Source organism: Aeromonas sp. S19(2024), from assembly GCF_041402625.1.
Taxonomy (GTDB): domain Bacteria; phylum Pseudomonadota; class Gammaproteobacteria; order Enterobacterales; family Aeromonadaceae; genus Aeromonas; species Aeromonas caviae.
Map to the genome: position 1 here is coordinate 684,210 of NZ_JBGLQU010000001.1, position 57,671 is coordinate 741,880.

Consider the following 57,671-nt stretch of genomic DNA (forward strand, 5'->3'; position numbering starts at 1 on the left):
CGAAAGTCCGTAGTCACGGTAGAGCAGGATGGAGAGAAAGGGCCAGACCATGAAGAAGGTGGTACGCACCATGAAAGTGCCCAGGATGACGATCCAGACCAGGGAAGGAAACTGCCTGAGGTAGGCCCATGACATGCTGCAATTCCTTTTGCCAACGAAGCGGGGTCGTCCCTTATATCAAGGGGCGCCAAAAGGAACAAGGAGACAATCTGCGCCATGCCGGGCGACAGGCACAAAAAAGCCGACCCAAGGGTCGGCTCTTTCACATACGGCAGCCTTATTCGGCAGCCGGCTCTTCGACGGCAACGGCAGCAGGAGCAGCAGCCGCTTCGGTCGGTGCGTTCGCTTCCTTGATGGAGAGACGCACACGGCCCTGACGGTCCACTTCCAGTACCTTCACCTTCACCACGTCGCCGATTTTCAGGAAGTCGGCCACGTTCTGCACGCGGGCATCGGTGATCTGGGAGATGTGCACCAGACCGTCTTTACCCGGCAGGATGTTGACGAAGGCGCCGAAGTCAGCCAGGCGCACGACCTTGCCTTCGTAGATGCGGTTCACTTCGATCTCGGCGGTGATGGCCTCGATGCGGCGGATCGCTTCCATGGCGGCTTCGTTGGCCACGGCGGAGATGCGAACGGTACCGTCATCATCCAGCTCGATGTTGGTGCCGGTCTCTTCGGTCAGGGCTCGGATCACGGAACCACCCTTGCCGATCACGTCCTTGATCTTCTCAGGGTTGATCTTGATGGTGTGGATGCGCGGTGCGAAATCGGAGATCTGGGCACGGGGAGCCTGGATAGCTTCGTCCATCACCTTCAGGATGTGCAGACGAGCGCCACGAGCTTGCTTCAGCGCAATCTCCATGATCTCTTTGGTGATGCCTTCGATCTTGATGTCCATCTGCAGCGCGGTCACACCTTCGCTGGTACCGGCTACCTTGAAGTCCATGTCGCCCAGGTGATCTTCGTCACCCAGGATGTCGGACAGCACGACGAAACCTTCTTCTTCCTTCACCAGACCCATGGCGATACCGGCAACGGAGGCCTTGATCGGCACACCGGCATCCATCAGCGCCAGGGAGGAACCACAGACAGACGCCATGGAGGAGGAACCGTTGGATTCGGTGATTTCAGAGACTACGCGCACCACGTACGGGAACTCGGCGGCGCTCGGCATCACGGCAGCAACGCCGCGCTTGGCCAGACGACCGTGACCGATTTCACGACGCTTCGGGCTGCCCATCATGCCGGTCTCGCCGACGCAGTAGGGCGGGAAGTTGTAGTGCAGCATGAAGCGATCGGCGCGGTTGCCGGTCAGCTCGTCGATGTTCTGGGCGTCACGCTCGGTACCCAGCGTGGCGACCACGATGGCCTGGGTTTCACCACGGGTGAACAGGGCAGAACCGTGGGCACGGGGCAGGATGCCGGTACCGACGGAGAGGGCGCGGATCATTTCCGGATCGCGACCGTCGATACGCGGCTCACCACGTACGACGCGACCACGGACGATGCGGCTCTCCAGGCTGTGGAACTCTTCGCCGATCTTCTTGGCATCTTCTTCCACGCCGGATGCGATGACTTGCTCGACCACGCGGCCCTTGATGGCAGCGATGGTTTCGTAACGAACAGCCTTCTCGGTGATGCGGTAGGCTTCACCCAGTTCAGCGGTGGCCAGTTCGGCAACTTTGGCTTTCAGCGCTTCGTTGACGGCAGGCGGGGTCCAGTCCCAGGGCTTGGTACCGACGTCGGCAGCGAATTCATTGATGGCGTTGATCACGGTCTGCATCTGCTCGTGACCGTAGACCACGGCGCCCAGCATCACCTCTTCGGAGAGGATGGCCGCTTCGGATTCCACCATCAGCACCGCATTGGCAGTACCGGCAACCACCAGATCCAGATCGCTCTGGGGCAGTTCGGTGGTGGTCGGGTTCAGCACGTACTGGCCGTTCATGTAACCCACGCGGGCTGCACCGATCGGGCCGCCGAACGGGATGCCGGAGATGGCCAGGGCCGCGGAGGCACCGATCATGGCAACGATGTCGGGAGAAACGGCCGGGTTCACGGACATGACGGTGGCAACCACCTGAACCTCATTGAGGAAGCCTTCCGGGAACAGCGGACGGATGGGACGGTCGATCAGACGGGAGATGAGGGTCTCACCCTCGCTCGGACGGCCTTCACGACGGAAGAAACCACCCGGGATACGACCAGCAGCATAGGTACGCTCCTGATAGTTGACGGTCAGCGGGAAGAAATCACGGCCGTGATCGGCCTCTTTCTTGCCAACGACAGTCACGAAGACACAGGTATCGTCCATGCTGACCATGACGGCCGCAGTGGCTTGACGGGCCATCACACCGGTTTCCAGTGTGACGGTGTGTTGACCGTACTGGAATGACTTTACAATAGGATTCACGTGAATTTCCTTTTAACAATTTGGCGCTTTAAATTCGCGTGCAAGTATACTTGATTCGCATCAAAAGGTAAGCGCGGACGTCAATTCTGTGAGGCAGGCAACGGCCTGCATCCTGTTTGAAACGGGCAATAAAAAAGGGGAACCTCGCGGTTCCCCTTTTTTGCGAAATCTGATGGTCGATTAACGACGCAGACCCAGCTTGGCGATCAGAGCAGCGTAACGCTGAACGTCTTTACGCTTCAGGTAGTCCAGCAGCTTACGACGCTGGGAAACCATGCGCAGCAGACCGCGACGACCGTGGTGATCCTTGGCGTGCTCCTTGAAGTGACCTTGCAGATGGTTGATCTGGGCAGTCAGCAGGGCAACTTGCACTTCGGGGGAACCGGTGTCGTTGGCGCCACGAGCGTTGTCGGCAACGATTTGAGCTTTGATCTCAGCATTTAGAGACATGGTATTACTCCAGTAGAGTGTTTAAAGGTTCACAGCCAATCTCTAATTCAGCCGTGAAATGAGGGCGGTATCATAATCGTCCCCGCCCCTTTTCGCAACGGGAAAGACGCGTGACAGACCGATACCGCCTGAGGATCACTCCTCGTCGTGGTAGCGAACAAGACGCTTGGGCGCCACGCGCCCCTCGTCATCGATCTCGCCAACCCCGATGAATTCGCGCTCCGGGCCAACCGTCATGCGGACCTGGCCGCTTTGGGGGCTACCTGCCACCTGCACGGCCTGACCCTGGTTCACATAGGCGGCCACGGCGACCAGCATGTTTACCTCGGGCAGGGAGGCCACGGCGGTGTCCATCGGCAGCAGCAGGGGATCCAGCTGCTCCCGTGGCGGAATGCTTTCGGCCTTGGCCTGCTCGAAGATGCACTCGAGCTGCTCCAGGGTCAGCATCCGCTCGTAGGGGTAGCTCGCCACCTGGGTGCGACGCAGCTGGGTGACGTGAGCGCCACAGCCCAGCACTTCCCCCAGATCGTCCACCAGGGAGCGGATATAGGTGCCCTTGCTGCAATGCACTTCCAGCTTCACCTCGTTCCCCTCGAAGCCGAGCAGCTTGAGTTCGAAGATGGTGATGGGACGGGCTTCCCGCTCGATCTCGATCCCTTCACGGGCATATTCGTAGAGCGGGCGGCCGTTGTGCTTGAGGGCGGAGTACATGGACGGCACCTGCATGATGGGGCCGCGGAACTGGTCCAGCGCCTCGATCAGGGTACCCACGGCCACGTTCACCGGGCGGGTGGAGACCACCTCGCCGTCGGAGTCGCTGGTATTGGTGCGCTCGCCCAGCTTGGCGGTCACCTCATAGCGCTTGTCCGCTTCCAGCAGATACTGGGAGAACTTGGTGGCCTCCCCGAGGCAGATCGGCAACATGCCGGTGGCCAGGGGGTCCAGGGCGCCGGTATGGCCAGCCTTGGCGGCGTTGTAGATCCGCTTGACCTTCTGCAACACATCGTTGGAAGTCAGGCCGGTCGGTTTGTCCAGCAGCAGGATGCCGTGTACGTCACGGCCTTTGAAACGACGTCTACGAGACATCTCAGGCGTTATCCTCAGTCGTGTCATCCGGTGCGGATTGCTCTTCGTCACGACCGGCTTCAGTCATGCGACGCTTGTCTTCACGCACAGTGTTGGTCACCAGGTTGGAGAGGCGCATCCCCTCGACCAGGGTCTGGTCGTAGTAGAAACGCAGCTCGGGCACCACCCGCAGACGCATGGCGCTGCCCAGCAGGCTGCGGATGTAACCGGCAGCCTCGGTCAGGCCCTTGAGCCCTTCCTTGATGCGCTCGGCGTCATTCTCCAGTTGCAAGAAGGTGACATAAACCTTGGCATAGTTGAGGTCCTTGGAGACCTCCACGTCGGAGACGGTCACCATGCCGATGCGCGGATCCTTGACCTCGCGCTGCAGAATGAGCGCGATTTCACGCTGGATCTGCTGTCCGACCCGACGGGTCCGGCTGAATTCTCTGGCCATATTCTATCCTGCGATAAAAGGGGGCCGCGGCCCCCTATTTTGTCTAACTCTCGGCTTACAGAGTCCGTTGGATTTCAACGGTCTCGTACACCTCGATCTGGTCGCCTTCGCGCACGTCGTTGTAGTTCTTGACCGCGATACCACACTCGTAGCCGTTGCGAACTTCGTTGACGTCATCCTTGAAGCGGCGCAGGGATTCCAGCTCGCCTTCATAGATAACCACGTTGTCACGCAGAACGCGAATGCGGTTGGAACGCTTGACCACACCTTCGGTGACCATACAGCCAGCAACGGCGCCGAACTTCGGCGACTTGAAGACGCTACGCACTTCAGCCAGACCGATGATCTCCTGACGATACTCAGGAGCCAGCTTGCCGCTCATGGCCTGCTTCACTTCGTCGATCAGGTCATAGATGACGGAGTAGTAACGCAGATCCAGGCTCTCGGATTCGATGACCTTGCGCGCAGAAGCGTCGGCACGGACGTTGAAGCCCACCAGGATGGCGCTGGAAGCCGCGGCCAGGGTCGCGTCGGTTTCGGTGATGCCGCCTACGCCGGAACCCACGATCTTCACCTTCACTTCGTCGGTGGAGAGTTTGACCAGGGCATCGCAGATCGCTTCCACAGAGCCTTGTACATCGGCCTTGATCACCACGTTCACTTCGGACACTTCGCCCTCGGTCATGTTGGCAAACATGTTTTCCAGCTTGGCCTTCTGCTGGCGGGCCAGCTTGACTTCGCGGAACTTGCCCTGACGGTAGAGCGCCACTTCACGGGCTTTCTTCTCGTCACGCACGACCGTGGCTTCGTCACCGGCAGAGGGAACGCCGGACAGACCCAGAATTTCCACTGGCAGAGAGGGACCTGCTTCCTTGATCTCGCGACCCAGTTCGTCACGCATGGCGCGAACCCGGCCGTACTCAAGACCACACAGAACGATGTCGCCCTGACGCAGAGTACCTTCCTGTACCAGCACGGTGGCAACCGGACCACGACCTTTATCCAGGAAGGATTCGATCACGACGCCGTTGGCCATGCCGTCAACCACCGCTTTCAGCTCCAGGACTTCGGCCTGGATCAGGATGGCTTCCAGCAGGTCGTCGATGCCTTCGCCAGACTTGGCGGAGACGTGCACGAACTGGCAATCGCCACCCCAGTCTTCGGACATGACGTTGTAACGGGCCAGCTCGGTCTTGACGCGATCCGGATCCGCTTCAGGCTTGTCGATCTTGTTCACCGCAACAACCAGCGGCACACCGGCCGCCTTGGCGTGCTGGATGGCTTCGATGGTTTGCGGCATCACGCCGTCGTCAGCTGCAACAACCAGAACAACGATGTCGGTCGCCTTGGCACCACGAGCACGCATGGAGGTAAACGCCGCGTGACCCGGGGTATCCAGGAAGGTGATCATCCCGCTGTCGGTCTGGACGTGGTACGCACCGATGTGCTGGGTAATGCCACCGGCTTCGCCCGCGGCAACCTTGGCCTTACGGATATAGTCCAGCAGCGAGGTCTTGCCGTGGTCGACGTGACCCATGATGGTCACGACCGGCGCACGCGGCTTGGCTTCGGAGGTCTCGTCACGATCGCTAAGTACCGCCTCTTCCAGCTCGTTCTCACGGCGCAGCACTACCTTGTGACCCATCTCCTCGGCGACCAGCTGAGCGGTCTCCTGGTCGATCACCTGGTTGATGGTGGCCATGGCACCCATCTTCATCATCACCTTGATGACTTCAACGCCCTTGACGGCCATCTTGTTGGCGAGCTCCGCCACTGTGATGGTCTCGCCGATGACGACGTCACGGTTGACCACGGCAGCCGGCTTGTTGAAGCCGTGTTTCATGGCGTTCGGCATGGCCATCTTGCCACGCTTGCCTTTGCGGGCACGGGGATCGCGGGAGTTGCGGTCATTGCGGTCGTCTTCGCGACGGCCGACTTTCTTCGGCGCCTTGGCAGCGGCAGCCGTGCGACGGCTGGTCTCTTCCTTACGATCCAACTCATCTTCGGCCGCTTGCGCGTGCTTGTTGGTGGTCAGATGGTAATCGCTGCTCTCTTTGGCGCGAGCCGCTTCTTCTTCAGCCCAGCGGGCCGCATTCTGTTCCGCCATGATGCGAGCCTCTTCGGCTTTCTTCGCGGCGAGTTCTTCAGCTTTTTGCAAAGCTGTCTGTTCCTGTTGGCGCTTCAGTTCTTCTGCTTCGCGCTTGGCCATCTTTTCTGCCTCTTGCTGAGCTGTGCTACCGGCTGCTTTGGCGGGCTGTTGAGCCTGTCGAGCCTTCTGTTGTGCCTCGATCCGCGCCTTTTCCTCAGCTTCACGACGAGCCTGCTCAGCCTCACGGCGAGCCTTCTCTTCAGCGTCGAGGCGGGCCTTCTCTTCGGCCTCGCGACGAGCTTTTTCTTCTGCTTCCAAACGCGCTGTTTCCTCGGCTTCCGCCTGGCGCTGTTCATCTTCCAGCGCCGAGCGTCTTACATAGGTGCGAGACTTGCGCACTTCTACCTGCACTTCCTTGTTCTTGCCACCAGTCCCCTGAACACTCAGAGTGCTCTTGGTCTTGCGCTGCAAGGTCATGCGAGCAGGTGCGGTGACCTCGTCACCTCCATGCTGTTTCTTCAGATGTGCCAACAGAGTCTGTTTCTCAGACTCGCTGACCATGTCGTCGGCCTTGCTCTTCACGATGCCGGCATCGACAAACTGCTGGAGAAGACGATCAACCGGCGTGTCGATGTCAGTGGCAAGTTGCTTAACTGATACTTCTGCCATTCATTTTCCTCCGTTTGACCTTATTCAGACTGCTCTTCTCCGAACCAACAGATATTGCGAGCAGCCATAATGAGCTCACCAGCCTTCTCGGCGGTCAACTCTTCGATGTCGGCAAGGTCATCGATACCTTGCTCTGCCAAATCTTCCAAGGTGCCGACACCGCGAGCGGCCAGGGCATAGGCCATTTCACGGCCGAGGCCGGAGAGATTGAGCAGTTCTTCGGAAGGCTCGACGCCTTCAAAGGATTCTTCTTTGGCCAGGGCCTTGGTGGTCAGGGCATCCTTGGCACGCTTGCGCAGCTCTTCGACCATGTCTTCATCCAGACCGTCGATGGCCAGCAGCTCGTTGACCGGGACGAAGGCGATCTCTTCCAGGGTGGAGAAGCCCTCTTCCATCAGCAGGCCGGCGAAATCGTCGTCGATGTCGAGGGTGCTGGTGAACAGCGTCAGGATGCGGTCGTTCTCGGCCTGGTGCTTGGCACGCATGTCCTCGACGGTCATCACGTTCAGTTCCCAACCGGTCAGCTGGGAGGCCAGACGCACGTTCTGACCGTTGCGGCCGATGGCCTGGGCCAGGTTGGCGGCTTCCACGGCGATGTCCATGGTGTGGTTGTCTTCATCGACGATGATGGAGGCCACATCGGCTGGCGCCATGGCGTTGATCACGTATTGGGCCGGGTTGTCATCGTACAGCACGATGTCGGCACGCTCACCGCTCAGCTCGGCGGAGACGGCCTGAACGCGGGCACCACGCATGCCGATACAGGCACCGATCGGGTCGATACGACGATCGTTGGTCTTCACCGCGATCTTGGCGCGGGAACCCGGATCACGGGCGGCGCCCATGATTTCGATCATCTCTTCGCCGATTTCCGGCACTTCGATGCGGAACAGCTCTTTCAGAAAGTCCGGGCTGGAGCGGCTGACGAACAGCTGGGAACCACGGGCTTCCGGACGCACGGCGTAGAGCAGGCCACGGATACGGTCGCCGGGACGGAAGGTCTCACGGGGCAGCATGTCGTCACGGAAGATCACGGCTTCGGCATTGCTGCCCAGATCCAGGATCACGTTGTCGCGGTTGCTCTTCTTGACCACGCCGCTGATGATGGTGCCTTCCTTGTCCTTGAACTGGTCAACGACTTGGGAACGCTCGGCCTCGCGCACTTTCTGCACGATGACCTGTTTGGCGGTCTGGGTGGTGATACGGTCGAAGGTCACAGAGTCAATCTGGTCTTCAACATAGTCGCCGATCTGGATATCCGGCTGCTCGATCTGAGCGGCTTCGAGAGTGATTTCCCCGTACGGGTTCTCCATGGAAGCCTGATCGGCCACCACGACCCAACGGCGATAGGTGTCATAGTCACCGGTCTTGCGATCGATCTCGACACGCACTTCAATCTCGCCTTCGTATTTTTTCTTGGTCGCAGTCGCCAGCGCAGTCTCCAGAGCCTGGAAAATCTTCTCGCGGGGGACAGCCTTCTCGTTGGACACAGCGTCAACGACCAGCAAAATCTCTTTATTCATATCCGATAGCCTCGTTAACCAAAGTTCGGCACTATGTTCGCTTTTTGGATATTGGTGAAAGCCAACACCTCGTCCTTACCATCTACCGTCAGAGTGATCATGTCCCCCTGCACGGCTTTGATTACGCCTTTGAACTTGCGGCGGTTGTTTGTTGCCATCCGAAGCGTTACCGCCGCCTCCTGGCCAACGTATTTTTCGAACTGGGCGACCTTGAACAGTGGACGATCCAGACCCGGGGAAGACACCTCAAGGTAGTACTCCTCGGTGATGGGATCTTCGACATCCATGATGGCGCCGACCTGGCGGCTCACCTCGGCACAGTCTTCCACCGTCACGCCTTGCTCCGAGTCGATGAAAACGCGCAAGGTCGAGTGCTTACCCGCACGGATAAACTCGATACCCCACAGTTCAAAACCCAAGGCAACGACCGGAGCCTCGAGCAGATCGGTCAAACGTTGTTCCAACGTAGCCAAAGTCACCCTCCGAAAAACGAAAAAAGGGCATATAGCCCAGATAGAAATAGATTCAGAGTAAATTGCACATAACAAAAAGCCCCGATGTCAAATCGGGGCTTGGCGCTTTACCCTGATTGTCGCCTCGCAGCGACCGCCTTCCTGAGCGTAGGAAATGCGTGAAATTTGGTTGCGGGGGCCGGATTTGAACCGACGACCTTCGGGTTATGAGCCCGACGAGCTACCATGCTGCTCCACCCCGCGTCCGAAATCGTGCGAGATTATAGCCACTTCACTCTCGTGAGACAAGACTCTGCGGCTATAACATCCCGGTTACCCGGGTTCACTGCTTAATTGGTGCCGTGGGCGGGACTCGAACCCGCACACCCTAGAGCACTACCCCCTCAAGATAGCGTGTCTACCAATTCCACCACCACGGCAAAACTCTTATTCGGGAACGTCAGTATCTTTCTTCACTGGCGCTTTGCTCTGCTCAACTTGTTGAGTCTGTTGCAGATTTTCCCATTCACTACCCTGCTTGACCTTGTTGCTGGACATGGAACCCAGAACCAGACTAATCAAGAAAAACAAAGTAGCCAAAATCGCTGTTGTGCGGGTCAGGAAGCTGCCTGAACCACCGGAGCCGAACACTGTATTCGATGCCCCTGCGCCGAAGGAGGCGCCCATATCAGCCCCTTTACCTTGCTGAATCATCACCAGACCAATCAGAGCCAGCGATACCAGCAGATAAACGACCAAAAGAATCTCGTACATTTAACTTGCACCCTTTGCCGCTTCAACTATTCCTAAAAACGCCTCGCCATCAAGACTTGCCCTGCCTATCAGACCGCCATCAATATCGGGCTGCGCAAACAAATCTTGTGCATTGGCCGGTGTCACGCTCCCACCATAGATGATTCTGACTTTCTCACCTATTACCGGAGTATCCTCCGCCAAGCGACTGCGAATAAAGGAATGAACCTCTTGTGCCTGCTCGGGTGTGGCGCATTTACCTGTACCTACAGCCCAGATTGGCTCGTAGGCGATGATAGCATTATCGAAAGCCATCGCGCCATTTTTCTCTATGACGATGTCCAGTTCCTCGGCAATCACCTCAAAGGTTCTTCTTGCCTGCCTCGCCGCGCCTGACTCACCCAGACAAAGTATGGGTATCAGACCTGCTGCTCGGACTGCCGCAAACTTCTCTGCGACGATAAAACTGGTCTCACCAAAGAGACGCCTGCGCTCGGAGTGGCCAACAAGTACATATCGGCAACCTGCCTCGACCAGCATCTCACACGAGATTTCACCCGTATAAGCGCCCTGTCTGTGCTGGCTCACGTTCTGAGCCCCCAGCTTCACTCTTCCCTGCTCACCGAGCAGTTCGGCCGTGAAACCGAGATGCACATGGGATGGACACAAGACCACATCTACGTCTTCATCAATGCGCTCTGTGCACTGACTCGTAAACTGCTCTAACTGCGACCTACTACCGTGTAACTTCCAGTTGGCTGCTACAAACGGCTTGCGATGTCCCATCGGCAACTCCCTTGCGAAAGCGGGGCTGATAATATCCAGAGGATGCTCAGCTGACAAGTGCTATTTTCAAATTTTCGAATCGTTTGAACAAGATACAACCAAGGCGACTAAAAAGCCGCCTTGGTTGTTCATTAAAACGCCGACTCGACCTGTTTGGCGATGCGCTCTGCCATATCGCGCACCTGCTGTTCGTGTTCACCTTCGACCATGACCCGGATCAGGGGCTCGGTGCCAGATTTGCGCAGCAGCACCCGGCCACGGCCGGCCAGTTCCTGCTCCACTGCCGCCACTTCCTGCTGAACGACACTTGAGGTCAGCGGATCCTTGCCTTCGGCGAAGCGCACATTGACCAGCACTTGCGGGAACTTGCTCATGCCCGAACGCAATTTGGCCAGCGGCATCTCGGCACTGCGCATGGCCGTCAGCACCTGCAGGGCGGCGACGATACCATCCCCCGTGGTGGTCTGATCCAGGCAGATGATATGACCGGAGTTTTCGCCCCCGATGCGCCAGCCCTTCTCGTTCATCATCTCAAGCACGTAGCGGTCACCCACCTTGGCACGGGCAAAGGGGATGCCCAGGGTCTGAAGCGCCAGCTCCAGTCCCATGTTGGCCATCAGGGTGCCCACAACACCGCCCTTGAGGCGGCCATGGCGCAGGGCATCCCGGGCGATGATGTAGAGGATCTCATCCCCGTCGATGATGTAACCTGTGCTGTCCACCATCACCAGACGGTCGCCGTCACCATCGAAAGCGACGCCGAGATCTGCCTTGCATTCCTGGACCTTGGCGGCCAGCGCCTCCGGTGCGGTGGAACCGACGCCGTCATTGATGTTGAGCCCATCCGGGCTGCAGCCGATGGCGATGACTTCGGCACCCAGCTCGCGGAAGACGGAAGGGGCGATGTGGTAGGTGGCACCATGACCGCAATCCACCACCATTTTCAGCCCTTCCAGGCTCAGATTGGAGGGGAAGGTGCTCTTGCAGAATTCGATGTAGCGACCAGCCGCATCATCGATGCGCTGCGCCTTGCCAAGCTCCGCGGACTCCACGCACTTGAGTTCGTTGTCGAGCTCGGCTTCGATGGCCAGCTCGACATCATCGGGCAGCTTGGTGCCGTCGGCGGAGAAGAACTTGATGCCGTTGTCGTAATAGGGGTTGTGGGATGCACTGATGACGATGCCGGCTTCGGCACGGAAGGTGCGAGTCAGGTAGGCAACCGCCGGGGTGGGCATGGGTCCCATCAGTATGGCTTTGAGACCGGCGGCGGAGAGCCCCGCCTCCAGTGCTGACTCCAGCATGTAACCGGAGATACGGGTATCCTTGCCGATCAGCACCTTCTTGGTCCCTTTCTTGGAGAGCACCTTGCCGGCGGCCCAGCCCAGTTTCATGACGAAATCCGGGGTGATCGGGTATTCACCCACCTTGCCGCGCACGCCGTCGGTGCCGAAGTACTTTCTGGTCATTGTCTGTTTCTCGTTTTTCTATTTGGATATGAAATCTTGTCCCGTCATGGTCATCCAGCCTGTACGCAAGACATCCATGGTGGCCCGCACGTCGTGCACCCGGATGATCCTGGCACCATGTTGCAACCCGATCAGGGCACAGGCCAGACTACCAGCCAACCGCTCGGCTACCGGGCGGTCAAGCAGGTTGCCTATCATAGACTTTCGTGACATGCCCACCAAGAGCGGAAGTTGGTAATCGAGCAGTGACGCCTGCTGGGCCAGCAGCTGATAGTTGTGCGCCAGCGTCTTGCCAAAGCCATAGCCTGGATCCAGTACCAGATGCTCACGCGGGATACCGGCCTCCAGACAAGCGGCAATCCGCTCGTCGAAGAAGCCCCTCACCTCCCCCAGCAAATCGTCGTAGTGGGGTTCGGCCTGCATGGTTCTGGGCTGTCCCTGCATGTGCATCAGGCACACGGGGACGTCAGCCTCTGCCGCGGCGGCCAGGGCACCGGGCTCTTGCAGGGCGCGGACATCATTGATGAGGTGACCACCTGCAGCACAACCCTCCCGCATGACAATCGCCTTGGAGGTATCGAGGGAGATCATCACATCCAGCTCGGCGACCATGCGCTCCACCACGGGGATGACCCTGTCCAGCTCCTCCTGCTCGCTCACGTCGGGGGCGCCCGGGCGGGTCGACTCGCCACCTATATCGATAAGGGTGGCCCCATCGGCCACCATGTCGCGGGCATGACCCAACGCCAGATCGATCTGCTTGAAGCGGCCACCATCTGAAAAGGAGTCCGGCGTCACATTGAGAATGCCCATGACATGGGGACGGTCGAGAGAAAGGGGACGTCCCTTGCTGATTAACTGCATTGCTTCAACTACCTCCAACAAGAGCGGCAAACTCTTCGTGCAAAGAAAAACCCCGGGCAAGCCCGGGGTTTGTATCATGACAACTTATTTGGCCGGGACATCGTTCGCCTTGTCGATGTCACTCAGAGGTGCACTGCCCTCTTCAGTCGGCGCCTTGGCCTCCGGCCCGTTGTTCACGCTGGCACCACCTTGCGGGGTGTCACCATGCTCATCATGCCAGTTGCTGGGAGCACGGACCTCGCGACGCGCCATCAGATCATCGATCTGCTTGGCATCGATGGTCTCGTACTTCATCAATGCATCTTTCATGGTGTGCAGCACATCCATGTTGTCCAGCAGGATCTGCTTGGCACGATCGTAGTTGCGATCGATGACCTGCTTGACCTCGGCATCGATGATGCGGGCGGTATCGTCAGACATGTGCTTGGCCTTGGCCATGCTGCGGCCGAGGAAGACTTCACCATCCTCTTCTGCGTAGAGCATGGGGCCGAGACGCTCGGACATGCCCCACTGGGTGACCATCTTGCGGGCGATGTCGGTGGCACGTTCGATGTCGTTGGATGCACCGGTCGATACCTTCTCGGCACCGTAGATCAACTCTTCCGCCAGACGACCGCCATACAGGCTGGAGATCATGGACTCCAGATGCTGCTTGGAGTGGCTCCAGCGATCCTGCTCCGGCAAGTACATGGTCACACCCAGCGCACGGCCGCGCGGAATGATGGAGACCTTGTAGACAGGGTCATGATCCGGCACCACGCGACCAATGATGGCGTGACCCGCTTCATGATAGGCCGTCATCTCCTTCTCGGACTCTTTCATCACCATGGAGCGACGTTCCGCCCCCATCATGATCTTGTCCTTCGCCTTTTCGAACTCCAGCATGGAGACCACTCGGCGGCTCTCGCGAGCAGAGAAGAGGGCAGCCTCGTTCACCAGGTTGGCCAGATCGGCACCGGAGAAACCAGGGGTACCACGGGCAATCAGCGCCGGATTGACGTCATCCGCCAGCGGTACCTTGCGCATGTGCACTTTCAGGATCTGCTCACGACCGCGAACATCCGGCAAGCCGACCACGACCTGGCGGTCGAAACGACCTGGACGCAGCAGAGCAGGATCCAGTACGTCGGGACGGTTGGTGGCGGCGATGACGATGATGCCTTCATTGCCTTCAAAACCATCCATTTCAACCAGCATCTGGTTCAGGGTCTGCTCACGTTCGTCGTGACCACCACCCAGACCGGCGCCACGCTGGCGACCGACCGCATCGATCTCATCAATGAAGATGATGCAGGGGGAGGATTTCTTGGCCTGTTCGAACATGTCACGCACACGGGAGGCACCGACACCCACGAACATTTCCACGAAGTCCGAACCTGAAATGGTGAAGAACGGCACCTTGGCCTCGCCTGCAATGGCTTTGGCCAGCAGGGTCTTACCGGTACCGGGAGGACCTACCAACAGGACGCCGGTCGGGATCTTGCCACCCAGCTTCTGGAATTTGGTCGGGTCACGCAGATAGTCGACCAGCTCCTTGACCTCTTCCTTTGCCTCGTCACAACCGGCTACGTCGGCGAAGGTAGTCTTGATCTGATCTTCGCTCATCAGGCGAGCCTTGCTCTTGCCGAACGACATGGCACCCTTGCCGCCGCCGCCCTGCATCTGACGCATGAAGAAGACCCAGACACCGATCAGCAACAGCATCGGGAACCAGGAGATGAAGATGGACGTGATCAGGGACGGTTCTTCCGGCTTCTCACCCATCACTTTGACGTTATGGTTGAGCATGTCGTTGAGCAGTTGGGGATCCGGCGCAGGAATGATGGTGGTGAAACGTTCACCGGTGCGCTTGACGCCATTGATGACCTTGCCATCCATCCGCACTTCACGGATCTGCTCCTGGGTCACTTCTTTCACGAAGCTGGAATAGTCCAGCTGGCGACTGGTGGTATCGCTGGGGCTGAAGCTATTGAACACCGACATCAGCACGACGGCGATGACCAGCCACAGGATTAGGTTTTTCGCCATGTCACTCAAATCAATGACCTCGCAGACTGACAGTTAACGATGAGGGTTAGGGTACTACAGTTTAAAACCGGTAGCCACAATGTAGACTTCTCGTGAACGAGCACGGGACGAGTCTGGTTTTCGAATCTTGACGACAGAGAAAAGTCTACGTATTTCATTGAGATAGGCATCAAACCCTTCCCCCTGGAACACCTTGACTACAAAACTGCCATTACTGCTCAGGACCTGATTGCACATGTCCAGCGCCAGTTCCACCAGGTACATGGCACGGGCTTGATCCACCTGCTGGGTACCGCTCATGTTGGGCGCCATGTCGGACATGACGACATCCACCTTCTCGGGGCCGACTCGCTCCAGCAAGGCGCCGAGTACAGTTTCCTCCCGAAAGTCCCCTTGCAGGAAATCGACACCGGCAATGGAATCCATCGGCAAAATATCACACGCAATGACGCGCCCCTTGTCACCGACCTGGTCGATGGCAAATTGGGACCAGCCGCCGGGAGCAGCCCCCAGGTCCACTACCGTCATCCCCGGCTTGAGCAGCCGGTCTTTGCCCTGGATCTCGTCGATCTTGAAAACGGCGCGAGAGCGCAGTCCCAACTTCTGGGCTTTCTTGACGTATTGGTCGTCGAAATGTTCTTTTAACCAGCGGGTTGAACTGGGGGAACGTTTTTTCTGGGTCATGATTGTCGACTTTAAAAAACCACAAGGGTTATTAGTATTAAGGGCTAAGTGGGGGTAGAATACGCCCCTTTCAACCCTGACTTATGAAGAAATTGCCATGATTCTCAACAATAAACAGAAACAGTACCTCAAGGGCCTGGCCCACAGTCTGAAGCCGGTCGTCCTGCTGGGACAACACGGTCTGACCGAAGGGGTGCTGGCCGAGATCGATCTGGCGCTGAACCACCACGAGCTGATCAAGGTTAAGGTTGCGTCTGAAGATCGTGAGATGAAACAGCTGGTGATGGATGCCATCGTTCGCGAGACCGGCGCCATCAAGGTACAGAGTATGGGCCATGTACTGACCATCTACCGTCAGGCCAAAGAGCCCAAGATCCAGTTGCCGCGCAAGTAACAGGAAAGAGCATTCGCTCTTTCCTTCATTTCCCTTCTTCCCAAGTCGCTTGCCAAAATAGTTGCCAGGCCCTTAACCTGCGATGAATAGCCGTGGACACCCACTATGGACAAGCATCAGCTCCTCACCGATGAAGAACTGGCCATGCTGCGGGACCTGGGAAACGATGAAGACATTGCCACCAGCCAATACCTGCGCGGCACCCTGCCCCTTCCTCTCCAAAGCCTGTTGCAGCGAGCCAAGCCTCTGACACTCGAAGCCCGCATCGCCGGCTACCAATTGCGTTTCCCGCTCCACTGCACCCAGGCAGAGGAGGGCCACGCCGAGCTGCGCATCGCCGCACCGACCATTACCGAGCTGGGTTCGCCCCATCTGCGCGCCTGGCGACTCGACGAAAAGGCCGTGCTCTGCACCGAAGACGCGGAGTACGAGGTATACAGCCTCTCCCTTGGCGGTCTCATCGTGGCCGGCTTGCCGGACTCCTTTGCCAAGGGAGATCCACTTGGCGGATACCTTCGCATCGAGGATCTCCCTCCCTTGGCCATGACAGGCACCCTCGTCAGGCACGTGGATGCCAATCAACATCACCATGACTGGGCCGTCCAGTTCCGGCTGGGCAAGGAGGATCAGGAACAATTGCGGGACTGGCTCTTCCAGCGCCACCAGGACGCCTTCGTCCAGGCCTATCAGGGTGACTAAAGACAACAGGGGAGCCCGGCTCCCCTGTCTCTTTCCCCGACGTTCAGTCAGAGATAGGCAACTTCCAGGATCTCGTACTCCACATCGCCACCCGGCGTCTTGACGATGGCAACGTCATCCACTTCCTTGCCGATCAGGGCGCGGGCAATGGGGGAGTTCACGGAAATCATGTTCTGCTTGATGTCCGCCTCGTCGTCTCCCACGATGCGGTAGATCACTTCCTCTTCCGTTTCACTTTTGAGCAGGGTCACGGTTGCGCCGAAGATGACACGGCCATTGTTGGCAATCTTGGTGACATCGATAATCTGGGCATTGGAGAGCTTGCCTTCGATTTCCTGAATGCGGCCTTCACAGAAACCCTGTTGCTCGCGGGCGGCATGGTATTCGGCATTTTCTTTCAGATCGCCATGTTCACGGGCATCAGCAATCGCTTCGATAATCTGGGGACGCAGCTCGGTCTTGAGATAATCGAGCTCTTGACGCAGCTTTTCAGCGCCGCGAACAGTCATCGGAGTATGATTCATAGTCGAAACCTGGGTTGCTTTATAAAGAGAAGCTGCGGCAATCAAAAGAGAGCCGCAGCTGTCGGTTCGGATGGGGCATCTTAATATGAAGCCGCCACAAAATCCATGTCAGCCCCTGCGAGCGGGATCCCGCTTTGGGCCAGCGTTACTTGGATTCCGAGACGCCAAGCGGAGCCGACACCGTCGGTTTGCCCTGCATGATGGCGATCTCGACACGTCGGTTCATGCGCCGATTCTCCGGGCTGTTGTTGGGCACCAGCGGCTGGGAATCCGCCATCCCTTGCACCACCAGACGATTGCCGTCAAAACCGGGCACCTTGATCATCTGGTGGGCAACCGCCACCGCCCGCTGGGATGAAAGCTCCCAGTTGGACTGGAACAACTCGTCCTCGGTGGCCACATTGTCGGTGTGGCCGGAGACGGTGATCTCCCCCGGCACATCCTTGAGCAGCGCAGCCACCTTGCGGATCACCGGCCAGAACTGGGGTTGCAGGAAGGCGGATCCCGCCGGGAACGCCGCTTTCTCGCGAATGCGAATGATGATCTGCTGACCCAGCGCCTCTATCTCGATGGCCCCATCCTGGATCTGGGCCTGCATCTGCTCCGCCAGAGCCTTGGCCAGGGTGTTGGACTGTTCCTGCGCCTTCTGGGCCTCCTGGGCTGTATCGCCACCGCTCTGCTGGCCTTCGGTCTTGTCATGTCCACCCGCCTTGTCCGCATCCCCAGGCTGGAAATCCAGCTCGGTCTGGGTCATGTCGATGGTCTGCTGCATGATGGTGTCAATAGGCGTCGGCTCGGGGCGACCAGGACGAAACTCCTGGGCGATGACGGAGGTTCCCTTGGGAATATCCTTGACCTCCAGGATGTTCTGCACCCCGAACGCCTTCTCCATGGAACCGGCGATCTGCTTGAACTTCTGCACATCCATCTCGGCAAAGGAGAGCAAGAGCACGAAGAAGCACATCAGCAGGGACATGAGATCCGCGAAGGTTCCCATGTAACCGGGCAATCCGGGAGGCGGGCACTTGCACTTTGCCATCTGCGCGCTCCTATTCGGTCCCGTTGTTGCGTTTGGACTGATTCAGGTAGTTCTGCAACATGGCCTGGATCACCCTCGGGTTCTGTCCATCCTGGATCCCCATGATGGCGTCGAGGATCAGGGTGCGACTCAACTGTTCCTCGCCACTGCGCAGTTCCAGCTTGTCCGCGATGGGGATGGCAATCATGTTGGCCTCGATTGCGCCATACAGGGTCGTCAGCAAGGCCACCGCCATGGCCGGACCGATGGATTTGGGGTCGCTCATGTTGGCCAGCATGGCCACCAACCCCACCAGGGTACCGATCATGCCCATGGCCGGACCGAGATCCCCCAGGGAGCGGAACACCTTGATGGCCGTGGCGTGACGCTCGGACGTCAGTTCGATGTCCTTCTCCATCACCGCACGCACCACGTCGGCATCATGGCCGTCCACCAGCATGTCGATGCCCTTCTTCATGAAGGTATTGGGGATCTCCGCCGCCTCCAGAGCCAGAAAGCCCCCCTTGCGGGCCGCATCCGCCAGTTCCACCGCCTTGGTGATGAGATCGTCGAGCTTGTCCCCCTTGTACATGAAGGCCTTGCCCGCGACCTTGAAGGCCATCAGAAACTGACCGAGGTTGAATTTCATCATGCAGATGAACACGGACCCCAGTATGGTGATGTAGACCGATGGCATGTCCACATACATGCTCATGGGGCCGCCCAGCAACATGCCGTACACCACGACCCCGAACCCCAGCACTAAGCCTATCAGACTCCCTAAATCCACATCCCTACTCCTGTCGCCGAACGTGCCGTCTCATTATATTGCGTTGAATTTTCTGCTATTGCGTCCCCGGCAGCAAGCCCGGCACACCGCAATCGCCGATCGGCAATGCGTGGTTGCATGCCCGTTCTTATCGGCCAGGGTCAGGATAGTTTGAGGACGCCGCGTTTTTCTGCCTCCCCCCTGTGGCCGGTCGATGTTAAGATGAGCCGTTTTTTTCAATCCCCGAGGATGGACATGGCCAGTAAAAAAATCGACCGTCTGAGTTTTGATGCCACCCTGGAAGAGCTGGAAACCATAGTGCATCAACTCGAACAGGGCTCGCTCCCCCTCGAGGAGGCACTCAAACAATTCGAACAGGGCATCCATCTGGTGCGTGCCGGCCAGCAGAAGCTGGAACAGGCCGAACAGAAGATCCAGATCCTCCTGACCCAGGCCGATGGCAGCGAGCAAGCGGTCCCCTTTCGAGCAGAACAAGGAGAGGAGTGAGTGACCCTGGACGATTTCTCCCGCCTGCATCGGCGCCGCATCGACGATTGCCTCTCGGCACAGCTTGACGCCCTGCCCGCCATGGCGCCACGTCTGCGGGACGCGATGAAATACGGCCTGCTGCTCGGTGGAAAACGGGTGCGCCCCTTCCTGGTCTATGCCGTCGGCGAGATGCTGGGCGTCAAGAGCGAACTGCTGGATGGCCCCGCCGCCGCCGTGGAGTGCATTCACGCATACTCCCTCCTGCACGACGACCTGCCCGCCATGGACGACGACGACCTGCGTCGTGGTCAGCCCACCGTACACAAGGCCTTCGATGAAGGCACAGCCATCCTGGCGGGCGATGCCCTGCAGACCCTGGCGTTTTCCATTCTGGCCGACCACCCCATGCCCGATACATTGATGGCCAACCGGGTGCGGATGCTGAGTGCCCTGGCCCGCGCGTCCGGCTATCTCGGCATGTGCGGCGGTCAGGCACTGGATCTGGACGCCGAAGGGCGCCGGATCAGCCTCGCCGAGCTGGAGCAGGTGCACCGCCACAAGACCGGGGCCCTCATCGAGTGCGCCGTGACCCTCGGCGCCCTGTGCAAGGCTGACGTGGAACCCGCCACCCTCACCGCCCTGCAAACCTTTGCCGCCGCCATCGGACTCGCCTTCCAGGTGCAGGACGACATCCTCGACATCACGGGCGATACCGCCACCCTGGGCAAGCCGCAAGGCTCGGATCTGGCGCTGGAAAAGAGTACCTATCCGGCCCTGCTCGGACTCGACAATGCCCGTGAGCTGGCTCGCGAACTGCATGACAAGGCCTTAACAGCCCTGCAATCCTTGCCCTACAATACCGACATTCTGGAAGCGTTTGCCGATTACATCATCGAGCGAACCCACTAAACGCTGGATAACAGTAACAATATGAGCGTTGATATTAGCGATTTCCCCAACCTGGCCCTCGCAGACACGCCGGTCGATTTGCGATCCCTCCCCTTCGAGCGGCTGCCCGTGGTGTGCAACGAGCTGCGCGAGTATCTGCTGCGCTCGGTGAGCCGCTCCAGCGGCCACTTCGCCTCCGGCCTTGGCACCGTCGAGCTGACGGTCGCCCTGCACTATGTCTACAACACCCCCTTCGATCGACTGGTGTGGGACGTGGGCCACCAGGCCTACCCCCACAAGATCCTGACCGGACGACGGGAGCGCATTCACACCATTCGCCAGAAAGATGGCCTGCACCCCTTCCCCTGGCGGGAAGAGAGCGAGTACGACGTGCTCAGCGTGGGCCACTCCAGCACCTCCATCGGGGCAGCGCTCGGCATGGCGGTGGCGGCCGAGAGCGAAGGGCTTGGCCGCAAGGTGGTCGCGGTCATCGGTGATGGCGCCATCACCGCCGGCATGGCCTTCGAGGCCCTCAATCACGCCGGCGACGTCCACAAGGACATGCTGGTGGTGCTCAACGACAACGAGATGTCCATCTCCGAGAACGTGGGGGCCCTGAACAATCACCTCGCCAGGCTGATGTCCGGCAAGCTCTACACCACCATTCGCGAGGGGGGCAAGAAGGTGCTGGCGGGGCTGCCGCCGGTCAAGGAGCTCGCCAAGCGGGCCGAGGAGCACCTCAAGGGCATGGTGGTACCGGGCACCCTGTTCGAGGAGTTCGGCTTCAACTACATCGGCCCCATCGACGGTCACGACATCCATGCCCTGGTCGAAACCCTGCGCAACATGCGCAATCTCAAGGGTCCCCAGCTGCTGCACGTCAAGACCAAGAAGGGCAAGGGCTACGAGCCGGCGGAAAAAGATCCCATTGGCTATCACGCCGTCCCCAAATTCAACCCGGATGACTGTGCCCTGCCCAAGAGCGCCGGTGGCAAACCCACCTTCTCCGCCATCTTCGGTCAGTGGCTGTGCGACATCGCCGCCAAGGACGAGCGCGTGGTCGGCATCACCCCCGCCATGCGCGAAGGCTCCGGTCTGGTGAAATTCAGCCAGCAATATCCGGATCGCTACTTCGACGTGGCCATCGCCGAGCAACATGCGGTCACCTTCGCCGCCGGTCTCGCCATCGCCGACCAGAAACCCGTGGTCGCCATCTATTCGAGCTTCCTGCAACGGGCCTATGACCAGCTGATCCACGACGTGGCGCTGCAGAACCTGCCGGTGCTGTTCGCCATCGACCGGGCCGGTCTGGTGGGGGCCGACGGCCCGACCCATCAGGGGGCGTTCGACATCAGCTTCCTGCGCACCGTACCCAACATGGTGGTGATGACCCCGTCCGACGAGAACGAGTGCCGCCAGATGCTCTACACCGGCTATCTGTGCAACGGGCCAGCGGCGGTGCGCTACCCCCGTGGCAGCGGCACCGGTATCCAGGCCGAGAGCGAGATGCAGGCCCTGCACCTCGGCAAGGGACGTGTCGTTCGCGAGGGCAAGGGGACCGCCATCCTGGCGTTCGGCACCCTGCTGCAACAGGCCAGAGCAGCCGCCGAGGCGCTGGATGCCACCCTGGTGGACATGCGCTTCGTCAAACCCATGGACGAGGCGCTGGTGCTCTCCCTGGCCGCCTCCCACGATCAGTTCGTCACCCTTGAGGACAACGCCATCATGGGCGGTGCAGGCTCTGCGGTGAACGAGCTGCTGATGGGCTGCAAGCAGTGCAAACCGGTGCTCAACCTCGGCCTGCCGGACCGCTTCATCGAGCAGGGCACCCAGGATGAGATCTACGCCCTGCTGGGGCTGGACAGCGTGGGCATTCAGACCCGTATCGAGAGCTGGCTGCAGGCCTGACAAGGTTATCGCAAGCAATAAAAAAGGGCGCCTGATGGCGCCCTTTTTTATTATTCACTGTGCCAGACCAAACCTGCTCACGCCCTGTCGCGAGAAGGCCGTCAACAAGGTTACAAACCGCTCAGGAACCGAGACATACATGAGCACTCCTTGGTTCCACATAAGCGAGCAGCACTTGAACCTTGATCACGGCCTCGCAGCCAGTTCGTGGAGAGGTTTATCAGCCCTTGTAGATCTTCGGGTTGAACACATCCCGCAGCCAGTCACCCAGCAGGTTGATCACCAGCACCAGCACCACCAGGCAGAGGCCCGGGAAGGCGGTGATCCACCAGGATCCGGAGAAGATGTAGTTGAAGCCCACGCTGATGAGCGACCCCAGGGACGGTTGATCAACCGGCATCCCCAGACCCAGGAAGGAGAGGGCCGCCTCGCTCATGATGGCGTTCGCCACCTGCACGGTGGAGATGACCAGGATGGGTGACAGGCAGTTCGGCAGAATGTGGCGGAACATGATGCGCGGGGCGCGGAACCCCATCACCTGAGCCGCTTCCACATACTCCTTCTTCTTCTCCGCCAGCACGGAGGCGCGCACCGTCCGGGCATACTGGGGCCACTCGGCGATACCGATGATCACCACCAGCATCAGGATGGCGAACTTCGAGTAGAACTCGGAGCCAAAGGTCGCCTGGAAGATGGCGGAGATGATAATCGCCACCATCATGGTGGAGAACGACAGCTGCACGTCGGCAAAGCGCATCAGCAGGTTGTCGATGCGACCACCAAAGTAACCGGCCATCAGACCGATGACGATACCGAGCACCAGTTGCAGCCCCACCGCGAATAGACCAATGGTCAGCGAGATGCGGGCGCCATAGAGGATGGTGCTCCAGATGTCGCGTCCCTGGTTGTCGGTCCCGAGCCAGAAGCGGGCCTCGCCCCCTTCCAGCCAGGAGGGGGGCAGCTCCGCATCCATCAGATCGAAGCTGGTCTGGTCATAGACGTTGTGCGGTGCGATCCAGGGTGCCAGCAGAGCCGCCAGCACGAAGACCACAAACACCGCAAAGCTGAACATGGCTACCTTGTCCCGCAGGAAGTAGTAGACGATGTCGGAATTTTTGAAGCGTGCCCAACGACTCGGGCTCGCAGTCACTGCGTTACTCATGTGCTTACCCCTTGGCGGTCAGGTTGACGGTCGGGTTGATCAACCCGTAGAGCAGGTCGACCAGGGTATTGGTCACCACGAAAATGAGGCCGACGAAGATGACGTAGGCGGTGATCAGCGGCGTATCGACCCGGTGGATCGCCTCAAGGAACAGGAAGCCGGTCCCCGGCCACTGGAACACGCTCTCGGTCAGGATGGTGTAGGCCACCATAGTCCCGATCTGCACACCGCCCACCGTGATGACCGGCAGCATGGTGTTCTTCAGGGCGTGCTGGTAGTAGACCTTGTTGTTGTCCAGCCCCTTGGCACGGGCAAACTTGACGTACTCGGAGGAGAGCTGCTCCAGCATCTCCGAGCGCACCAGCCGGATGAACAGCGGCAGCATGATGGAGGAGAGGGAGACAGCTGGCAGCACCAGGTGCAGGATACCGTCCCAGGTGAAGAAGCCCGACTCCCAGCCCAGCAGGTTGTAAGTCTCGCCACGGCCATAGGCCGGCAGCCAGCCCAGCTGGATGGAGAAGAGGTACATCAGCATGATGGCGGTCAGGAAGACCGGGATCGAGATGCCGATGCTGCTCACCGCCATGATGAGCTTGGTCAGGAAACTGCGCGGTCTTATCGCCGAATAAACCCCCAGCGGAATGGAGACCACGACGATGATAAGCGCGGCGGCAAACACCAGCTCAAGGGTAGCCACCAGCTTGTCGAGGATAACCTCGAGGGCTGGTCGCTTGAAGAAATAGGAAGTGCCCAGATCCCCGTGTACCGCGTTCTTCAAGAAGCGGCTGTATTTCACGAGGAAGGGATCATTGAGTCCCATCTTGTCGCGCAGCTCCTGGCGCACGGACTCGGAGACGGATTGTCCCACCAGCTCGCGCAGCGGATCCCCCAGGTTGTCCTGGATGGAGAAGGCGACCAGGCTGATGACGAACATCACTATCACGGCCTGATAGAACCGTTTCAGCAGGAATGTAAACATGCTTGTCCTTCTACGTGGCCTGTGTCTTGGCACAGGCTTCTGTTAATGGCGGGGCAACCATGGGTGCCCCGCCGGGTCCTTCCTTAAACGCTTCGCTTACTTGTTGACCACCAGGTCACCCAGATAAGGGAAGTTCATCACGTTGACCACCGGCTTGATGTCGACGTTCTTCTTGGCACCGTAGGCCAGGTCTTCCCAGTGCAGCGGCACATAGGCAGCGTCGTCGATCAGCATGGCTTCCACCTTCTGCAGGATGGCGGCACGCTTGGCAGGATCGGTCTCGGTGTTGGCTTCCATCACCATCTTGTCAGCTTCTGCGTTGGCATAACCGCCGCAGTTGTACTGACCCATGCCGGTCTTGGCATCCTTGGTGAAGGTCAGGAACTCGAAGAAGTTCGCACTGTCTTCGGTGTCGGAGTGCCAGCCGATCAGCTGCATGTCAGCGGCGCACTTGTCAAACTCCGGCCAGTACTGGGCCACCGGCATGGTCTTCAGATCCACCTTGATGTTGATCTTGGACAGCATGGCGGAGACGGCCTGGGCAATCTTGACGTCGTTGACGTAGCGGGCAGCCGGGGAGATGAAGCTCATCTTGAAGCCCTTCTCGTAACCGGCTTCCTTCATCAGCTCCTTGGCCTTGGCCAGATCATACTGGGGCTTGAGCGCCTCGTTGTAGCCTGCGTAGCCTTTCGGGCTCAGCTGGCCGGCCGGGGTACCGAAGCCCTTGTTGATCTTGTCGACGATGCCCACCTGGTTGATGGCGTAGTTGATCGCCTGACGCACGCGCTTGTCTTTCAGCGCCGGGTTGGTGTTCTGGTTCAGCTCGATGATGATGGCACGGGTACCGGACAGGGTGACCAGCTGGGAATCCTTGCCGTTCTTCACGCGCTCCAGATCGTTCGGGGCAACCGGGTAGATCATGTCCACGTCGCCGCCCAGCAGGGCTGCAACACGGGTGGCGTCTTCCTTGATCGGTACCACGGTCAGGTTTTCGACGTTGCCCTTGGAGGCCTTGTCCCAGTAGTTGGCGTTGCGCACGTATTCCAGCTTCACGCCCTGCTCGCGGAACTTGACGCTGAACGGACCGGTACCGGAGACATTGGTGGAGGCGAAGGAGTCACCGTTCTTCACGATCTCGGCCTTGTCCTTGCCCGCCTCGGTCTTGCCGCTATAGAACTTGGAGTCCATCGGGAAGATGTAGGTGACGGTCTGCAGCACCAGCGGGAACGGCTTGGCGGTGACGAGATCCACGGTGAAATCATCCACCTTCTTGGCTTCGGCGATGGGGTCGAAGATCGCCTTGAAGTCCGGGGAGGCCTTCAGACGGTTGACGGTCCATACCACGTCATCGGCGGTGAAGTCGTTGCCGGAGTGGAACTTCACACCCTTGCGCAGGTGGAAACGGACGGTCTTGTCGTCGATGCGCTCATACTTCTCGGCCAGACGCGGCTCGAACTGCAGATCCTGGGTGTAACGCATCAGGGGGTCGAACACCAGGTGAGACATCTCCAGGGTCTGACCGGAGAGCTGCTCCTGCGGGTCCAGAGAGGTGGCGTCGGACGCGACGGCGACCTTGATGTCGGCAGCAGAAACGTTGAACGCGAGACCAGCGGCGAACAGCGCCATGGCGATCTTGGATAATCCTTTCTTCATGTCTTTCTCCATGCTTTTGGCTTTTTATTGACAGACAAACCGGCGAACCGGTGCTTTCCTAGCTTGCGATTTCCAGCCCCTCGCGGGACATTCCCTTGAATTCCGGCATGAGGGAGATCAGCTTGCGGCTGTACTCATGCTCGGCATTGGTGAACAGTTTCTCGGTCTCGGCCACTTCCACCAGATGACCGTGCTGCATCACACCGATGCGGTCGCACATCTGGCGGATGACCGGCAGATCGTGACTGATGAACAGCATGGTGAGCCCAAGCTCCTGTTGCAAGTCTTTGAGCAGGTTGAGGATCTGGGCCTGCACCGAGACATCCAGCGCCGAGGTGGGCTCGTCGCAGATGAGGAAGCGCGGGCGGGTCGCCAGGGCGCGGGCAATGGAGATGCGCTGGCGCTGACCACCGGAGAACTCGTGGGGATACTTGACCCCGGCGCCGCGGCCCAGACCCACGTGATCCAGCAGGTCCCCGACGATCTGCTCTATCTGCCGCTCGCTCTCGGCGAGGCGGTGGAAGCGGATCGGCTCGGCGATGATGTCACGCACCTTCATGCGCGGGTTCATCGAAGAGTACGGGTTCTGGAACACCATCTGCATCTGGCGGCGCAGGGGGCGACGCTCGTGCTCCCCTTTCAGGGCGGTGAGATCGATCCCCTCGAAGACAATCTTGCCAGTATCGGGCGGATAGAGCCCGGTGATGGCACGGGCGATGGTGGATTTGCCGGAGCCCGACTCCCCCACCAGACCGAAAGTCTCACCCTCGAAGATCTCGAAGCTGATGTTGTTGCAGGCGCGCACGTACTGGCGGCGGCTCGGGAAGATGGAATCCTTGGTGACGAACTTCAGATCCACGTTCTCCACCCGCAGCAGCGCGCCTTCATAGGTGCGCTCGTCCTGACTCTGGCCGAGCCAGTGGGTCTTGAGATCGATGCTGGTATCCGCCGCACCGGCATCCTCGATATAGGAGACCAGGGGGAAGCGCACCAGCTTCACATCCGAGCGGGGAACCGCCGAGATGAGGCTGCGGGTATAGGGGTGATTGGGGCGGCCCAGCACCTGTTCCGTGGTGCCGAACTCCACCAGATCGCCGCGGTACATCACCGCCACCTTGTCGGTGACGTTGGAGACCACCCCCATGTCATGGGTCACCAGCATGCAGCCTACCTGGCGCTCTTTGCACAGGTTGCGGATGAGCTGGAGGATCTGATCCTGGATGGAGACGTCCAGCGCCGTGGTCGGCTCATCGGCGATGATGAGCTCGGGATCCCCGGAGAGGGCGATGGCGATCACCACCCGCTGGCGCATGCCACCGGAGAACTGGTGAGGATACTGCTTGATGCGCACGTCCGGGTTCGGGATCCCCACCGCCCCCATCAGCTCGAGGGCCTTGGCAAAGGCCGCCTCGCGGGACAGGTCGGTGTTGGCGAGGATGGTCTCCACCAGCTGCTGCTCCACGGTGAACAGCGGGTTGAGGGAGGTCATGGGATCCTGGAAGATGAAACCGATGCGCGAGCCGCGAATGGCCCGCATCTCGTTCTGGCTCTTCCCGGAGATGAGCTCGCCGTTGAGGTAGATGTCACCACGGGCTATGCGACCGGGCGGGCTCAACAGATCGATGACGGCGTTGCCGATGGTGGATTTGCCAGCGCCGGACTCACCGACGACGCCGACGATCTCGCCCTTTTCAACAGAAAAAGAGAGATCCTTGACCGCGGCAAGCACCCCGTAGCGGGAGGGGTACTCGATCCGCAAGTTTTTGACTTCAAGCAAGGACATGGTTACCTCTGCGGGGGACATCCGTCCCAAATAATTCGTCCGTAAATCAGCCGCAGATGCTGGTTGTGCCTTGGTACTGCTCGAGAGCCGTTGTTGTGTAATTAACGCTCAATCCATGAGGCAGCCAAACCAGCGATCCGGGCGGGTTTTTTGCATTTTTTTGGAATAACCCGCGAGTAAGTTAGTCGGTTTGCCCGCGGGTGTAAATGATCCAGTTATACAATTTCGCAATACTTTGCCCAGAGAATGCCGACACCCTAGGGTTAAAATGTCGATAAAAGTCACATTACCAGAGATTACGCTGGCATTGCGAGACCATCAACCAATTATGTTTCAACAAAATAGCAACAAACCATCTTATTCACTATCAGCATTATGCTGACCAGCTTCGAATGAGTAGTGAATATTTATGTGAAATGATTTTTTGACGGCAGCATATCTGGAGTAAGGAAAAATAGGCAGAGCTAAATAGGGACAATGCAGAAGGATCAACCTGGGCCACAGGCCCGCCGGCACGGCAAGCCGGGAGGGATTGCATACAAAAAAACGCAGGCCCCTCAGGGCCTGCGTGTGCGGTATATCCGGCCTCATTGCAAGAGGAGAGGAGTGAAAAAACAGCGAGACGGGCGTTCGGGAGCCACCTCCCCTCACCAGTGGGCAAGCAGTTGCATGCAGGCCAGGGCGAACAGGCCGGCGATGAGATCGTCCAGCATGATGCCAAGCCCGCCGTGAATGCGGCGATCGAACCAGGAGATGGGCCAGGGCTTGAGCACGTCGAACAGGCGAAACAGCACGAAGCCCGCCAGCACCCACTCCCAGCCGGCCGGGGCCGCAATCATGGTGACCCCGAATCCGATCACCTCGTCCCAGACGATAGCCCCGTGATCCGGCATCCCGATGGCGTCGGTGGCGCTCTGGCAGATGCGGATGCCCGCCACGAAACCCACCACCAGCAGGGCGATGAACCAGGAGGTCGGCAGCCCGCTCACCAAGAGATAGAGCGGGATGGCTGCCAGGGTCCCCATGGTGCCCGGCGCCTTGGGGGAGAGACCGGAGCCAAAGCCCACCGCCAGGAAGTGGAGCGGGTTTTTAAGGCTCAGCCGCGTCAGTTCGGGCTTTATCTTGAAAGACATCATGCGAAGTGATCCCAGCCCTTGAGGTGCAGTTCGACGGGTTGTTCGTCTTGCAGGTAGTCGATGCCAGGCTCCCCGGCCAGGATGCGACCGATGCGGGTGAACTTCACGCCACAATTGGCCAGCGCCGTGTCCAGGGCGCCGTGGTGCTCCTGGGGCACGGTGAAGCAGAGCTCGTAGTCGTCGCCCCCGGCCAGGGCCAGCTGCCAGGCATCCATGGCCGGCACTGCATCCTGCAACACGGGGGAGAGGGGCAGCAGGTTGAGATCGATCTGGGCCCGCACGCCGGACGCCTTGAGGATGTGGCCGAGATCAGACGCCAGGCCGTCGGAGAGATCCAGGGCGCTGCTGGCCAGCCCGCGCAGGGCCTGACCGGCCAGGATGCGGGGATGGGGATGGTCGAGGCGCGGCAACACGGCCGCCAGCTGGTTCTCGTTGAGGGTGCGCTTGCCCAGCAGGTGGGAGAGCGCCAGGGCGGCATCTCCCAGGGTACCGGTCACGTAGACCCCGTCACCGGCCTTGGCGCCGCTGCGCATCAGGGCGCGACCTGCCGGGACCGATCCTTTCACCGAGACGGTGATGGAGAGGGGCCCGCGGGTCATGTCTCCCCCCACCAGCGCCACGTTGTAGTACTCGGCGAGCTCGAGGAACCCTTCGGCGAAACCGGCGACCCAGCGCTCGTTGATGGCGGGCAGGGTCAGGGCCAGGGAGACCCAGCGCGGCTCGGCACCCATGGCGGCCAGATCGGAGAGATTGACCGCCAACGCCTTGTAGCCGAGATCCACCGGATCCATGTCGGGGAAGAAGTGCACGCCGCTCACCAGGGTGTCCGTGCTCACCGCCAACTGGGCGTCGGGGGGCAGGGTCAGCAGGGCACAGTCATCTCCAGGGCCCATCACCACGTCCTTGCGGGCGTGGGGGACCTTGAAGTACTTCTCAATCAGCTCAAATTCACCCATACAGTAAAAAGCCAGCAATAAGCTGGCTCCTCTCTTAATTGCTGACGGACAGCAGGATCAGCGCTTGGGCAGCGTCTTGATCACCTTGTCCAGGACGCCGTTGACAAACTTGTGGCTGTCATCGGCGGCGAAGGCTTTGGCCAGCTCGATCGCTTCGTTGATCACCACGCGCGGCGGCACATCTTCACGACGGGTCAGCTCGTAGGTCGCCAGACGCAGGATCGCCTTGTCCACCATGTCCACTTCTTCCAGCGGACGGGAGAGGAAAGGCGCGAACACCTTGTCCAGCTCGTTGCAGTGGACCGCTACCCCGAACAGCAGATCGCGGAAATAGTTCAGGTCCACACCCTTGGTGTCCTGATCGATCTTGAACTGCTCTTCGATGTCGCCCACGTTGGCCTGGGTCATCTGCCACTGGTAGATGGCCTGGGTGGCGCAATGGCGGGCCTTACGGCGCTCGGACGGTTTCAATGCATTTCTCCTCGTTACACGTCCAGTTGTTTCAGGACGTTGATCATTTCGAGCGCGCTCAGTGCAGCCTCTGCACCCTTGTTACCCGCCTTGGTACCGGCGCGTTCGATGGCTTGTTCAATGTTTTCGGTGGTCAGCACGCCGAAGGCAACGGGAATGTCGTATTCCATCATCACCTGGGCCAGACCCTTGCCGTTCTCGCTCGCTACCAGTTCGAAGTGGTAGGTACCGCCGCGGATGACGGTGCCGAGTGCGACGATGGCGTCGTATTGACCGCTCTTGGCCAGCTTCTTGGCCGCCAGGGGAATTTCGACGGCCCCCGGTACGCGCACCAGGGTCAGATTGCTCTCCTGGACCTGACCTTGACGCTTCAGCACGTCCAGCGCGCCGTTCACCAGGCTGTCATTGATGAAGCTGTTGAAACGGGCAACGACAATAGCAACACGCGCCTCGGGAGCGGCGATATTTCCTTCGATAATCTTCATTGGAAATCCTGTCTCTGTGCAATCAATTAGGGGCCGGGCTCAAAAGTGCACGCATTCTAGCACAACAGAGCCGCGACAAAAAACCATGGCCGCAACGGGCGGCCATGGTGATGAATTCAACCGTACGCAGCGCTTACTCGCCGACGTACTCCACCACTTCCAGACCAAAGCCACCGAGGGCATGGTACTTCTTGGGGGAGCTCAACAGGCGCATCTTGCCGACCCCCAGCGCCTTGAGGATCTGGGAACCGACCCCGACCCGGCGCGAGGTGCCCTGCCACTTGGCCCCTTCCGGTGCCAGCCCCTTGTCGGCGGCTTCGAAACCCTTGACCCTGGCCAGCAGCTCGGCGCCATGGGCTTCCGCCCCCAGGATCACCAGCACCCCGCCCTCGTCGGCGATGCGGGCCATGGATTTGGGCAGCGGCCAGCTGCGGGCGCTGTGGCGGTCGGTGAGCAGCAGATCGCTCAGCACGTCGTGCAGGTGCACCCGTACCAGGGTCGGCTGGTCGGCCTTCACGTCCCCTTTCTTCAGGGCGAAGTGGACCTGGTTGTCGATGGTGTCGCGGAAGGTGACGAGGTCGAACTCGCCGTATTCGGTGGGCAACTTGCACTCGGCCACCTTCTCTACCGTGGTCTCGTGCTGGTTGCGGTATTCGATAAGGTCGGCAATGGTGCCGAGCTTGATGCCGTGCTGCTCGGCGAAGATCTCGAGATCCGGGCGCCGGGCCATGGTGCCGTCTTCGTTGAGGATCTCGACGATGACGGAGGCAGGCTCGAAGCCGGCCAGCCGGGCCAGATCGCAGCCCGCTTCGGTGTGGCCGGCGCGGGTCAACACACCGCCATCCTGCGCCATCAGCGGGAAGATGTGGCCGGGCTGCACCAGATCGGCGGCCTTGGCATGGGGCGCCACCGCAGCCTGCACGGTGACGGCGCGGTCGGCGGCGGAGATGCCGGTGGTCACCCCTTCCGCCGCCTCGATGGAGACGGTGAAGGCGGTGGAGAACTGGGCATTGTTGCGATCGACCATCAGCGGCAGCGCCAACTGCTTGCAGCGATCCCGGGTCAGGGTCAGGCAGATGAGGCCACGACCGTAGCGCGCCATGAAGTTGATGTCTTCCGGGCGGACACAGGAGGCGGCCATGATCAGGTCCCCTTCGTTCTCCCTGTCTTCGTCATCCATCAGGATCACCATCTTGCCAGCCTTGATATCGGCAATGATTTCCTGGGTCGTGCTCAGCGCCATGGGCTACTCCATCAACATGCTTGGGGATTGAGCCAGTCGGCTCGACTTGATACTGCGTATTGTGCTCTAGATGGGGGCACGCGGCCCCGTTTCAATCCGCGCGGGATCACAGAACCGCGTTTTCCCGTCAAAACGGCTCACAAGAATCCGGACTGGGCCAGCTTCTCCAGGGTCAGGGTAGAGGCACTGCTCTCCTCGCGCTTGCCCGTCATCAGCCGCTCCAGATAGCGGGCTATCTGGTCCACCTCGAGGTTGACCCGGTAGCCGGGTTTCCAGCGGGCGATGGTGGTCTCCTGGGCGGTGTGGGGCACGATGGTCAGCCGGAACAGATCCCCCTGCACGGCGTTGACGGTGAGGCTGATGCCATCCACCGCAATCGACCCCTTCTCGGCGATGTAGCGGGAGAGTTCCCCCGGCGCCTTGATCCAGTATTCGATGGCGCGGCCGCTGGACGATTTGCTCTTCACCTCGCCGATACCGTCCACGTGGCCAGAGACCAGGTGGCCGCCGAGGCGGGAGGTGGGCATCAACGCCTTCTCGAGGTTGACCGGATCCCCCACCTTGGCGGCAGAAAAACCGGTGCGGGAGAGGGTTTCCAGGGAGACGTCGGCGGTATAGCTGTGATCCCCGAGCGCCACCACGGTGAGACAGACGCCGTTGGTGGCGATGGAGTCGCCCAGCTTGACGTCACTGAAGTCCAGGGTCGGCGCGTGCACGGTGAGGGCCATGTCCTCCCCCTGGCGACGCAGCTCGGCCAGGGTTCCCACCGCTTCGATAATTCCGGTAAACATGCAGATCACCTTGCTGATGACGGGGGCGATGGATGCCCCCGTGAACATTGAAAAATCAGGCTATTTTCGCAGTGATGCGAATATCCTGGCCAAGCATGCGCACATCCTTGAGGTTGAGTTTGGGAGCCTGGAACAGCCGGGTCAGCCCCGGCAGATGGAACAGGCCGCGCCCCTCATCCCCCATCAGTTTGGGCGCCTGATAGAGCACCAGCTCGTCCACCAGCCCCTTCTCCAGCAGGGCGCCGCACAGCCGCGGCCCCGCCTCCACCAACACCGAGTTGACGTTCTGTTTGGCCAGCAGCATGAAGAGGCTGACCAGATCCAGCTTGCCATCCAGCAGCGGCACCTCCAGCTGCTGCACCCAGGCGGGCCACTCACCGGATGCCTTGTGGCGGGCCAGCAGTACCGGGCTCTCGCTCTGGAACAGGGGCAGATCCGGGGTGAGCCGGTTTTGCGAATCCACGATGACCCGCAGTGGCTGGCGCAGGGTCTCTTTGGGATAGACCGCCTTGACCGAGGGAGGCAGCTCGTCCCAGCGCACGGTGAGGGAGGCGCCATCTGCCAGCACGGTCTCGGCGCTGGAGAGGACCGCATCGTGACGGGCCCGCAGTCGCTGCACGTCCCGGCGCGCCTCCGGAGAGGTGATCCACTGGCTCTCGCCACTCGCCATGGCGGTGCGACCATCCAGGCTCGCCCCCAGCTTGACCGTCACCAGCGGAAACGCGGTGCGCATCCGTTTGAAGAAACCGGGGTTGAGGGCCTCGGCTTCCGCGGCCAGCAGGCCGAAATCGGTCTTGATCCCCGCCTCGGAGAGCATCCGCAGGCCGCGCCCGCCCACCTGGGGATTGGGATCCACCATGGCAGCCACCACCCGGGTCACCCCGGCCTTGATGAGCGCCTCGGCGCAGGGGGGTGTGCGACCATGATGGGAGCAGGGCTCCAGGGTCACATAGGCGGTGGCACCGCGGGCCTCTTCCCCTGCCGCGTGCAGGGCATAGACCTCGGCATGGGGCTCACCGGCCCGCTTGTGCCAGCCCTCCCCCACCACCACGCCGGCCTTCACCAGCACGGCGCCGACGCAGGGGTTGGGAGCCGTGGTGTAACGGCCGCGCCGGGCCAGTTCGAGGGCCCGGCTCATCCATTGGTAATCGTCTTGACTAAACATCCGGGCTCCTGTGTCCAGCAACCTGTCCCCCGTGGCACGGCCATCCGATGGGACAAGAAAATAGGGTGTACGCGCTTGCAGCACGACTTCTCGGGCAGATCGGCCATGGCATCTGACGCCATGGCGACGGGCACACACATCGCAGGATGCGGCCGCACGCCCTCATACTTTTTCACCAGTACAACGATGCGCTATCTGGATGTCTCACTGGTGTAACAACTGGCGCTGCCGCAACGGCAGCCCCTCTCTTATTCACATAGGGAGCGACAGGCCGGCGTTACTTCTCCAGCTTGGCGATCTCTTCCCCGAATTCGCGAATGTCTTCAAAGCTGCGGTAGACGGAGGCAAAGCGGATGTAGGCCACCTTGTCCAGGCTCTTGAGCTCATCCATCACCAGATTGCCCACCAGCTGGGAGGCCACCTCCCGCTCACCGGTGGCCCGCAGGCGGGACTTGATGTGGTTGACCGCCTTCTCGATGGCCTCCATGCTCACCGGCCGCTTCTCCAGCGCCCGCAGAATGCCGGCACGCAGCTTGTCTTCGTTGAAGGGCTCGCGGGAGCCGTTGGACTTGATGACGCGGGGCATGACCAGTTCGGCCATTTCGAAGGTGGTAAAACGCTCGTGACAGAGCAGGCATTCGCGACGGCGGCGCACCTGATGGCCCTCGGCCACCAGACGGGAATCGATCACCTTGGTATCAACGGCACTACAGAAAGGGCAATGCATCTGACCTCCGGCGTGGATGAAAATGGGCGCGGGCCCCGGGGGCTGGCGCTAGGCCGGCCAGTGTAACACGGCCATCCAGAACCGGTAAAAGCCCATGAAAACAAGGGACAACCAGCCAGACCTTCGGGCAGGACTCAGTCGTCATAGGGCAACGCCTCGGGGTCGCAATCCTGGTAATCGGGGGCAGGATCCGCCGCGAACCGGCGAGCAGCCACATGGCTGTGACCCAGCATCAGCTCCTTGCCCACCCGGTGCATGCCATCCATCACCCGACCAGCGCTGTCCAGCAGGATGGGATAGGCGAGATCCGCCGCCATCATGAGCTGGCAATGCGCCACCACGCTGCGCACCGTGGGCGTGGCGTCGCCATGGCCGTACCAGTGGTCGCGGTCAAGCTCGGCAATCTCGCCGAGAGCCACCGCCTGCACCGGCAGGTTGCGGCTCAGCCGGATCAAGCGGCGCACATCCCAGGCCAGCAGCCCCTGTTCGCTGGCGCGAAAGTGGTACTGGGCGCGAACCGTCTGCCGCAGTGACGCCTCCAGCACGTCCTCTTCCATGTCATCGCACATGATCACCTCTGTCTCATCTTGCCAGACGCTGCAAAAAACAATGCCACCCGAGGGTGGCATTGGTCTTCAACCTGAAGGTCAGGCTGATTATGCGTAGACCGGGAAGCGGCGGCAGATGTCCAGCACCTTCTCGCGCACGGTCGCCAGCACTTCTTCGTTGTCGTGGCTGTCCAGCACGTCGCAGATCCAGTTGGCCAACTGGATGGACTCGGCTTCCTTGAAGCCGCGGCGGGTGATGGCCGGGGTGCCGATACGCACGCCGGAGGTCACGAACGGGGAACGCGGGTCGTTCGGTACGGAGTTCTTGTTGACGGTGATGTTGGCCTTGCCGAGGGCTGCATCGGCATCTTTGCCGGTCAGCTCGCGACCGATCAGGTCAACCAGCATCAGATGGTTGTCGGTACCGCCGGAGACGATCTTGTAGCCGCGCTCGATAAAGGTCGCCGCCATGGCCTTGGCGTTCTTGACGACCTGGGCCTGGTAGGTCTTGAACTCGGGCTCCAGCGCTTCCTTGAAGGCTACGGCCTTGCCGGCGATGACGTGCATCAGCGGGCCGCCCTGACCACCCGGGAAGACGGCGGAGTTCAGCTTCTTGTACAGATCTTCGTCGTCGGCGGCGGAGAGGATCAGACCACCGCGCGGACCGGCCAGGGTCTTGTGGGTGGTGGAGGTGACCACGTGGGCGTGGGGCACCGGGTTCGGGTAGACGCCAGCGGCAATCAGACCGGCCACGTGGGCCATGTCCACGAACAGGTAAGCACCGATCTTGTCGGCGATTTCGCGCATGCGGGCCCAGTCGACGATGCCGGAGTAGGCGGAGAAGCCGCCGATCATCATCTTCGGCTTGTGCTCAACGGCCAGGCGCTCCATCTCGTCGTAGTCGATCTTGCCGGACTCGTCGATGCCGTAGGGGATGATGTTGTACAGCTTGCCGGAGAAGTTGACGGGGGAGCCGTGGGTCAGGTGACCGCCGTGGGCCAGGTTCATGCCGAGGACGGTGTCGCCCGGTTGCAGCAGGGCCATGTAGACGGCGCTGTTGGCCTGGGAGCCGGAGTGCGGCTGCACGTTGGCGTAGGTGGCACCGAACAGCTCTTTGGCGCGCTCGATGGCCAGGGTTTCAACCACATCCACATACTCGCAACCGCCGTAGTAACGCTTGGCCGGGTAGCCTTCGGCGTACTTGTTGGTCAACTGGGAGCCCTGGGCTTCCATGACGCGGGGGCTGGTGTAGTTCTCGGACGCAATCAGCTCGATGTGCTCTTCCTGACGACGGGTCTCGTCTGTGATGGCCTGCCACAGCTCTGGATCATAGCCGGCGATGGTCATGTCACGTTTCAACATCCGTTTATCTCCTGAAAATCGTTTGCGCGATAGGTGAAGTGGGCCCGCGCATTGTAACGTGAGCTGGATCAAAGAGACAGTCCAACCACCCAAAAAATTGTTTATAAAATGTAAAATACGTCGGAAATTTCGAATCCCGCCCCCTGGCTTCGCTCATCCCCCCGGCCTCCCCACACCAGCAATCCGGCTCCAGCCATCGTCCCCGCTTCCCGGGCAAGGCGATAGAAACCAGAGCCAGATCATGGATATAGCATTTACTAACAGATAACATCTTTAGGCCATGGGACATCTGCACGAGCGGGTGTCGCTTCCTGCCATCCCGGAACACAAGGGGAAACGCCATGATGGATCATCTGATGCTGTTCGTGATTGTCGCGGTCTTCGCTCTCTTCTACTGGGTCTACTACACCGGCAGCCGCAAGGGTGCCTGCACCGCCAACTGGGAGACACTTCCCACCCGGGAGCAGTACCTGGCGGCCCATCCCGGCGCCGCCGACGGGGATCTCATTTTCTGCATCCATTGCGGTCATCATCAGCAGCGGGAGGTCGGCCTGGTGCACCAGATGGATTACCGCCGCCAGCACATCTGCCCCCGTTGCAAGCAGGTGCTCTATCGCGTCGAGGAGTAGGTCGGCCTCCTCGTCGCCCACGGTCATCCCGCGAATGCGACCCCCTCTCCTGGCGCTATCCGGCCAAAAGGCCTCATGAGTTTCCTTTATTTTTAAAGTCGTTAGAATCGGGGGCCATCAAGGCTCCCGATTGTCATCCACGGAGGAAAAATGCAGGAATTCATGGCGACCAGCGAACGCCGGGCCGAGCTTTACTGGTGGTTTTCCACCCTGTTTGCTGCCGAACTCAGTGATGCACAGATCGCTGAATACGACACCTATGACGTGCGCAGCTTCTTGAAGAGCCTCTCTACTCTCGACCCCATGCGCGAAGCCGTGGCCGAGCTCAACGACGCCATCGCCCGCCTGCTGGTGCGCCCCGAGCGCCAGACGGCCCTGGCCGCCGACTTCGCCGGCCTGTTCCTGAGCGCTCCCGGGCAGGGCGCCCTGCCCTACGAATCCCTCTACCGGGGCGAAGGCAAGCAGCTGATGCAGGCCCCCATGACCGAGATGCAGGCACGCCTCGATCGCCTCGGCATCAATGTCAGCGACAAATACAATGAGCCTGCCGATCATCTGGCCATCGAGCTGGACCTGATGGGCAGCCTCATCATCCGCGCCGCCGAGGCAACCACCGCCGACCAGCGCGAGGCGTGGCTTGGCGAGCAGGAGTCCCTGCTGCACGGCCACCTGCTGGGCTGGTTCGAGCGCTTCGAGCAGGCCTGCCGGGCCGCCGACACGTTTGGCTTCTACGGTGCCAGTGCCCGCCTGCTGGGGGTGTTCCTCAAGATGGACGCCAACTACCTCTCCCTGGTCAAACCGGCACCGTCCGCCGACTGAGCCCGGCATGAAGACAGCCCTGCTTCTTATCGCATGCTGGCTGCTGGCCCTGATCCCGCTGGATCAGGGTCTCACTCCCCTCGTGACGCTGCTGTTCAACCCGGACCGCGCGCTCTACGGCACCGCCCAGCTCACCGGCTTTGCCGGCATCCTGCTGACCCTCTACCTCGCTAATCTCGGGGTGGAAGTGGTGCTGCGTCGCCGTTTCCAGATAGCGGGCATGTTGGCCCTGCTCGCCGCCTGGGCAGATTTCATCAACAGCAGCGGCACCGAGAGCCACTGGCTGGTGCTCTACGCCATGGCGTTGCCGTTTCATCTGGTGGGCTGGCTGGTGTTCGTTCGCGGGATCCAGGCGTTTGGCCGCCAGAAAGGCTGACAGCTCGTTGATTTCACACCCTTCTCACACTTTCTTTCTCTCCTGACACTTCCTGCCATACTGACACAGTCGTCCAAATGACAAAGCAATCAATTCAGGAGCCTCCATGGAAAAAGTGCTGCCCGAATCGGTTCCGACACGGCATTTGTCAGGCCCGCTCTCTCCCCACGAGTTGCAACAGCTGTTCGCCCAGGCGCCCGTCGGGATTGGGGTCTTCGATCACGAATTCAGGTGTCGCGACGTCAACGGACGCTTTGCCGAACTGACCGGCCTCGCGCGGGCAGAGCACCCGGGCAAGACGCTGTTCGACATTGTCCCTGCCCAGACTCCCCAGCTGCTCCCGCTGTTTCAGCAACTGCGGCAAGGTCCCCCCCGATGCACATTTGAGGTGGAGATGGTCGGTCTCTCCCGCGCGGCCTCCCCGGCACGCTGGCAAGTGAGCGTCAGCTCCGTGCTGGATGAGGACGGCTCCTTCAGCGGCATCTTCCTCGTGATGAGGGAATCCGCGCAGACAGGCCCCCACCTCGACGCACCCGCGTCACCCGGCCTGCAGGAGATGACCCACCGCCATGCACTGCGTCTCTATCAGGCCGAAGCCCGCTTGCAGCACCTCTCCTATTACGATCCCCTCACCGATCTCGGCAATCGCCATCTGCTGCAAGAGCGCCTCACCCTGGAGATAGAGACGGCCAGGGTGAACCACCACGTCCTGGCGCTGCTGTTCATCGATCTCGACGGCTTCAAGCTCATCAACGACAACCTGGGGCACAGTGCCGGCGATCTGCTGCTCAAGCTGTCGGCAGACCGCATTCGCCACTGTCTGCGCCCCGGAGACATCGCCATCCGGCTGGGGGCAGACGAATTTCTGGTGTTGCTGCCCGCCATCAGGGAGACCCAGGATCTGCTGGGTCTCATCGAGGGGTTGCAACGCAGGCTGCACGATCCCGCCGACATCGGCCAGGAGCGGGTGAGGCTCTCCGCCAGCATCGGCGTCTCCATCTATCCGGAGCATGGCTAGACCCCGGACAGCCTCATCAGCGCGGCGGACAACGCCATGCATGAAGCCAAGCGCCGTGGCCGCAACGGCTATCTGTTCCACTCCCCCGACATGACGGCACAGACCAGGGAGCGGATGCTGCTGGAGCAGGGACTGCTCAAGGCCATTGAGCAGCAAGAGTTTCGCCTGCTCTACCAACCCATGACGGATCTGGCGGATGGTCATCTCAGCGGCCTGGAGGCCCTGATCCGCTGGCAGCATCCCAGCCTTGGCATGATATCCCCGGACCGTTTCATTCCGGTGGCAGAGGAGTGCGGTCTCATCGAACCACTGGGCGAATGGGTGATGCGCACCGCCTGCCAGCAAGGTCAGCAGTGGCTGGCAGAAGGGCGCGCCGTGCCCCGGCTCTCGGTCAATGTGTCGGTCAGGGAGATGCGTTCCCACGACTACGTGGAGCGGGTGACAGCCATTCTGGCCGAGACCGGTTTTCCTGCCGAGCGGCTGGAGATCGAGGTGACCGAGAGCATCATCCAGAGCGTGGATCACAGTCTGCGGCTCTTCACCCGTCTCAAGGCGCTGGGGGTGCAGATCGCCATCGACGACTTCGGCACCGGTTTCTCCTCCCTGAGCCTGCTCAGGAGCCTGCCCATCGATCGCATCAAGATAGACAGGGCCTTCGTCCAGGCGTTGCCCGACGACAAGCACAGCCGCGAGCTGTGCCGTACCATAGTCCAGCTGGCCAGCTCCCTCGGCATGGCCGTCACGGCGGAAGGCATAGAAACCCAGCCCCAGCGCCAGTTCCTGCAATCCCTGCGTTGCGAAGAGGGACAGGGCTACCTGTTCAGCCATCCCCTGCCAGAACCCAGCCTGCCTCCCCTGCTCCCCCTCCGCCATTGAGCCTTGGCCGCGCCACCACGCAAGCAAAGAAGGGAGCCCATGGCTCCCTTCTGCTTCATCATCATGGCTTCCCGCCCGCTATCTTCGTCGCTATCCAAAAGTCTAATTGCCCTCGGGAACCAAAGGTATAAGTTGTTACTCAATCATTAAGAAAATGTATTCACAGGAGTGAGAGATGAGCGAGAGCAAGGTCTACCCGGTCAAGGCCCACATCGGCAACGGCGCCCTGCTGGACAAGGAAGGTTATGAAGCCATGTATCAGGCATCGGTGCAGGATCCGGACGCCTTCTGGGGGGAGCAGGGCAAGACCCTCGACTGGATGACCCCCTACACCCGCGTCAAGAACACCTCCTACGATCCGGGCCACGTCTCCATCAAGTGGTATGAGGATGGCCTGCTCAACGTCTCGGCCAACTGCCTGGATCGCCATCTGAGCGAGCGCGGCGACAAGGTCGCCATCATCTGGGAAGGGGACAACCCGGCCGAAGATCGCAAGATCACCTATCGCGAACTGCACGCCGAAGTGTGCAAGTTTGCCAACGTGCTCAAAGCCCAGGGGGTCAAGCGTGGCCACATGGTCTGCCTTTATATGCCCATGGTGCCGGAGGCGGCCATCGCCATGCTGGCCTGTACCCGCATCGGGGCCGTGCACAGCATCGTCTTCGGCGGCTTCTCGCCGGAGGCGCTCTCGGGCCGCATCATCGACTCCGGCGCCTCCGTCGTCATCACTGCCGATGAGGGGTTGCGAGGCGGTCGCCCCATCCCCCTCAAGAAGAACGTGGATGAGGCCCTTACCCACCCGGATACCAAGGTCAGCAAGGTGATCGTCCTCAAGCGCACCGGTGGCAACGTGGCCTGGCACGAGCACAGAGACATCTGGTGGCATGATGCGGTCAACGCCGCCAGCCCGGATTGTCCGCCCGAAGCCATGGGCGCCGAAGATCCCCTGTTCGTGCTCTACACCTCCGGCTCCACCGGCAAACCCAAGGGTGTGCTGCACACCACGGGCGGCTATCTGGTCTATGCCGCCCTCACCTTCAAATACGTGTTCGATTACCACGAAGAGGACATCTACTGGTGTACCGCCGACGTGGGTTGGGTCACCGGTCACTCCTATCTGGTCTACGGGCCGCTGGCCAACGGCGCCACCACCGTCATGTTCGAAGGGGTGCCCAACTACCCGGCTACCAACCGCATGAGCCAGGTGGTGGACAAGCATCAGGTAACCATCCTCTATACCGCCCCCACCGCCATTCGTGCACTGATGGCCAAGGGCAAGGAGGCTGTCGAAGGCACTTCCCGCACCAGCCTGCGCATCATGGGGTCGGTGGGTGAACCCATCAACCCGGAAGCCTGGGAGTGGTACTACCGCACCATCGGCGACGAGCGCTGCCCCATCGTCGACACCTGGTGGCAGACCGAGACCGGCGGCATCCTCATCACTCCGCTGCCCGGCGTCACCGCCCTCAAGCCCGGCTCGGCCACTCGTCCCTTCTTCGGAGTACAGCCTGCCCTGGTGGACAACCTGGGTGAGCCGCTGGAGGGCGCCACCGAGGGCAACCTGGTGATCACCGACTCCTGGCCCGGCCAGATGCGTACCGTGTTCGGCGATCACGAGCGCTTCGAGCAGACCTACTTCTCCACCTTCCCGGGTCGCTACTTCACCGGCGACGGTGCCCGTCGCGACGAGGACGGCTACTACTGGATCACCGGCCGGGTGGATGATGTACTCAACGTCTCCGGCCACCGCATGGGCACCGCCGAAATCGAGTCCGCTCTGGTGGCCCATCCGAAGATCGCCGAAGCGGCGGTGGTGGGTGTTCCCCACGAGATCAAGGGACAGGGCATTTACGCCTATGTCACCCTGATCGCCGGGGAAGAGCCGAGCCGCGAGCTGCACAAGGAAGTGAAGGAGTGGGTGCGCAAGGAGATTGGCGCCATCGCGACCCCGGACGTGATCCACTGGGCCGAAGGGCTGCCCAAGACCCGATCCGGCAAGATCATGCGGCGTATCTTGCGCAAGATCGCCACCGGCGAAACCGACAGCCTGGGGGATATCTCCACCCTGGCGGATCCGGGGGTCGTAGACAAGCTGATCCGCGAGAAGTCGGAAGCGGCGTGAGTCTCTTCCCCACGTCAACAGAGCCGGCCACGTGCCGGCTTTGTTGTCTTCGGGATCCGGACAGGGCAGAGTTCGGTGGCAGGCCGGTCTTGCGGGCAAACCAGACCAATAAATAGCCAGATGTAGAGATTAGACCAGTAAAATGCTGCTAATTTTCACGAAATCAATATAATTGCGAAATCTGTGTGTCAGGGCACACCGATTTGTGCAAAAATTGGCTAGATTTTTGGTAGTCCAAAGATAGCTGATAGATAGCAGCATAATCATCGAGGATGTACTCAATATGTCGCAACATCACCGAATCCTCCTGCTCAACGGCCCCAATCTGAATCTGCTGGGCAAGCGGGAACCGGGAATCTACGGCAGCAAGACGCTCGATGAGATCGTCGCCGATCTGACGCGCAGCGCCAGCGAACTCGGTGTCACCCTGGAACATCTGCAATCCAATGCCGAGCACGAGCTGATCGGCCGCATCCATCAGGCCATGGGCCAGGTGGATTTCATCATCATCAATCCCGCCGCCTTCACCCATACCAGCGTTGCCCTGCGCGATGCCCTGCTGGGTGTGGCCATCCCCTTTATCGAGGTTCACCTGTCAAACGTTCATGCCAGGGAGCCCTTCCGTCATCACTCCTATCTGTCTGATGTCGCCAAGGGGGTGATCTGCGGGTTGGGTGCCGATGGTTACCAATTCGCTTTAACCGCGGCCGTGCATCAGTTGCGCGCGGCTTGATAATCACTGATCAGATAAAGAAGAAAGAGAATGCTAATGGATATCCGCAAAATCAAGAAGCTGATTGAACTGGTTGAAGAGTCCGGCATCGCCGAGCTGGAAATCTCCGAAGGGGAAGAGTCCGTTCGCATCAGCCGTAATTTCTCCGGCCAGGTTAGCGTTGCCCCGCAGATGATCATGCCCCAGGCCGCAGCTCAGGTTGCCGCACCGGTTGCCGCTGCTCCGGCCGCAGCCGCTGCACCTGCTGCCGATGCCGCCCCGAGCGGTCATCTGATGCGCTCCCCCATGGTGGGCTCCTTCTACCGCTCCTCCAGCCCGGAAGCCAAGCCGTTCGTGGAAGTCGGTCAGCACGTCAATGTCGGCGACACCCTGTGCATCGTCGAAGCCATGAAAATGATGAACCAAATCGAGTCTGACAAGGCCGGCGTGATCAAAGCGATCCTGGTTGAAAATGGTCAGGCCGTCGAGTTTGACGAGCCGCTGTTCATCATCGAATAAGGGAAAATGCCACCCATGTTGGACAAAGTAGTCATCGCCAACCGCGGTGAAATTGCCCTGCGGATCCTGCGCGCCTGTAAAGAGCTCGGGATCAAGACAGTGGCCGTTCACTCCACTGCCGATCGGGAGCTCAAGCATGTGCTCCTGGCGGACGAAACCATCTGCATCGGCAAACCTGCCAGCGGTGAGTCCTACCTCAATGTGCCGGCCATCATCGCCGCCGCCGAGGTGACCGGTGCCGTCGCCATCCACCCGGGCTACGGCTTCCTCTCCGAGAATGCCGACTTCGCCGAAGTGGTCGAGAAATCCGGCTTCATCTTCATCGGCCCGCGCGCCGAGACCATTCGCCTGATGGGTGACAAGGTCTCCGCCATCGAGGCGATGAAGAAGGCGGGCGTGCCCTGCGTACCCGGTTCCGACGGCCCGGTGGACAACGATGCCAAGCGCAACGCCGCCATCGCCAAGCGGATCGGGTATCCGGTGATCATCAAGGCCGCCGGTGGCGGTGGTGGTCGCGGCATGCGCGTGGTGCGCAACGAGGCCGAACTGGCCTCCGCCATCGCGCTGACCAAATCCGAAGCGGGTCAGTTCTTCAAGAACGACATGGTCTACATGGAGAAGTACCTGGAGAACCCGCGCCACATCGAGATCCAGGTGCTGGCTGACGGTCAGGGTACCGCCCTCTATCTGGGTGAGCGGGACTGCTCCATGCAGCGCCGTCACCAGAAGGTCGTGGAAGAGGCGCCGGCCCCCGGCATCACCGACGAGATGCGCAAGTTCATCGGTGAGCGCTGTGTGCGCGCCTGTCTCGAGATCGGCTACCGCGGTGCGGGTACCTTCGAGTTCCTGTACGAGAACGGCGAGTTCTATTTCATCGAGATGAACACCCGTATCCAGGTGGAGCATCCGGTCACCGAGATGGTCACCGGCGTCGACCTCATCAAGGAGCAGCTGCGCATTGCCGCCGGTCAGCCCCTGTCGATCACCCAGCAGGACATCCGCATCCGTGGCCACGCCATCGAGTGCCGGATCAATGCCGAAGATCCGGCCACCTTCCTGCCCTCTCCCGGTCTCATCCAGCGCTTCCACGCGCCGGGCGGCCTGGGCGTGCGCTGGGAATCCCACATCTATGCGGGTTACAAGGTCCCCCCCTACTACGACTCCATGATCGGCAAGCTGATCTGCTACGGGGAGAACCGCGACGTGGCCATCGCCCGCATGCGTCACTCCCTCGACGAGCTGGTGGTGGAAGGGATCAAGACCAACATCGCCCTGCAAAAAGAGATCATGAAGGACGAAAACTTCCAGCACGGTGGCACTAACATCCACTACCTGCACAAGAAGTTAGGTCTGTAATGGCTTGAGGCCCGACCCATTGAGCACGGTGGCAGCACAGAACAGCCACCACCTGCACAAGAAGTCGGGTCTGTAATGGCTTGAGGCCCGACCCATTGAGCACGGTGGCAACACAGAACAGCCACTACCTGCACAAGAAGTCGGGTCTGCAAAGACCCCTTTCATCGGGATATTGCGCGATCCACCCGGATCGCCAACGTAAAAAAGGGCCATGGCGACATGGCCCTTTTTTGTTATTCTTGCGCCCCGCTCACTCGTCGGAGGCCACAGTGAACCGTTTCGCACTCGCCCGTCGGGAAGCAGCCTTCTGCCTGCTGCTGACCCTGCTCTACTTTGTCGCCTGGTATGGCTCGGCTTATTTCATCCCCGAGGATCTCGAGCTGTGGGACCTGCCTCTCTGGTTCCTGCTCAGTTGCATCCTGATGCCGCTGCTGTTCATCGGCCTCTGCGCCCTCATGGTGGATCGCCTGTTCGTCGATATTCCCCTGGATAGCGAGGTACCACCCCATGAATCTTGAGCTGATGCTGCCGCTCTGCATCTATCTTGTGCTGGTACTGGGGGTCGGTTTCTGGGCCAGTCGCCACCGGACCGGCGGCAACTTCATGCAGGAGTACTTCATCGGCAACCGCAGCATGGGGGGGCTGGTGCTGGCCATGACCCTGGTGGCCACTTATACCTCTGCATCGTCCTTCATCGGCGGGCCGGGGGCCGCCTACAAGGTCGGCCTCGGCTGGGTGCTACTGGCGATGATCCAGCTGCCCACCGTCTGGCTCACCCTGGGGGTGCTTGGCAAGAAGTTCGCCATCATCGCCCGCCGGGTCAACGCGGTGACCATCAACGACATGCTGTGGGCCCGCTACCAGAGCAGGGCGGTGGTCGTGCTGGGCTCGGTCACCATCATCCTCGCCTTCATCGCCACCATGGTGGTGCAGTTCATCGGCGGCGCCCGTCTGCTGGAAACGGCGACCGGCCTCAGCTATCAGCAGGGGCTCTTCCTGTTTGCCAGTTGCGTGCTGCTCTACACGGTGATCGGCGGCTTTCGCGCCGTGGTGATGACGGATGCCCTGCAGGGCATCGTCATGCTCATCGGCACTGGCGCCCTGCTGGCGGGCATCCTCATCGCCGGTGACGGGTTGCCGAATCTTGTCCACCAGCTCAAGGAGATAGATCCCAAGCTGGTGAGCCCCCAGGGGGCCGGCGACATGCTGACCCAGCCCTTCATGCTGAGCTTCTGGGTGCTGGTCTGCATCGGGGTGGTGGGCTTGCCCCACTCGGCGCTGCGCTGCTTTGGCTACCGGGACAGCAAGGCGCTGCACCGGGGCATCCTCATCGGCACCATCGTCTGCGCCCTGCTGATGTTCGGCATGCACCTGGCCGGGGCGCTGGGCCGCGCCATCCTGCCCGGCATGGACAGCCCGGACAAGATCATGCCCTCCCTGATGATGGAGGTGCTCCCCCCCTGGCTGGCCGGGGTCTTCCTGGCCGCCCCCATGGCGGCCATCATGTCCACCATCGACTCCCAGCTGATCCAGGCCTCCGCCACCCTGGTGAAAGATCTCTACCTCAATTACCTCAACCCCAGGCAGGAAAAGCTGGAGGTCCGGGTGCCGCGCCTCTCCCTGCTCTGCACCCTGATCCTGGGTACCCTGGTGCTGCTGGCGGCGCTCCAGCCCCCCGAGATGATCATCTGGCTCAACCTGCTCGCCTTCGGCGGCCTGCAGGCGGTCTTCCTCTGGCCCCTGGTGCTCGGCCTCTACTGGTCCAGGGCCAACGGCCCGGGAGCCCTGGCCAGCATGGTCTGCGGCATCCTCTGCTACGGCACCTTGAGCCAGTGGGGGATCAAGCTGGCCGGTCTGCACGCCATCGTCCCGAGCCTGGCCCTTGGCCTGGCGGCCTTTGTCCTGGTCAGCCTGCTCACTCCTGCCCCGGATCAGCGTGTCCGTCGATTGTTTGATCAAAATTAAGAAAAGGATCAATAAAGGAAGGCTCGCCTATTCCCAAATGGGGGCTCACGGGTAAAATGTGCGCCACGTCACAAATACCGTGCCCCCATGCCAGTCCAGAACGCCAGAAAGATCCTGACCCAGTCCCTGCAGCGCCTCGGCTATGCCCTGTTGCTGCCCGTCTCCATCCTGCCCCTGGCCGCCCTGCTCCACCGGCTCGGCCAACCGGACGTGCTGGATCTCGCCGTGCTCTCCCTCGCCGGTCGCGCCCTCTTCAGCCAGATGCCGCTCATCTATGCGGTGGCCATTGCCTTCGGGTTGAGTCGCCAAGGGCAAGGAGCCCAGGCGCTCGCCGGTGCGGTCAACTTCCTGCTGCTGAGCTCGGCGCTGGGCACCCTGGTGCCCGGGCTGCATGCGGACATGATCTGCGGCCTGCTGGCCGGGCTCGTCACCGCCATGGTCTGCTCCCGGGCCCGCACTCTGCGGCTGCCGGGCTGGTTGCGCCCCCTGCAGGAAGATCTGCCGGGCATGTTGCTCTCGGCGCTGGCCTGCCTGCTGCTGGTGCTTCCCCTCTCCATCCTCTGGCCGCTGCTGGAACAGGGGCTCACCCTGCTCGCCTCCGATCTGCTCACCACGCCCTTTGGCGCCTTCTGCTATGGCGTGCTGAACCGGCTGCTGATCCCCTTCGGCCTGCACCAGGTGCTGGGCAGCCTCATCGGGCTCGGGGAGAGCAACCTGCAAGCCCTCTCGACCGCCCAGCCACTACATGAAGGCTATGTGGCCGGGCTCTATCCGGTCATCATGTTCGGCCTGCCCGGTGCCTGTTTTGCCATCTGGATCCATCGCCAGCGGATGCAGCAACTGCCCCAGGGAGGGTTGCTGCTCACCCTGGCGCTCACCTCGGCACTGGTGGGCATCACGGAGCCCATCGAGTTCCTGTTTGCCTTCACTGCTCCCTGGCTGTTTCTCGCCCATGCCCTGCTGACCGGGCTGTCGCTGGCCATCTGCAGCGGGCTCGACATCCAGGTGGGCAGCTACTTTTCTGCCGGATTGCTGGATCTGGTGCTGAGCTACCACGCCGGTCTGCACAGCTTCTGGCTCATCCCCCTGGGCATCCTCTTCTTCGTCGTCTATGCCCTGCTCTTCTCCCGGCTGCTGGAACACGCCCCCCTCAGTCTGCCGGGCAAGCCCATCGCCGAGGATCTCTCCCGGCTCGCGACCGTGGCCCCCACCGATCCCCAGATGCTGGCTATCCAGTACCTCAAGATGCTGGGGGGCATGGACAACCTGCAGGCCATGAGCGTCTGCCTGACCCGCCTCAGCCTGCGGGTTCGCGACATGGCCCTGGTGGATCAATCCTGCCTGGCCAGACTGGGCTGCCTCTCCTGGGTCGTGCTCAACGAACATCAGCTGGTGCTGGTGCTCGGCCCCCATGCCGGCCTCATCGAAGGGCAGATCCGCATGCTGGCGGAACGCCAGTCGGTCCCGCTCGGTCTCGAACCGGCTCAGGCTCTCCTTAGCCAGCACCAGTGATCAGGCAAAGGGAAGACGCTCGGCCACGAAGTCCATCAGGCTGCGAAGGGCGGGGGCCAGGTGTTCCCGGCTCGGGTAGATGAGATAGAAGGGGTTCACCGGAACCAGGAGATCCGGCAGCACCTTGAGCAGTCGCCCCGCCGCCAGATCGTCGCCGCAGACATGGGCCGGCAGCAGGGCAATCCCCCCGTCATGGAGTGCCAGCTCCCGCAGCGCCAACAGGCTGTTGCTCTGGCAGGCCCCGCGAGGGCGCCAGCCCCCCTCCTGCAATGGCCACACCGGCAAGGAGCCATGTACCAGGCAGGCGTGTCCGGCCAGCTCCGAGAGTTGGAGCGGCGTCCCGTTGGCCGCCAGGTAACCGGGAGATGCCACCAGATGGCGCGCCACCTGGCCGATGCGCCGACAGATGAGGCTGGAATCTTTCAGCGGCGCTGCCCGCAGCGCCAGATCGTAACCTTCCCCCACCAGATCCAGCTGTTCATCGCAAAGGGTCAGCTCCAGCACCACCTCGGGATAGAGGGCGCGAAATTCGGCCAGTATCCGGCCAAGCAGCAAGGTCCCCGTGGCTTCGGGAGCAGTGATCCGCACCCGCCCTCCAGGAGCCGCGCGCAACCGCGCCATCGCCAGATTGGCGCTGCGCGCCAGTGCCAGCAGCTCCTGACAATGGGCCACATAGACCTCCCCTTGGGGCGTCAGGCTGAGCCTGCGGGTGGTGCGTTGCAGCAACCTCACCCCGAGCCGGGATTCGAGGCGCGAGATCTTCTGGCTCACCGAGGACTTGGGCATGCCGAGCACCTCGGCCGCCCCGGTGAAGCTCCCCTGCTCCACCACGGTGGCGAACAGCCCCATCAACTCCAGTTCGACATTGTTCATATATTCAAACAGTCTTTACCAATTACCCATCTTAATCTTGATAATCATCCAGACTAGAGTGAGTGGCAATCCCGAACACTGCTATTTGAAAGGAAAAGCCATGAAAGCCATCGCCCTGACTCACTATCTGCCAAGCAACCACCCCCACTGCTTCATCGAGAGCGATCTGCCCGATCCGACACCGGGCCCGCGGGATCTGCTGGTACGGGTCAACGCCACCTCCATCAATCCGGTCGACACCAAGGTACGTGCCCCCAAGGACAAGGTCGAAAGCAACCCTCGCGTGCTGGGCTGGGACGCCGTGGGCGAGGTGATCGCCGTCGGTAGCGACGTCACCCTGTTCAAGGCCGGTGACAGGGTCTGGTATGCCGGCGACATCAGCCGCCCGGGCAGCAACAGCTCCCTGCAACTGGTGGACGAGCGCATTGCCGCCATCGCCCCAGTCACCCTGACCGATCTGGAAGCCGCCGCCCTGCCGCTCACCGCCATCACCGCCTGGGAAACCCTGTTCGAGCGCATGAGCCTTACCCGCGAAAGCACCGGGCGACTGCTGATCATCGGGGGCGCCGGCGGGGTCGGTTCCATCGCCATCCAGCTCGCCCGCCAGCTCACCGGCATGGAGGTGATCGCCACCGCATCGCGCCCCGAAACCCGGGAATGGTGCCTGGACATGGGGGCCCACCAGGTGGTGAGCCATCACCATCTGCAGGCGGAGCTCAAGGCACTCGGCATCAGCGAGGTGGATGCCATCTTCTGCACCAACGCCACCGAGCAGCACTGGAACACCATGGCCAGCCTCATCCGTCCGTTTGGTCACATCTGCACCATCGCCGAGTCCAGTGAACCCTGGGATCTGGGTCTGCTCAAACCCAAGAGCGTCACCTTCAGCCAGGAGTTCATGTTTACCCGCTCCCTGTTCCAGACCCCGGACATGCTAGAACAGCACAACCTGCTCGGCCGGGTCGCGGCCCTGATCGATGAAGGGGTGCTCAAGACCACCCTCAGCAAGGTGGTGCCCGAACTGACGCCCCTCACCCTGGCCCGGGCTCATGCCGAGCTGGAAGCGGGTCGCATGGTGGGCAAGCTGGTGATCGACATGAGCGGTTTCCATCGCTGAGGCGCCGCCAGAGCGGGTATCGTCGTCCTGACTATTCCCTTGTAGGTAAATAAATGCACCATCATGGGGTGAAATCACCAGTGACAAGCCCCAAGAGTGCACAGCCCCGCAGGTGACCTTTGTCCCTGACGGGGCATCTCCCCCGAAAAAACCATAAAAAAGAGGCCATCCCGTCGGGATGGCCCTAAAAACCTGAACGTTGGGGTAACAATCACACACATATCCTTATGCAGGACATCTGTAACTTTGCAGATAGCGTGCCAATCTCTGCTTTTTCCTCCCAATTAACCGTTTTTCAGCGCACCGGCATAAAAAAAGCCACCCGAAGGTGGCTGAAAAAAGATGACGGAACTTCATAGAGCAAAGCATTCAGCGGGAACAAGTTGCTTCCCGTCACCCATGAAGGAATACATTAACCGTGCCAACTTGGCAGGGTGGCCTCCCTTCTCCATGAGGTCATGGTCAAACCACGACAGCACGGGCCCATGATGATAGAATCCCGCGGTTTCACATTTATGAAGAGCCGACGCCATGCCCTGGATACAAATTCGAATCAACGCCACTGCCAAGACCGCAGACAAGGTGAGCAACATGCTGCTGGGGCGTGGGGCCCAGGCGGTGACCTTTATGGATGCCAAGGATGTGCCCGTCTATGAGCCCATGCCCGGTGAAACCCCGCTCTGGGGCGAGACCGAAGTAATGGGACTGTTCGACGCCGAAACCGATCCGGCTCCCACCATCGCCTTCTTCCAGCAGATCTTCGGTGAAGACGTGGGCTACAAGGTCGAGCAGCTGGAAGACAAGGACTGGGTGCGCGAATGGATGGATCACTTCCACCCCATGCAGTTCGGCGAGCGGCTCTGGATCTGCCCGAGCTGGCGCGACGTGCCGAACCCCGATGCGGTCAACGTCATGCTGGACCCGGGCCTGGCCTTCGGCACCGGTACCCACCCCACCACGGCGCTCTGCCTGCAGTGGCTGGACGGGCTGGATCTGGCCGGCAAAACCGTGGTGGACTTTGGTTGCGGCTCCGGCATCCTCGGCATCGCCGCCCTGAAACTGGGGGCAGCCCGGGTCATCGGCATCGACATCGATCCTCAGGCCATCCAGGCCAGCCGTGACAACGCCGAGCGAAATGGCGTAGCCGACCAGATCGAACTCTACCTGCCGGCGGATCAGCCGCAAGACGTCGAAGCAGACGTGGTGGTCGCCAACATCCTGGCCGGCCCGCTGCGGGAGCTGGCGCCGCTTATCGCCGGCCACGGCAAGGCGGGCAGCCTGATGGCCCTCTCCGGCGTGCTGGAAAGCCAGGCGCCGGAGCTGGAGACCATCTACGGCCAGTGGTTCGAGATGGACCCGACTGCGGTGAAGGAAGAGTGGTGCCGCCTCTCCGGCCGCAAACTCGGCTGATAAGCAACAAGCTACTGTGGCAACCAACCCATCGGCCGCAAAACAAGCCACGGCAGTTGCCAACCCATCGGCCGCACACTCGGCTGACAAGCAACAGGCCACAGCGGCAACACTTAGGTCGCTGAACGACAAGGGCACCCCAGCAGGGTGCCCTTGTCGTTTCCGGACGCCGTTCTCCTTCTGCCCACTCTGGGGAGAGCCTCACGCTTCTCCGCTCTCCGATGGCTTATCCTCTCTTCCTCCACCCCATCGAGGCCCAGTCATGACCGAATACGAGAAGATGATCGCCAGCCAGCCTTACAACTGCATGGCGCCAGAGCTGGAGCTGTTGCGCCGGGAGACGGCCCGCCTGTACCGCCGCTTCAATCGCAGCGACGAGGAGGATGAACAGCTGGCACTGCTGCTGCAGATCGTCGGCGAGCTGGCACAGGGTGCCTTCATCTGCCCGCCCTTCTACTGCACCTATGGCCGCCACATCCACCTTGGCAAGGGCAGCTACATCAACATGGGGGCCACCCTGCTGGACAATGCCCCCATTCGCATCGGCGCCGAGGTAATGATTGGGCCGAACGTGCAGATCTACACCGCCGCCCATGCGCTGGACGCCGATGAGCGCATTCAGGGGGTTGAGACGGCGCTGCCGGTCACCATTGAAGACAGGGTCTGGATTGGCGGCGGCGCCATCCTGCTGCCCGGCGTCACCATAGGGCGGGAAGCCGTCGTGGGCGCGGGCTCGGTCGTGACCAGAGATGTACCGGCCGGTGCCAGGGTGGCAGGCAACCCGGCACGGCTGCTGCCAGTCAAAGGTTGAGCGGAAGGCCCGAGGCTCGCTCAGGCGCTTTCCAGCAAGCGGTCGATGCAGTGCACCACCTGCATGCTGGCGTTTTCCATGGTCTTGAGCTGCTCGACCATGCTTTTGATATCCCCCTGCTCGCGCGCGTGCAGGGCGGCCTTGCCGCTCTCGTGGACCCGCTTGTGGGGCCCGTCCAGTTCACGAAAGCCCGGCTTGTGGGCGAAGAGCTCGGCGCCCTGCCCCTCGAAATACCATTTACCCAGCCTGCACTGAGCGTGGTCGCTGACCGGCTCGTGAAAATGCTGCTGATCGATGAGCCGATAGATGGTGTTCTTCCAGACGGCGTGATCCAGCTTGGTGGTATTGAGGAAGGAGGTGGAGGCCGCACTGTGGATCACCTGCTGCATCCGGCCTGATTGTGCCAGCACCTGGGTCACCACCACATCGATCTGGGAGGAGGAGGTCGCCACCTCGGCGGCACTGGCCTGGTTGTCATCGATGATGGACTTGATCTCCTGCGCCTGGGCCACTATCTGCCTGACCAGCACCTCGATCTGGCTGCTGGCTTCATGAGCCTTGCTCGCCAGCTGACGCACCTCATCGGCGACCACGGCGAATCCTCGACCAGCTTCACCGGCCCTGGCCGCCTCGATGGCCGCATTGAGTGCCAGCAGGTTGGTCTGATCCGAAATACCCTGGATGGCGGTCACGAACTGGTTGATGGCGGATGTGCTGGCATCGAGCTGATGGACGGCTGCGAGGCTGCGAGCCGCCTCATCCGTGATGGCATGGGCGCGATCGGAGAGACGGGTGATGGCGCCACGGGTCTGGGCAAAGAGCTGATCCAGCTCGCTGAGCGCTCCCTTTTCCGCCATCAGGTGTTCGGCACTGCCGGCCAGCGCTTCCCGCACGCTCTGCAGCATCTCACCTCCCTGATTCTGGCAGGAGATCACCTGATTGAAGAGATCGCCACGCTCCCGGCTGGTGCGCTGCATGTGCTCGTATTCACCGATGGTGGCACGCAATTCGGCCAGCTCGCTCTGGTGCTGCTGCTCTTTGAGAAGCATCGCCTCCCTGAGCTGTTGATTCTCTTTTTCAAGCTTGCGGTTGAACCACATATCGCCTCCGGATGGCATAGGTGCGGGCAGTCGACGTCGAAGGGAAGCCTCTGGCTCTCTTGTCTCTGCCGATGCTGGCGGATCCCGGGCCGGATTTCACCTGCAAATGCAGGATATTTGACCCTGATCCTGATTCCAATCGAGGCCACATCAATGGCTGTGCAAAAGATCGCCACAAAGAGGCCGGGTGAGGTAGAGAAGAGGCAGAGGAGAAAGAACGCTGACGTGCCGATCCCGCAAAAAATGAAGCCCAATGTCATCAAGACGTTGGGCTCTAAAAAGGTGCTACGGAATTGCGACTCTCATCGCAGAAAATTAGAAGGGGTCACCTTCTAAACTGGCAGTGGGATAATAACGTGGCGCAAACGTTTTACATAGCGTAATAAACCAGGAGTGAGAAGAATCTCTCACAATTCAAAAAATGTCCGGCCAACCCCCTTCTACCCTCTTGGCAAGTGCGCATTTATCAGTACAGCCTGACGGCTTTGTCAGAAAACAAAAAAGCCCTGAATAATCAGGGCTTTTGGCGTTCTGCGCTTCAGAAGCTGCGCACGAAGTCCTGGATGGGCAACTCGCGCAGCTTGCGGGCCTCCAGCATGGGGGTGCCAAGGTAGAGGAAGCCCACCAGTTGATCCTCCGGTGCCAGCCCCAGTGCACCATGGATCTGCTCGTCGAAGATGAACCAGCCGGAACGCCAGATGCCGTTGAAGCCCTGGGCCTGGGCCGCCATCTGCATCGCCATCAGGGCGCAACCGGCAGAGAGCTCCTGCTCCAGTTTCGGTACCTTGGGGTGCGCCTGATAACGGGTCGCCACCGCGATCAGCAGCGGTGCGCGCAGCGGGGCCTCCTGACACTTCTTGATGCTCTCTTCATCCTCGCCGCGGCTGCGAGCGGCCTGTGCCAGCAAGGTGCCGAGCCGTTCGCGACCCTCCCCTTCGAACAGGATGAACTGCCAGGGGGTCAGGGTGCCGTGATCCGGCGCCCGCAGCCCGGCCTTGAGGATATTGTCGAGTACCTCGCCGCTCGGGGCGGGCTCGGCCAGACGACCACAGGAGTGACGATTCAGTAACAGGTGGAGGGCATCCATGGGCAGTTCCTTGTCAAAGGCGATGATGGCGCTACCTTAGCACAGCACCAGATGAAGAAAACCCCTGAGCATCAGGGGTTTGTCGCAATACATGGCGGCCCGTCGACTAGATGACCGCCGCCAGTTCGGCCCCCTGGCGGATGGCACGCTTGGCGTCCAGCTCGGCGGCCACGTCGGCGCCGCCGATGATGTGTACCGGCTTGCCCGCCGCCTGCAGACCAGCCTGCAGCTCCTTGAGGGGTTCCTGGCCGGCACAGATGATCACCTGATCCACCGGCAGACACTGCTGCTGTTCGCCCACCTGAATGTGAAGCCCTTCATCGTCGATACGCAGGTACTGCACGCCGGAGAACATCTCCACCTTGCGGTTCTTCAGCACGGTGCGGTGGATCCAGCCGGTGGTCTTGCCCAGGCCGTCGCCCACCTTGCTCTCCTTGCGCTGGAGCAACCAGATCTGGCGCTCGGGGGCATCGATTTCGGGGGTAGTCAGGCCGCCGCGCTCACCCAGTTGCTTGTCGATACCCCACTCCTTGAGCCAGTGATCGCGATGGCTTTCAGCATCCGGCGATCCTCTCTTCTCCACCAGGTATTCGGCCACATCGAAGCCGATGCCACCGGCGCCGATGACCGCCACCTTCTCGCCCACCGGCTTGTGATCCCGCAGCACATCCAGATAGCTCAACACTTTGGGGTGCTCGATACCCGGAATGTTGGGAGTGCGCGGGCGGATGCCGGTGGCGAGGATCACCTCGTCAAAACCGCCGCCCAGCAGGCTCTCGGCACTCTGGCGCTGGCCCAGATAGAGCTCGACGCCGCACTTCTCAAGCCGTTTGGCGAAGTAGCGCAGGGTCTCGTGGAACTCCTCCTTGCCCGGGATCTGCTTGGCAAAGTTGAACTGGCCGCCGATTTCGCTCGCCTGATCGAACAGGCTTACCTGATGGCCCCGCTCGGCGGCGTAGCAGGCAAACGCCAGCCCGGCAGGACCCGCCCCCACCACCGCCAGCTTCTTGGGCTGGGGCACCCGGCCAAACGTCAACTCGGTCTCGAAACAGGCGCGGGGATTGACCAGGCAGGAGGCACGCTTTTGCTTGAACACGTGGTCGAGGCAGGCCTGGTTGCAGGCGATGCAGGTGTTGATCTCGTCCGCCCTGTCTTCAGCCGCCTTGATGACGAATTCGGGGTCTGCCAGGAAGGGGCGCGCCATGGAGACCATGTCCGCTTCGCCGCCCGCCAGGATGCGCTCCGCCACCTCGGGGGTGTTGATGCGGTTGGTGGTGATGAGGGGCACCTTGAGGTGCTTTTTCAGCTCGGCGGTCACCCAGCTGAAGGCACCACGCGGCACGCTGGTGGCGATGGTGGGAATGCGCGCCTCGTGCCAGCCGATACCGGTGTTGATGAGGGTAACCCCCACCTGCTCCAGTGCCCGGCCAAGTGCGATCACTTCCTCAAGGGAGGAGCCCTGCTCCACCAGATCCAGCATGGAGAGGCGGAAGATGATGATGAAATCCGTGCCCACCCGCTCACGGATGGCGCGGACAATCTCCACCGGGAAGCGCATGCGGTTTTCGCTGCTGCCGCCCCAGCCATCGGTGCGCTTGTTGGTGCGTTCGCAGATGAACTGGTTGATGAGATAGCCTTCAGAGCCCATCACCTCGACCCCGTCATAACCGGCCGCCTTGGCCAACGCCGCAGTGGCGGCGAAGTCGCGAATGGTGCCGCGGATCTGCCGCTCGCTCATGGCCCGCGGCTTGAACGGGGAGATGGGAGCCTTGAGGGCGCTCGGCGCCAGGCTGAACGGATGGTAGGCGTAGCGGCCCGCATGAAGGATCTGCAGCGCTATCTTGCCCCCTTCCTGGTGCACTGCCTCGGTCACCTTGCGGTGTTTGGCTACCTGCCAGGGAAAGCTCAGCTGGGAGCCGTGGGGCACCAGCCGCCCCCGCAAATTGGGGGCGATACCGCCGGTCACGATGAGACCGACCCCGCCACGGGCCCGCTCGCCATAGAAGGCGGCCAGCTTGTCAAAGCCCCCCTTTTCCTCCTCGAGGCCGGTGTGCATGGACCCCATCAGTACGCGGTTGCGCAACTGGGTAAAACCCAGATCGAGGGGGGTCAGCAGCGTGGGATAACGGCTCATGATGCACTCCTTGTCGAGGTCGATGTGCACGGGGTCATGCTCCAGCCTTCCTGGCTGCCTCGGGTGACGGGCAGTAAAAAGAAGGGGGTGGGTGGAGATGGGGCCGGCTCATCGGGCCTTTCAGTTAATTTTTTGTTATCAAACTGAAGCTAGAGTAAAGAATCGAAAACTCTTTTTCAAACAAATGTTTGGACATTTTTTCAGCGAACAACCGTGTTCCGAAGTGGCGGGGAGGCAGTCGACTCAAGGGGAAATGGCAATTGGCTGCGCAACTGGTTAATAATGGCTGCTCTCAACCCATTAACAGGGCGACAACGCAGCTATGTCTATTTTCAAAGGTCTGGGATGGCTCTTTCGCAGCCTCTGGCGCCTGCTCAACTTTA

54 protein-coding genes, 2 tRNA genes and 2 pseudogenes (2 of these 58 cut by a window edge) are annotated in these 57,671 nt (G+C 60.9%); 20 read left to right on the plus strand and 38 right to left on the minus strand.

Going from position 1 to position 57,671, the window contains the following annotated elements:
- The 16 genes from ACB037_RS03285 to rlmE all read right to left on the minus strand — a co-directional run.
- Positions 1-135, minus strand: the 5' end (the start) of a protein-coding gene (locus tag ACB037_RS03285) for an MFS transporter (RefSeq protein ID WP_045525802.1). The gene continues 1,077 nt to the left of window position 1, outside the view; the window shows 135 of its 1,212 coding nt (coding positions 1-135); its start codon is at positions 133-135; its stop codon lies off the left edge, out of view.
- Positions 136-277: 142 nt separating this feature from the next.
- Complete coding sequence (gene pnp, locus ACB037_RS03290) at positions 278-2,416, minus strand: polyribonucleotide nucleotidyltransferase (protein ID WP_029314766.1); 2,139 nt, start codon at positions 2,414-2,416, stop codon at positions 278-280.
- Between the two features lie 180 nt (positions 2,417-2,596).
- A complete protein-coding gene (gene rpsO / locus ACB037_RS03295) occupies positions 2,597-2,866 on the minus strand; it encodes a 30S ribosomal protein S15 (protein WP_010675364.1) in 270 nt (89 codons plus the stop codon).
- 135 nt (positions 2,867-3,001) lie between these two features.
- Complete coding sequence (gene truB, locus ACB037_RS03300) at positions 3,002-3,952, minus strand: tRNA pseudouridine(55) synthase TruB (RefSeq protein ID WP_041215670.1); 951 nt, start codon at positions 3,950-3,952, stop codon at positions 3,002-3,004.
- A gap of 1 nt (position 3,953) precedes the next feature.
- Positions 3,954-4,388 carry a 30S ribosome-binding factor RbfA gene (rbfA, locus tag ACB037_RS03305; RefSeq protein WP_010675366.1) on the minus strand — a complete coding sequence of 145 codons (435 nt, stop codon included), beginning with the start codon at positions 4,386-4,388 and terminating at the stop codon, positions 3,954-3,956.
- 55 nt (positions 4,389-4,443) lie between these two features.
- Positions 4,444-7,146, minus strand: coding sequence for a translation initiation factor IF-2 (gene infB, locus ACB037_RS03310; protein WP_043153231.1), 2,703 nt, complete (start codon positions 7,144-7,146; stop codon positions 4,444-4,446).
- 20 nt (positions 7,147-7,166) lie between these two features.
- Positions 7,167-8,669 (minus strand): transcription termination factor NusA, encoded by a 1,503-nt coding sequence (gene nusA / locus ACB037_RS03315; RefSeq protein WP_039040286.1) that lies wholly within the window; start codon positions 8,667-8,669, stop codon positions 7,167-7,169.
- Positions 8,670-8,683: 14 nt separating this feature from the next.
- Entirely contained in the window at positions 8,684-9,142 is a 459-nt protein-coding gene (gene rimP, locus ACB037_RS03320; protein ID WP_010675370.1) for a ribosome maturation factor RimP, read from the minus strand.
- Between the two features lie 166 nt (positions 9,143-9,308).
- A tRNA-Met gene (locus ACB037_RS03325) sits at positions 9,309-9,385 on the minus strand.
- 91 nt (positions 9,386-9,476) lie between these two features.
- Positions 9,477-9,561, minus strand: a tRNA-Leu gene (locus ACB037_RS03330).
- A 7-nt stretch (positions 9,562-9,568) separates the two neighbouring features.
- On the minus strand, positions 9,569-9,895 hold the full coding sequence (gene secG / locus ACB037_RS03335) for a preprotein translocase subunit SecG (RefSeq protein ID WP_010633113.1): 327 nt from the start codon (positions 9,893-9,895) through the stop codon (positions 9,569-9,571).
- Positions 9,896-10,660, minus strand: a complete 765-nt coding sequence (gene tpiA / locus ACB037_RS03340; protein WP_104452435.1) for a triose-phosphate isomerase — start codon at positions 10,658-10,660, stop codon at positions 9,896-9,898.
- 131 nt (positions 10,661-10,791) lie between these two features.
- A complete protein-coding gene (gene glmM / locus ACB037_RS03345; protein ID WP_010675372.1) occupies positions 10,792-12,126 on the minus strand; it encodes a phosphoglucosamine mutase in 1,335 nt (444 codons plus the stop codon).
- An 18-nt stretch (positions 12,127-12,144) separates the two neighbouring features.
- On the minus strand, positions 12,145-12,990 hold the full coding sequence (folP, locus tag ACB037_RS03350) for a dihydropteroate synthase (protein ID WP_045525797.1): 846 nt from the start codon (positions 12,988-12,990) through the stop codon (positions 12,145-12,147).
- An 84-nt stretch (positions 12,991-13,074) separates the two neighbouring features.
- Positions 13,075-15,027 carry an ATP-dependent zinc metalloprotease FtsH gene (gene ftsH / locus ACB037_RS03355; RefSeq protein WP_039040290.1) on the minus strand — a complete coding sequence of 651 codons (1,953 nt, stop codon included), beginning with the start codon at positions 15,025-15,027 and terminating at the stop codon, positions 13,075-13,077.
- 45 nt (positions 15,028-15,072) lie between these two features.
- Positions 15,073-15,702: a 23S rRNA (uridine(2552)-2'-O)-methyltransferase RlmE gene (gene rlmE / locus ACB037_RS03360; RefSeq protein WP_045525795.1), complete on the minus strand. Its 630-nt coding sequence runs from the start codon at positions 15,700-15,702 to the stop codon at positions 15,073-15,075.
- Positions 15,703-15,799: 97 nt separating this feature from the next.
- Here rlmE and yhbY point away from each other — a divergent pair, with 97 nt between their 5' ends.
- Complete coding sequence (gene yhbY / locus ACB037_RS03365; RefSeq protein ID WP_010675376.1) at positions 15,800-16,096, plus strand: ribosome assembly RNA-binding protein YhbY; 297 nt, start codon at positions 15,800-15,802, stop codon at positions 16,094-16,096.
- Positions 16,097-16,201: 105 nt separating this feature from the next.
- Positions 16,202-16,795 (plus strand): PilZ domain-containing protein, encoded by a 594-nt coding sequence (locus ACB037_RS03370; protein ID WP_045525793.1) that lies wholly within the window; start codon positions 16,202-16,204, stop codon positions 16,793-16,795.
- Between the two features lie 47 nt (positions 16,796-16,842).
- Here the strand turns inward: ACB037_RS03370 and greA are convergent, their stop codons facing one another.
- The 3 genes from greA to pomA all read right to left on the minus strand — a co-directional run bounded on the left by greA (position 16,843) and on the right by pomA (position 19,127).
- On the minus strand, positions 16,843-17,319 hold the full coding sequence (gene greA / locus ACB037_RS03375) for a transcription elongation factor GreA (protein ID WP_045525791.1): 477 nt from the start codon (positions 17,317-17,319) through the stop codon (positions 16,843-16,845).
- A gap of 145 nt (positions 17,320-17,464) precedes the next feature.
- Positions 17,465-18,358 carry a flagellar motor protein MotB gene (locus tag ACB037_RS03380; RefSeq protein WP_042878323.1) on the minus strand — a complete coding sequence of 298 codons (894 nt, stop codon included), beginning with the start codon at positions 18,356-18,358 and terminating at the stop codon, positions 17,465-17,467.
- Positions 18,359-18,368: 10 nt separating this feature from the next.
- Complete coding sequence (gene pomA / locus ACB037_RS03385; protein WP_029314770.1) at positions 18,369-19,127, minus strand: flagellar motor protein PomA; 759 nt, start codon at positions 19,125-19,127, stop codon at positions 18,369-18,371.
- 234 nt (positions 19,128-19,361) lie between these two features.
- Here pomA and xseB point away from each other — a divergent pair, with 234 nt between their 5' ends.
- The 3 genes from xseB to dxs are packed head-to-tail and all read left to right on the plus strand — an operon-like array spanning position 19,362 to position 22,391.
- Complete coding sequence (gene xseB, locus ACB037_RS03390) at positions 19,362-19,613, plus strand: exodeoxyribonuclease VII small subunit (RefSeq protein ID WP_010675381.1); 252 nt, start codon at positions 19,362-19,364, stop codon at positions 19,611-19,613.
- Positions 19,614-20,504, plus strand: a complete 891-nt coding sequence (gene ispA / locus ACB037_RS03395) for a (2E,6E)-farnesyl diphosphate synthase (RefSeq protein ID WP_039040295.1) — start codon at positions 19,614-19,616, stop codon at positions 20,502-20,504. It abuts the gene before it with no gap.
- A 21-nt stretch (positions 20,505-20,525) separates the two neighbouring features.
- Complete coding sequence (gene dxs / locus ACB037_RS03400) at positions 20,526-22,391, plus strand: 1-deoxy-D-xylulose-5-phosphate synthase (RefSeq protein WP_045525788.1); 1,866 nt, start codon at positions 20,526-20,528, stop codon at positions 22,389-22,391.
- 220 nt (positions 22,392-22,611) lie between these two features.
- Here the strand turns inward: dxs and ACB037_RS03405 are convergent, their stop codons facing one another.
- The 14 genes from ACB037_RS03405 to glyA form a co-directional block, all read right to left on the minus strand.
- On the minus strand, positions 22,612-23,553 hold the full coding sequence (locus ACB037_RS03405) for an ABC transporter permease (protein WP_043153239.1): 942 nt from the start codon (positions 23,551-23,553) through the stop codon (positions 22,612-22,614).
- Between the two features lie 4 nt (positions 23,554-23,557).
- The gene (locus ACB037_RS03410; RefSeq protein WP_010675385.1) at positions 23,558-24,532 is read right to left on the minus strand and encodes an ABC transporter permease; all 975 of its coding nucleotides are present in this window, start codon (positions 24,530-24,532) and stop codon (positions 23,558-23,560) included.
- 96 nt (positions 24,533-24,628) lie between these two features.
- Positions 24,629-26,185, minus strand: a complete 1,557-nt coding sequence (locus ACB037_RS03415) for an ABC transporter substrate-binding protein (protein ID WP_010675386.1) — start codon at positions 26,183-26,185, stop codon at positions 24,629-24,631.
- Between the two features lie 58 nt (positions 26,186-26,243).
- Positions 26,244-27,968: an ABC transporter ATP-binding protein gene (locus ACB037_RS03420; protein ID WP_010675387.1), complete on the minus strand. Its 1,725-nt coding sequence runs from the start codon at positions 27,966-27,968 to the stop codon at positions 26,244-26,246.
- Between the two features lie 647 nt (positions 27,969-28,615).
- Entirely contained in the window at positions 28,616-29,104 is a 489-nt protein-coding gene (locus ACB037_RS03425; RefSeq protein WP_128313240.1) for a phosphatidylglycerophosphatase A, read from the minus strand.
- On the minus strand, positions 29,101-30,060 hold the full coding sequence (thiL, locus tag ACB037_RS03430) for a thiamine-phosphate kinase (protein ID WP_039040298.1): 960 nt from the start codon (positions 30,058-30,060) through the stop codon (positions 29,101-29,103). Before thiL ends, ACB037_RS03425 begins: the two co-directional genes overlap by 4 nt.
- A gap of 57 nt (positions 30,061-30,117) precedes the next feature.
- Positions 30,118-30,531, minus strand: a complete 414-nt coding sequence (gene nusB, locus ACB037_RS03435) for a transcription antitermination factor NusB (protein ID WP_010675390.1) — start codon at positions 30,529-30,531, stop codon at positions 30,118-30,120.
- A 14-nt stretch (positions 30,532-30,545) separates the two neighbouring features.
- The gene (ribE, locus tag ACB037_RS03440) at positions 30,546-31,016 is read right to left on the minus strand and encodes a 6,7-dimethyl-8-ribityllumazine synthase (RefSeq protein WP_010675391.1); all 471 of its coding nucleotides are present in this window, start codon (positions 31,014-31,016) and stop codon (positions 30,546-30,548) included.
- Positions 31,017-31,149: 133 nt separating this feature from the next.
- The gene (ribBA, locus tag ACB037_RS03445; protein ID WP_039040299.1) at positions 31,150-32,259 is read right to left on the minus strand and encodes a bifunctional 3,4-dihydroxy-2-butanone-4-phosphate synthase/GTP cyclohydrolase II; all 1,110 of its coding nucleotides are present in this window, start codon (positions 32,257-32,259) and stop codon (positions 31,150-31,152) included.
- Positions 32,260-32,396: 137 nt separating this feature from the next.
- A complete protein-coding gene (locus ACB037_RS03450) occupies positions 32,397-33,050 on the minus strand; it encodes a riboflavin synthase (RefSeq protein WP_039040359.1) in 654 nt (217 codons plus the stop codon).
- Positions 33,051-33,105: 55 nt separating this feature from the next.
- Positions 33,106-34,215, minus strand: a complete 1,110-nt coding sequence (gene ribD / locus ACB037_RS03455; protein ID WP_039040300.1) for a bifunctional diaminohydroxyphosphoribosylaminopyrimidine deaminase/5-amino-6-(5-phosphoribosylamino)uracil reductase RibD — start codon at positions 34,213-34,215, stop codon at positions 33,106-33,108.
- A gap of 277 nt (positions 34,216-34,492) precedes the next feature.
- Positions 34,493-34,942, minus strand: a complete 450-nt coding sequence (nrdR, locus tag ACB037_RS03460; RefSeq protein ID WP_010675395.1) for a transcriptional regulator NrdR — start codon at positions 34,940-34,942, stop codon at positions 34,493-34,495.
- A 134-nt stretch (positions 34,943-35,076) separates the two neighbouring features.
- Positions 35,077-35,511 (minus strand): hypothetical protein, encoded by a 435-nt coding sequence (locus ACB037_RS03465; protein ID WP_371174876.1) that lies wholly within the window; start codon positions 35,509-35,511, stop codon positions 35,077-35,079.
- 87 nt (positions 35,512-35,598) lie between these two features.
- On the minus strand, positions 35,599-36,852 hold the full coding sequence (glyA, locus tag ACB037_RS03470) for a serine hydroxymethyltransferase (protein ID WP_010675397.1): 1,254 nt from the start codon (positions 36,850-36,852) through the stop codon (positions 35,599-35,601).
- 341 nt (positions 36,853-37,193) lie between these two features.
- Here glyA and ACB037_RS03475 point away from each other — a divergent pair, with 341 nt between their 5' ends.
- The 11 genes and pseudogenes from ACB037_RS03475 to ACB037_RS03525 all read left to right on the plus strand — a co-directional run bounded on the left by ACB037_RS03475 (position 37,194) and on the right by ACB037_RS03525 (position 48,756).
- Positions 37,194-37,481: a hypothetical protein gene (locus tag ACB037_RS03475; protein ID WP_069652090.1), complete on the plus strand. Its 288-nt coding sequence runs from the start codon at positions 37,194-37,196 to the stop codon at positions 37,479-37,481.
- Between the two features lie 150 nt (positions 37,482-37,631).
- On the plus strand, positions 37,632-38,300 hold the full coding sequence (torD, locus tag ACB037_RS03480) for a molecular chaperone TorD (protein WP_202044083.1): 669 nt from the start codon (positions 37,632-37,634) through the stop codon (positions 38,298-38,300).
- Positions 38,301-38,307: 7 nt separating this feature from the next.
- Entirely contained in the window at positions 38,308-38,676 is a 369-nt protein-coding gene (locus ACB037_RS03485; protein ID WP_042014461.1) for a hypothetical protein, read from the plus strand.
- 106 nt (positions 38,677-38,782) lie between these two features.
- A pseudogene (locus ACB037_RS03490) lies at positions 38,783-40,570 on the plus strand (EAL domain-containing protein).
- Between the two features lie 175 nt (positions 40,571-40,745).
- Entirely contained in the window at positions 40,746-42,692 is a 1,947-nt protein-coding gene (gene acs, locus ACB037_RS03495) for an acetate--CoA ligase (RefSeq protein WP_371174877.1), read from the plus strand.
- A gap of 283 nt (positions 42,693-42,975) precedes the next feature.
- Positions 42,976-43,425: a type II 3-dehydroquinate dehydratase gene (gene aroQ, locus ACB037_RS03500; RefSeq protein ID WP_039040307.1), complete on the plus strand. Its 450-nt coding sequence runs from the start codon at positions 42,976-42,978 to the stop codon at positions 43,423-43,425.
- 36 nt (positions 43,426-43,461) lie between these two features.
- Positions 43,462-43,923, plus strand: a complete 462-nt coding sequence (gene accB, locus ACB037_RS03505) for an acetyl-CoA carboxylase biotin carboxyl carrier protein (RefSeq protein ID WP_010675405.1) — start codon at positions 43,462-43,464, stop codon at positions 43,921-43,923.
- Positions 43,924-43,938: 15 nt separating this feature from the next.
- Positions 43,939-45,279, plus strand: a complete 1,341-nt coding sequence (gene accC, locus ACB037_RS03510) for an acetyl-CoA carboxylase biotin carboxylase subunit (protein WP_010675406.1) — start codon at positions 43,939-43,941, stop codon at positions 45,277-45,279.
- 269 nt (positions 45,280-45,548) lie between these two features.
- Positions 45,549-45,797, plus strand: coding sequence for a YhdT family protein (locus tag ACB037_RS03515; RefSeq protein ID WP_039040309.1), 249 nt, complete (start codon positions 45,549-45,551; stop codon positions 45,795-45,797).
- Complete coding sequence (gene panF / locus ACB037_RS03520) at positions 45,787-47,244, plus strand: sodium/pantothenate symporter (RefSeq protein WP_043153258.1); 1,458 nt, start codon at positions 45,787-45,789, stop codon at positions 47,242-47,244. Before ACB037_RS03515 ends, panF begins: the two co-directional genes overlap by 11 nt.
- A gap of 87 nt (positions 47,245-47,331) precedes the next feature.
- Complete coding sequence (locus ACB037_RS03525) at positions 47,332-48,756, plus strand: PTS transporter subunit EIIC (protein WP_371174879.1); 1,425 nt, start codon at positions 47,332-47,334, stop codon at positions 48,754-48,756.
- Here ACB037_RS03525 and ACB037_RS03530 read toward each other — a convergent pair whose 3' ends face one another.
- Positions 48,757-49,629: a LysR family transcriptional regulator gene (locus ACB037_RS03530; RefSeq protein ID WP_042014452.1), complete on the minus strand. Its 873-nt coding sequence runs from the start codon at positions 49,627-49,629 to the stop codon at positions 48,757-48,759.
- A gap of 100 nt (positions 49,630-49,729) precedes the next feature.
- Here ACB037_RS03530 and ACB037_RS03535 point away from each other — a divergent pair, with 100 nt between their 5' ends.
- The 3 genes from ACB037_RS03535 (at position 49,730) to ACB037_RS03545 (ending at position 52,967) form a co-directional block, all read left to right on the plus strand.
- Positions 49,730-50,746 (plus strand): zinc-binding alcohol dehydrogenase family protein, encoded by a 1,017-nt coding sequence (locus tag ACB037_RS03535; protein WP_371174881.1) that lies wholly within the window; start codon positions 49,730-49,732, stop codon positions 50,744-50,746.
- A 531-nt stretch (positions 50,747-51,277) separates the two neighbouring features.
- Positions 51,278-52,156 (plus strand): 50S ribosomal protein L11 methyltransferase, encoded by an 879-nt coding sequence (gene prmA / locus ACB037_RS03540; RefSeq protein WP_010675412.1) that lies wholly within the window; start codon positions 51,278-51,280, stop codon positions 52,154-52,156.
- 262 nt (positions 52,157-52,418) lie between these two features.
- Positions 52,419-52,967 (plus strand): sugar O-acetyltransferase, encoded by a 549-nt coding sequence (locus ACB037_RS03545; RefSeq protein WP_128297015.1) that lies wholly within the window; start codon positions 52,419-52,421, stop codon positions 52,965-52,967.
- Between the two features lie 20 nt (positions 52,968-52,987).
- On the opposite strand, the gene ACB037_RS03550 is transcribed toward ACB037_RS03545, so the two are convergent.
- The 4 genes and pseudogenes from ACB037_RS03550 to ACB037_RS03565 form a co-directional block, all read right to left on the minus strand.
- Positions 52,988-53,356 (minus strand): CZB domain-containing protein, encoded by a 369-nt coding sequence (locus ACB037_RS03550; protein ID WP_231563281.1) that lies wholly within the window; start codon positions 53,354-53,356, stop codon positions 52,988-52,990.
- 24 nt (positions 53,357-53,380) lie between these two features.
- Positions 53,381-54,085 (minus strand): annotated as a pseudogene (locus tag ACB037_RS03555) (methyl-accepting chemotaxis protein); the annotation flags it as partial.
- Positions 54,086-54,605: 520 nt separating this feature from the next.
- Positions 54,606-55,154, minus strand: coding sequence for an NAD(P)H nitroreductase (locus tag ACB037_RS03560; protein WP_128312983.1), 549 nt, complete (start codon positions 55,152-55,154; stop codon positions 54,606-54,608).
- Between the two features lie 106 nt (positions 55,155-55,260).
- The gene (locus tag ACB037_RS03565; protein ID WP_275059085.1) at positions 55,261-57,288 is read right to left on the minus strand and encodes an NADPH-dependent 2,4-dienoyl-CoA reductase; all 2,028 of its coding nucleotides are present in this window, start codon (positions 57,286-57,288) and stop codon (positions 55,261-55,263) included.
- 322 nt (positions 57,289-57,610) lie between these two features.
- On the opposite strand from ACB037_RS03565, the gene sppA reads away from it, so the two are divergent.
- On the plus strand, positions 57,611-57,671 hold the start of the coding sequence (gene sppA / locus ACB037_RS03570; protein WP_160838084.1) for a signal peptide peptidase SppA. 1,784 nt of this gene lie beyond the right edge of the window; only the first 61 of its 1,845 coding nucleotides appear in the window; its start codon is at positions 57,611-57,613; the stop codon falls past the right edge of the window.

Bases quoted from the DNA above. Each gene is read 5' to 3' on its own strand.
- rpsO (WP_010675364.1), bottom strand. From the start codon at position 2,866: ATGTCTCTAAATGCTGAGATCAAAGCTCAAATCGTTGCCGACAACGCT.
- truB (WP_041215670.1), bottom strand. From the start codon at position 3,952: ATGTCTCGTAGACGTCGTTTCAAAGGCCGTGACGTACACGGCATCCTG.
- rbfA (WP_010675366.1), bottom strand. From the start codon at position 4,388: ATGGCCAGAGAATTCAGCCGGACCCGTCGGGTCGGACAGCAGATCCAG.
- infB (WP_043153231.1), bottom strand. From the start codon at position 7,146: ATGGCAGAAGTATCAGTTAAGCAACTTGCCACTGACATCGACACGCCG.
- nusA (WP_039040286.1), bottom strand. From the start codon at position 8,669: ATGAATAAAGAGATTTTGCTGGTCGTTGACGCTGTGTCCAACGAGAAG.
- secG (WP_010633113.1), bottom strand. From the start codon at position 9,895: ATGTACGAGATTCTTTTGGTCGTTTATCTGCTGGTATCGCTGGCTCTG.
- tpiA (WP_104452435.1), bottom strand. From the start codon at position 10,660: ATGGGACATCGCAAGCCGTTTGTAGCAGCCAACTGGAAGTTACACGGT.
- glmM (WP_010675372.1), bottom strand. From the start codon at position 12,126: ATGACCAGAAAGTACTTCGGCACCGACGGCGTGCGCGGCAAGGTGGGT.
- folP (WP_045525797.1), bottom strand. From the start codon at position 12,990: ATGCAGTTAATCAGCAAGGGACGTCCCCTTTCTCTCGACCGTCCCCAT.
- rlmE (WP_045525795.1), bottom strand. From the start codon at position 15,702: ATGACCCAGAAAAAACGTTCCCCCAGTTCAACCCGCTGGTTAAAAGAA.
- yhbY (WP_010675376.1), top strand. From the start codon at position 15,800: ATGATTCTCAACAATAAACAGAAACAGTACCTCAAGGGCCTGGCCCAC.
- ACB037_RS03370 (WP_045525793.1), top strand. From the start codon at position 16,202: ATGGACAAGCATCAGCTCCTCACCGATGAAGAACTGGCCATGCTGCGG.
- greA (WP_045525791.1), bottom strand. From the start codon at position 17,319: ATGAATCATACTCCGATGACTGTTCGCGGCGCTGAAAAGCTGCGTCAA.
- ACB037_RS03380 (WP_042878323.1), bottom strand. From the start codon at position 18,358: ATGGCAAAGTGCAAGTGCCCGCCTCCCGGATTGCCCGGTTACATGGGA.
- xseB (WP_010675381.1), top strand. From the start codon at position 19,362: ATGGCCAGTAAAAAAATCGACCGTCTGAGTTTTGATGCCACCCTGGAA.
- dxs (WP_045525788.1), top strand. From the start codon at position 20,526: ATGAGCGTTGATATTAGCGATTTCCCCAACCTGGCCCTCGCAGACACG.
- ACB037_RS03405 (WP_043153239.1), bottom strand. From the start codon at position 23,553: ATGAGTAACGCAGTGACTGCGAGCCCGAGTCGTTGGGCACGCTTCAAA.
- ACB037_RS03410 (WP_010675385.1), bottom strand. From the start codon at position 24,532: ATGTTTACATTCCTGCTGAAACGGTTCTATCAGGCCGTGATAGTGATG.
- ACB037_RS03415 (WP_010675386.1), bottom strand. From the start codon at position 26,185: ATGAAGAAAGGATTATCCAAGATCGCCATGGCGCTGTTCGCCGCTGGT.
- ACB037_RS03420 (WP_010675387.1), bottom strand. From the start codon at position 27,968: ATGTCCTTGCTTGAAGTCAAAAACTTGCGGATCGAGTACCCCTCCCGC.
- ACB037_RS03425 (WP_128313240.1), bottom strand. From the start codon at position 29,104: ATGATGTCTTTCAAGATAAAGCCCGAACTGACGCGGCTGAGCCTTAAA.
- thiL (WP_039040298.1), bottom strand. From the start codon at position 30,060: ATGGGTGAATTTGAGCTGATTGAGAAGTACTTCAAGGTCCCCCACGCC.
- ribE (WP_010675391.1), bottom strand. From the start codon at position 31,016: ATGAAGATTATCGAAGGAAATATCGCCGCTCCCGAGGCGCGTGTTGCT.
- ribBA (WP_039040299.1), bottom strand. From the start codon at position 32,259: ATGGCGCTGAGCACGACCCAGGAAATCATTGCCGATATCAAGGCTGGC.
- ACB037_RS03450 (WP_039040359.1), bottom strand. From the start codon at position 33,050: ATGTTTACCGGAATTATCGAAGCGGTGGGAACCCTGGCCGAGCTGCGT.
- ribD (WP_039040300.1), bottom strand. From the start codon at position 34,215: ATGTTTAGTCAAGACGATTACCAATGGATGAGCCGGGCCCTCGAACTG.
- nrdR (WP_010675395.1), bottom strand. From the start codon at position 34,942: ATGCATTGCCCTTTCTGTAGTGCCGTTGATACCAAGGTGATCGATTCC.
- ACB037_RS03465 (WP_371174876.1), bottom strand. From the start codon at position 35,511: ATGTGCGATGACATGGAAGAGGACGTGCTGGAGGCGTCACTGCGGCAG.
- glyA (WP_010675397.1), bottom strand. From the start codon at position 36,852: ATGTTGAAACGTGACATGACCATCGCCGGCTATGATCCAGAGCTGTGG.
- ACB037_RS03475 (WP_069652090.1), top strand. From the start codon at position 37,194: ATGATGGATCATCTGATGCTGTTCGTGATTGTCGCGGTCTTCGCTCTC.
- torD (WP_202044083.1), top strand. From the start codon at position 37,632: ATGCAGGAATTCATGGCGACCAGCGAACGCCGGGCCGAGCTTTACTGG.
- ACB037_RS03485 (WP_042014461.1), top strand. From the start codon at position 38,308: ATGAAGACAGCCCTGCTTCTTATCGCATGCTGGCTGCTGGCCCTGATC.
- acs (WP_371174877.1), top strand. From the start codon at position 40,746: ATGAGCGAGAGCAAGGTCTACCCGGTCAAGGCCCACATCGGCAACGGC.
- aroQ (WP_039040307.1), top strand. From the start codon at position 42,976: ATGTCGCAACATCACCGAATCCTCCTGCTCAACGGCCCCAATCTGAAT.
- accB (WP_010675405.1), top strand. From the start codon at position 43,462: ATGGATATCCGCAAAATCAAGAAGCTGATTGAACTGGTTGAAGAGTCC.
- accC (WP_010675406.1), top strand. From the start codon at position 43,939: ATGTTGGACAAAGTAGTCATCGCCAACCGCGGTGAAATTGCCCTGCGG.
- panF (WP_043153258.1), top strand. From the start codon at position 45,787: ATGAATCTTGAGCTGATGCTGCCGCTCTGCATCTATCTTGTGCTGGTA.
- ACB037_RS03525 (WP_371174879.1), top strand. From the start codon at position 47,332: ATGCCAGTCCAGAACGCCAGAAAGATCCTGACCCAGTCCCTGCAGCGC.
- ACB037_RS03530 (WP_042014452.1), bottom strand. From the start codon at position 49,629: ATGAACAATGTCGAACTGGAGTTGATGGGGCTGTTCGCCACCGTGGTG.
- ACB037_RS03535 (WP_371174881.1), top strand. From the start codon at position 49,730: ATGAAAGCCATCGCCCTGACTCACTATCTGCCAAGCAACCACCCCCAC.
- prmA (WP_010675412.1), top strand. From the start codon at position 51,278: ATGCCCTGGATACAAATTCGAATCAACGCCACTGCCAAGACCGCAGAC.
- ACB037_RS03545 (WP_128297015.1), top strand. From the start codon at position 52,419: ATGACCGAATACGAGAAGATGATCGCCAGCCAGCCTTACAACTGCATG.
- ACB037_RS03550 (WP_231563281.1), bottom strand. From the start codon at position 53,356: ATGCAGCAGGTGATCCACAGTGCGGCCTCCACCTCCTTCCTCAATACC.
- ACB037_RS03560 (WP_128312983.1), bottom strand. From the start codon at position 55,154: ATGGATGCCCTCCACCTGTTACTGAATCGTCACTCCTGTGGTCGTCTG.
- ACB037_RS03565 (WP_275059085.1), bottom strand. From the start codon at position 57,288: ATGAGCCGTTATCCCACGCTGCTGACCCCCCTCGATCTGGGTTTTACC.